Source organism: Pelomonas sp. BJYL3 (genome assembly GCF_027257975.1).
GTDB lineage: Bacteria > Pseudomonadota > Gammaproteobacteria > Burkholderiales > Burkholderiaceae_C > Roseateles_B > Roseateles_B flavus.
In genome coordinates, this window is the sequence record NZ_JANZKX010000001.1 from 789,117 (window position 1) to 846,787 (window position 57,671).

The 57,671-nt window shown below is 71.5% G+C and carries 44 protein-coding genes and 1 other RNA gene (2 of these 45 cut by a window edge); 26 read left to right on the forward strand and 19 right to left on the reverse strand.

All coding sequences use genetic code 11. The features are described 5' to 3' along the window. The 3 genes from O9Y01_RS03545 to O9Y01_RS03555 all read right to left on the reverse strand — a co-directional run. A protein-coding gene (locus tag O9Y01_RS03545; protein ID WP_269630101.1) for an amino acid ABC transporter substrate-binding protein crosses the window boundary here: on the reverse strand, positions 1 to 253 show its 5' end (the start). 644 nt of this gene lie to the left of the window's left edge; the window shows 253 of its 897 coding nt (coding positions 1-253); its start codon is at positions 251 to 253; its stop codon lies off the left edge, out of view. A 129-nt stretch (positions 254 to 382) separates the two neighbouring features. Beyond that, positions 383 to 1,318, reverse strand: coding sequence for a LysR substrate-binding domain-containing protein (locus O9Y01_RS03550; RefSeq protein WP_269630102.1), 936 nt, complete (start codon positions 1,316 to 1,318; stop codon positions 383 to 385). A gap of 43 nt (positions 1,319 to 1,361) precedes the next feature. Next, positions 1,362 to 3,206, reverse strand: a complete 1,845-nt coding sequence (locus O9Y01_RS03555; protein ID WP_269630103.1) for an ABCB family ABC transporter ATP-binding protein/permease — start codon at positions 3,204 to 3,206, stop codon at positions 1,362 to 1,364. 51 nt (positions 3,207 to 3,257) lie between these two features. On the opposite strand from O9Y01_RS03555, the gene O9Y01_RS03560 reads away from it, so the two are divergent. Both O9Y01_RS03560 and O9Y01_RS03565 read left to right on the forward strand, forming a co-directional pair. Continuing rightward, positions 3,258 to 3,698, forward strand: a complete 441-nt coding sequence (locus O9Y01_RS03560) for an acyl-CoA thioesterase (RefSeq protein WP_430765632.1) — start codon at positions 3,258 to 3,260, stop codon at positions 3,696 to 3,698. A 9-nt stretch (positions 3,699 to 3,707) separates the two neighbouring features. Next, positions 3,708 to 4,856, forward strand: a complete 1,149-nt coding sequence (locus O9Y01_RS03565; protein WP_269630104.1) for an NAD(P)/FAD-dependent oxidoreductase — start codon at positions 3,708 to 3,710, stop codon at positions 4,854 to 4,856. 7 nt (positions 4,857 to 4,863) lie between these two features. On the opposite strand, the gene O9Y01_RS03570 is transcribed toward O9Y01_RS03565, so the two are convergent. The 11 genes from O9Y01_RS03570 to O9Y01_RS03620 form a co-directional block, all read right to left on the reverse strand. Then, positions 4,864 to 5,604, reverse strand: coding sequence for an SGNH/GDSL hydrolase family protein (locus tag O9Y01_RS03570; protein WP_269630105.1), 741 nt, complete (start codon positions 5,602 to 5,604; stop codon positions 4,864 to 4,866). Beyond that, positions 5,604 to 6,368 carry an enoyl-CoA hydratase gene (locus tag O9Y01_RS03575; RefSeq protein ID WP_269630106.1) on the reverse strand — a complete coding sequence of 255 codons (765 nt, stop codon included), beginning with the start codon at positions 6,366 to 6,368 and terminating at the stop codon, positions 5,604 to 5,606. Before O9Y01_RS03575 ends, O9Y01_RS03570 begins: the two co-directional genes overlap by 1 nt. Before the next feature lie 73 nt (positions 6,369 to 6,441). Next, entirely contained in the window at positions 6,442 to 7,002 is a 561-nt protein-coding gene (locus O9Y01_RS03580; RefSeq protein ID WP_269630107.1) for a DUF1569 domain-containing protein, read from the reverse strand. A gap of 2 nt (positions 7,003 to 7,004) precedes the next feature. Further along, positions 7,005 to 7,862: an alpha/beta hydrolase family protein gene (locus tag O9Y01_RS03585; RefSeq protein WP_269630108.1), complete on the reverse strand. Its 858-nt coding sequence runs from the start codon at positions 7,860 to 7,862 to the stop codon at positions 7,005 to 7,007. Between the two features lie 74 nt (positions 7,863 to 7,936). Beyond that, the gene (locus tag O9Y01_RS03590) at positions 7,937 to 9,181 is read right to left on the reverse strand and encodes an acetyl-CoA C-acyltransferase (RefSeq protein ID WP_269630109.1); all 1,245 of its coding nucleotides are present in this window, start codon (positions 9,179 to 9,181) and stop codon (positions 7,937 to 7,939) included. A gap of 12 nt (positions 9,182 to 9,193) precedes the next feature. Continuing rightward, positions 9,194 to 9,703, reverse strand: a complete 510-nt coding sequence (locus tag O9Y01_RS03595; protein WP_269630110.1) for a DUF4442 domain-containing protein — start codon at positions 9,701 to 9,703, stop codon at positions 9,194 to 9,196. 22 nt (positions 9,704 to 9,725) lie between these two features. Further along, positions 9,726 to 9,802, reverse strand: a non-coding RNA gene (locus O9Y01_RS03600) — sX9 sRNA. Between the two features lie 52 nt (positions 9,803 to 9,854). After that, positions 9,855 to 12,251, reverse strand: coding sequence for a 3-hydroxyacyl-CoA dehydrogenase/enoyl-CoA hydratase family protein (locus tag O9Y01_RS03605; RefSeq protein WP_269630111.1), 2,397 nt, complete (start codon positions 12,249 to 12,251; stop codon positions 9,855 to 9,857). A 74-nt stretch (positions 12,252 to 12,325) separates the two neighbouring features. Then, entirely contained in the window at positions 12,326 to 12,766 is a 441-nt protein-coding gene (locus O9Y01_RS03610) for a DUF2147 domain-containing protein (RefSeq protein ID WP_269630112.1), read from the reverse strand. 119 nt (positions 12,767 to 12,885) lie between these two features. Then, positions 12,886 to 14,676, reverse strand: a complete 1,791-nt coding sequence (locus O9Y01_RS03615) for an acyl-CoA dehydrogenase C-terminal domain-containing protein (RefSeq protein WP_269630113.1) — start codon at positions 14,674 to 14,676, stop codon at positions 12,886 to 12,888. A 32-nt stretch (positions 14,677 to 14,708) separates the two neighbouring features. Next, positions 14,709 to 15,470: a TetR/AcrR family transcriptional regulator gene (locus O9Y01_RS03620; protein ID WP_269630114.1), complete on the reverse strand. Its 762-nt coding sequence runs from the start codon at positions 15,468 to 15,470 to the stop codon at positions 14,709 to 14,711. A gap of 383 nt (positions 15,471 to 15,853) precedes the next feature. Between O9Y01_RS03620 and O9Y01_RS03625 the strand changes: the two genes are divergently transcribed. The 4 genes from O9Y01_RS03625 (at position 15,854) to O9Y01_RS03640 (ending at position 18,076) form a co-directional block, all read left to right on the forward strand. Continuing rightward, a complete protein-coding gene (locus O9Y01_RS03625) occupies positions 15,854 to 16,411 on the forward strand; it encodes an HNH endonuclease (protein WP_269630115.1) in 558 nt (185 codons plus the stop codon). Positions 16,412 to 16,560: 149 nt separating this feature from the next. Continuing rightward, the gene (locus tag O9Y01_RS03630; RefSeq protein ID WP_269630116.1) at positions 16,561 to 16,947 is read left to right on the forward strand and encodes a TipAS antibiotic-recognition domain-containing protein; all 387 of its coding nucleotides are present in this window, start codon (positions 16,561 to 16,563) and stop codon (positions 16,945 to 16,947) included. Positions 16,948 to 17,129: 182 nt separating this feature from the next. Further along, entirely contained in the window at positions 17,130 to 17,618 is a 489-nt protein-coding gene (locus O9Y01_RS03635; protein ID WP_269630117.1) for a glycine zipper 2TM domain-containing protein, read from the forward strand. A gap of 245 nt (positions 17,619 to 17,863) precedes the next feature. Beyond that, a complete protein-coding gene (locus O9Y01_RS03640; protein ID WP_269630118.1) occupies positions 17,864 to 18,076 on the forward strand; it encodes a hypothetical protein in 213 nt (70 codons plus the stop codon). Between the two features lie 173 nt (positions 18,077 to 18,249). Here O9Y01_RS03640 and O9Y01_RS03645 read toward each other — a convergent pair whose 3' ends face one another. After that, the gene (locus O9Y01_RS03645) at positions 18,250 to 18,732 is read right to left on the reverse strand and encodes a ParB N-terminal domain-containing protein (RefSeq protein WP_269630119.1); all 483 of its coding nucleotides are present in this window, start codon (positions 18,730 to 18,732) and stop codon (positions 18,250 to 18,252) included. 315 nt (positions 18,733 to 19,047) lie between these two features. Here O9Y01_RS03645 and O9Y01_RS03650 point away from each other — a divergent pair, with 315 nt between their 5' ends. The 13 genes from O9Y01_RS03650 to O9Y01_RS03710 all read left to right on the forward strand — a co-directional run bounded on the left by O9Y01_RS03650 (position 19,048) and on the right by O9Y01_RS03710 (position 42,562). Then, the gene (locus O9Y01_RS03650) at positions 19,048 to 19,752 is read left to right on the forward strand and encodes an ABC transporter ATP-binding protein (protein ID WP_269630120.1); all 705 of its coding nucleotides are present in this window, start codon (positions 19,048 to 19,050) and stop codon (positions 19,750 to 19,752) included. Then, positions 19,749 to 21,161: an ABC transporter permease gene (locus O9Y01_RS03655; RefSeq protein WP_269630121.1), complete on the forward strand. Its 1,413-nt coding sequence runs from the start codon at positions 19,749 to 19,751 to the stop codon at positions 21,159 to 21,161. The genes O9Y01_RS03650 and O9Y01_RS03655 overlap by 4 nt, the downstream gene beginning before the upstream one ends. A gap of 42 nt (positions 21,162 to 21,203) precedes the next feature. Further along, entirely contained in the window at positions 21,204 to 21,671 is a 468-nt protein-coding gene (locus tag O9Y01_RS03660) for a FixH family protein (protein WP_269630122.1), read from the forward strand. Positions 21,672 to 21,705: 34 nt separating this feature from the next. Next, entirely contained in the window at positions 21,706 to 22,878 is a 1,173-nt protein-coding gene (locus O9Y01_RS03665; protein ID WP_269630123.1) for a DJ-1/PfpI family protein, read from the forward strand. Between the two features lie 164 nt (positions 22,879 to 23,042). Then, positions 23,043 to 28,229: a type I polyketide synthase gene (locus O9Y01_RS03670; RefSeq protein WP_269630124.1), complete on the forward strand. Its 5,187-nt coding sequence runs from the start codon at positions 23,043 to 23,045 to the stop codon at positions 28,227 to 28,229. Then, positions 28,226 to 35,689 carry a non-ribosomal peptide synthetase gene (locus O9Y01_RS03675; RefSeq protein WP_269630125.1) on the forward strand — a complete coding sequence of 2,488 codons (7,464 nt, stop codon included), beginning with the start codon at positions 28,226 to 28,228 and terminating at the stop codon, positions 35,687 to 35,689. The genes O9Y01_RS03670 and O9Y01_RS03675 overlap by 4 nt, the downstream gene beginning before the upstream one ends. A gap of 18 nt (positions 35,690 to 35,707) precedes the next feature. Next, complete coding sequence (locus O9Y01_RS03680) at positions 35,708 to 36,166, forward strand: hypothetical protein (RefSeq protein WP_269630126.1); 459 nt, start codon at positions 35,708 to 35,710, stop codon at positions 36,164 to 36,166. After that, a complete protein-coding gene (locus tag O9Y01_RS03685; RefSeq protein WP_269630128.1) occupies positions 36,160 to 36,921 on the forward strand; it encodes a thioesterase II family protein in 762 nt (253 codons plus the stop codon). Before O9Y01_RS03680 ends, O9Y01_RS03685 begins: the two co-directional genes overlap by 7 nt. After that, positions 36,915 to 37,685 carry an outer membrane lipoprotein-sorting protein gene (locus tag O9Y01_RS03690; protein ID WP_269630129.1) on the forward strand — a complete coding sequence of 257 codons (771 nt, stop codon included), beginning with the start codon at positions 36,915 to 36,917 and terminating at the stop codon, positions 37,683 to 37,685. Before O9Y01_RS03685 ends, O9Y01_RS03690 begins: the two co-directional genes overlap by 7 nt. 3 nt (positions 37,686 to 37,688) lie before the next feature. Next, entirely contained in the window at positions 37,689 to 38,405 is a 717-nt protein-coding gene (locus O9Y01_RS03695; RefSeq protein WP_269630130.1) for an ABC transporter ATP-binding protein, read from the forward strand. Next, on the forward strand, positions 38,377 to 40,869 hold the full coding sequence (locus O9Y01_RS03700; protein ID WP_269630131.1) for an ABC transporter permease: 2,493 nt from the start codon (positions 38,377 to 38,379) through the stop codon (positions 40,867 to 40,869). Before O9Y01_RS03695 ends, O9Y01_RS03700 begins: the two co-directional genes overlap by 29 nt. 11 nt (positions 40,870 to 40,880) lie before the next feature. Then, positions 40,881 to 41,402, forward strand: a complete 522-nt coding sequence (locus O9Y01_RS03705) for a cupredoxin domain-containing protein (protein WP_269630132.1) — start codon at positions 40,881 to 40,883, stop codon at positions 41,400 to 41,402. Beyond that, positions 41,399 to 42,562, forward strand: coding sequence for a hypothetical protein (locus O9Y01_RS03710; protein WP_269630133.1), 1,164 nt, complete (start codon positions 41,399 to 41,401; stop codon positions 42,560 to 42,562). The genes O9Y01_RS03705 and O9Y01_RS03710 overlap by 4 nt, the downstream gene beginning before the upstream one ends. A gap of 62 nt (positions 42,563 to 42,624) precedes the next feature. On the opposite strand, the gene O9Y01_RS03715 is transcribed toward O9Y01_RS03710, so the two are convergent. From O9Y01_RS03715 to O9Y01_RS03725, 3 genes are all read right to left on the reverse strand, one after another. After that, the gene (locus O9Y01_RS03715; protein WP_269630134.1) at positions 42,625 to 43,800 is read right to left on the reverse strand and encodes a fatty acid desaturase family protein; all 1,176 of its coding nucleotides are present in this window, start codon (positions 43,798 to 43,800) and stop codon (positions 42,625 to 42,627) included. Positions 43,801 to 43,976: 176 nt separating this feature from the next. Next, on the reverse strand, positions 43,977 to 46,490 hold the full coding sequence (locus tag O9Y01_RS03720) for an aminotransferase class III-fold pyridoxal phosphate-dependent enzyme (protein WP_269630135.1): 2,514 nt from the start codon (positions 46,488 to 46,490) through the stop codon (positions 43,977 to 43,979). Beyond that, positions 46,487 to 48,877, reverse strand: a complete 2,391-nt coding sequence (locus O9Y01_RS03725; protein WP_269630136.1) for a decarboxylase — start codon at positions 48,875 to 48,877, stop codon at positions 46,487 to 46,489. The genes O9Y01_RS03720 and O9Y01_RS03725 overlap by 4 nt, the downstream gene beginning before the upstream one ends. A gap of 217 nt (positions 48,878 to 49,094) precedes the next feature. Between O9Y01_RS03725 and O9Y01_RS03730 the strand changes: the two genes are divergently transcribed. The 7 genes from O9Y01_RS03730 (at position 49,095) to O9Y01_RS03760 (ending at position 56,593) form a co-directional block, all read left to right on the forward strand. Beyond that, positions 49,095 to 51,476, forward strand: a complete 2,382-nt coding sequence (locus tag O9Y01_RS03730; RefSeq protein ID WP_269630137.1) for a TonB-dependent receptor — start codon at positions 49,095 to 49,097, stop codon at positions 51,474 to 51,476. A 22-nt stretch (positions 51,477 to 51,498) separates the two neighbouring features. After that, the gene (locus tag O9Y01_RS03735; protein WP_269630138.1) at positions 51,499 to 52,758 is read left to right on the forward strand and encodes a sialidase family protein; all 1,260 of its coding nucleotides are present in this window, start codon (positions 51,499 to 51,501) and stop codon (positions 52,756 to 52,758) included. Further along, a complete protein-coding gene (locus O9Y01_RS03740) occupies positions 52,739 to 53,257 on the forward strand; it encodes a hypothetical protein (protein ID WP_269630139.1) in 519 nt (172 codons plus the stop codon). Before O9Y01_RS03735 ends, O9Y01_RS03740 begins: the two co-directional genes overlap by 20 nt. A 115-nt stretch (positions 53,258 to 53,372) precedes the next feature. Further along, positions 53,373 to 54,149, forward strand: coding sequence for an outer membrane lipoprotein-sorting protein (locus tag O9Y01_RS03745; RefSeq protein WP_430765631.1), 777 nt, complete (start codon positions 53,373 to 53,375; stop codon positions 54,147 to 54,149). Further along, positions 54,149 to 55,456: a hypothetical protein gene (locus O9Y01_RS03750; RefSeq protein ID WP_269630140.1), complete on the forward strand. Its 1,308-nt coding sequence runs from the start codon at positions 54,149 to 54,151 to the stop codon at positions 55,454 to 55,456. Before O9Y01_RS03745 ends, O9Y01_RS03750 begins: the two co-directional genes overlap by 1 nt. Positions 55,457 to 55,492: 36 nt before the next feature. Further along, a complete protein-coding gene (locus tag O9Y01_RS03755; RefSeq protein WP_269630141.1) occupies positions 55,493 to 56,182 on the forward strand; it encodes a 4'-phosphopantetheinyl transferase family protein in 690 nt (229 codons plus the stop codon). A 12-nt stretch (positions 56,183 to 56,194) separates the two neighbouring features. Next, positions 56,195 to 56,593: a RidA family protein gene (locus O9Y01_RS03760; protein WP_269630142.1), complete on the forward strand. Its 399-nt coding sequence runs from the start codon at positions 56,195 to 56,197 to the stop codon at positions 56,591 to 56,593. A gap of 46 nt (positions 56,594 to 56,639) precedes the next feature. Here the strand turns inward: O9Y01_RS03760 and O9Y01_RS03765 are convergent, their stop codons facing one another. Then, a protein-coding gene (locus tag O9Y01_RS03765) for a cytochrome-c peroxidase (RefSeq protein ID WP_269630143.1) crosses the window boundary here: on the reverse strand, positions 56,640 to 57,671 show its 3' portion. Its footprint extends 306 nt past the window's final position; only the last 1,032 of its 1,338 coding nucleotides appear in the window; its start codon lies beyond the right edge, outside the window — the gene reads right to left on this strand; its stop codon occupies positions 56,640 to 56,642.

A 57,671-nucleotide genomic window follows, 5' to 3' on the forward strand; every position in this document is an offset into this window, starting at 1 on the left:
AGGTCACCGGCTGGTACTTGATCTCCAGCTTGGCCAGGCCCAGCTGCTTCTTCACGTCTTCCAGCACATGGTGGCAGACGTCGATGTGGAAGCCCACGTACTTTCCGTCACCGATGGTGTAGGACAGGCCGGAGGACTCCCGCACGCCCATGGTCACGGCGCCGGAATCCTTGATCTTCTTCAGCGTGTCTTCGGCATGGACCGCCGTGGCGGCCAGCAGGGCCAGGCTCAGCACAGTCAGGCTTTTCTTCATCGGGTTCACTCCTTGATGAAAGGACAGGGGATGGGGATGGTGCGGCCTCGGGGCAGCGCACGCGTGACGAGCTTGTACCGCAAAAAGCGGTCACCCGGGCAGACGGCCCTCTGCCGCCCTCGGTCGCCCTCAGCCCGTGTGTGCGGCGCCCTGCGCTTCCTTGAGGTAGTTCCACAGCGCCAGCGCCGCGGGCTTGCTGCGCTTGGCGATGGCCGGGCGCTCGCGGTAGATGCGCAGGTCCATGCTCAGCTCGAACTGGCCCTCCGGCGCGGCCCGCACCAGGCGGCCGGACTTGAGCTCGCGCGCCACCGAGCTGGCCGGCAGGAAGGCCAGGCCGTGGCCCTCGATGGCCATGGCCTTGAGGCTCTCGGCCATGTCGGTCTCGTAGAGCGCATCGAGGTTCAGGGGCGTGGGCGAGGCCTTGACGATCAGCTCCACCAGGCGGCCCAGGTAGGCGCCCGCGGCGTAGCTGAGGAAGGGGATCTTCTGGCCCGGATGGCCAGGCAGGCTGAACAGGGGCCGCCCCTGCGAATCCGAGCGGGCGTAGGCGGCCAGGGTCTCGTGGCCCAGGGAGGCCATCTCGTAGCGCTCCGGGTCCAGCTGCAGGGGCTGGCTCGCGTGGTGATACACCACCAGCAGGTCGCAGTTGCCTTCGCTGAGCTGCAGGGTGGCGTCGTGCACGTTCAGGGCATTGAGCCGGCTCTTGACCGCGCCGAAGCGCTGGCGCAGCTCCATCAGCCAGTGCGGGAAGAAGCTGAAGGCGAGCGAGTGCGGCACGGCGAACTCGATCATGTCCTGCCCGGCCGACTGATGGCTGCGCAGCATGTTGCGCGTGGCCTGCAGGTTGCCCAGCACCTCCATCGCCTGCCCGAGCAGGGTCTCGCCTGCCGCGGTGAGGCGCGTGGGGTAGGACGAGCGATCCACCAGGTCCACGCCCGCCCAGGCCTCCAGCGCCTGGATGCGGCGCGAGAAGGCCGGCTGGGTCACGTGCCGCAGCTGGGCCGATCGCGAGAAGCTCCGCGTCTCGGCCAGGCTGACGAAATCTTCAAGCCATTTGGTTTCCACGGGGGCAGTGTAGCGAACGGGTCCGGAGATGGGGTCCAGGGGATCAATGGGCGGCCTGCTGCAGCGCCCACATGCGGGCGTAGCGGCCCTGCTGCGCCAGCAGCTGGGCATGGGTGCCGCGCTCGATGATGCGGCCCTGCTCCATCACGAGGATCTCATGCGCGTCCACGATGGTGGAGAGCCGGTGCGCGATCACCAGCACGGTCTTGTTCTGCGCCGCGGCTTCCAGCTCGGCCTGGATGGCGCGCTCGTTGCTGGAGTCCAGGGCCGAGGTGGCTTCGTCGAAGATCAGGATGGGCGGGTTCTTCAGCAGCGTGCGGGCGATGGCCACGCGCTGCTTCTCGCCTCCCGAGAGCTTGAGCCCGCGCTCGCCCACCGTCGTCTCGTAGCCCTTGGGCGTGGCCGCGATGAAGCCGTGGATGTGGGCCGCCTTCGCCGCGGCCTCGATCTCGGACTGCGTGGACCCGGGCCGGCCGTAGCCGATGTTGTAGGCGATGCTGTCGTTGAAGAGCACGGTGTCCTGGGGCACGATGCCGATGGCGCGGCGCACCGAGCCCTGCTGCACGGTGCGGATGTCCTGGCCGTCGATGCGGATGCTGCCGCCGTCGACGTCATAGAAGCGGTACAGCAGGCGCGCCAGCGTGCTCTTGCCCGAGCCGCTGGGGCCCACCACGGCCACCTTCTTGCCGGCCGGGATCTCGAAGCTGATGCCGTGCAGGATGGGCCGCTCGGGGTCGTAGGCGAAGTGCACGTCCTCGAAGCGCACGGCACCCGTGGGCACCTGCAGCGCGGGGGCATCCGGGGCGTCCGCCACCTCGCGCTCCCGGGACAGCAGCTGGAACATCTTCTCCAGGTCGGTGAGGCTCTGCTTGATCTCGCGGTAGATCACGCCCAGGAAGTTGAGCGGGATGTAGAGCTGGATCATGAAGGCGTTGACCATCACCAGGTCACCGAGGCTCATGTGGCCGGACACCACGCCCTGCGTGGCCCGCCACAGCATGGCCACCAGGGCCAGGGCGATGATCAGCTGCTGCCCGGTGTTGAGCATGGACAGCGTGCTCTGCGACTTCAGCTGCGCGCGGCGCAGCTTCTCCAGGCTCTCGTTGTAGCGGCCGGCCTCGAAGTCCTCGTTGTTGAAGTACTTGACGGTCTCGTAGTTCAGCAGGGAGTCGATGGCCTTGCTGTGCGCCACCGAGTCCAGCTCGTTGAGCTGCTTGCGGAACTGGGTGCGCCACTCGGTCACGTAGACGGTGAAGGCGATGTAGATCACCAGCGCGGCGATGGTGATCAGCGCGAAGACGGCATCGAACTTGATCCCGAGCAGGCCCAGCACCAGCACCACCTCGATCAGCGTGGGCAGGATGCTGTAGAGCGAATACGAGATCAGCGAGTGCACGGCGCGGGTGCCGCGCTCGATGTCGCGCGTCATGCCGCCGGTCTGGCGCTCCAGGTGGAAGCGCAGGGAGAGGTCGTGCAGGTGCCGGAAGACCTGCAGCGAGATGGCCCGCGAGGTGCCCTCGGTCGCCTTGGCGAAGACCAGCTCGCGCAGCTCGGTGAACAGGGAGGTCGAGAGCCGCAGCAGGCCGTAGGCCACGAGCAGGCCCACGGGCACCACCAGCATCGCCTCCGCCGAGCCGGGCTTGAGGCTCAGGCTGTCCACCAGTTCCTTCAGCAGCAGGGGCACGCCGACGTTCGCCAGCTTGGCGGCCAGCATGAAGCCCAGGGCCAGGCTCACCCGCCAGCGGTAGTGCCACAGATAGGGCATGAGCTTGGCGACGGTGCCCCAGTCGCCCTTGACGGTGGTGTCCAGCCGCGGCGCGGTGCCACCCTGGGCCGAGCCTGCGTGCGAGGAGGAGGCAGTGGTCGTGACAGAAGGATGACGGCGCATGGTGATAGGGAGAGAATGGGCCGCATTGTCACTGCAGTCCCGATTGCCATCATGTCCGACACCCAAAGCCCCCTGGCTCCGGCCCCCAGCGCCGCCCCCGCCCCTGACGCCCGCGTCTGGCCCCGCGAGCTGGTGCTGCGCGTGATGCCCATGCCGGCCGACGCCAACCACAACGGCGACGTCTTCGGCGGCTGGATCATGGCCCAGGTGGACATCGCCGGTTCCATCCTGCCGGCGCGCATCTCGCGCGGCCGCATCACCACGGTGGCGGTCAAGGAGTTCCTCTTCAAGCAGCCGGTGTCCATCGGCGACCTGCTGTCCTTCTATGCCCAGGTGGTGCGGGTGGGCCGCACCTCCGTCACCGTGCAGGTCGAGGTGATCGCCGAGCGCAACCCGGCCAGCCCGCATGTGGTCAAGGTCACCGAAGCCCAGCTGACCTACGTGGCCATCGACAAAGACGGCAAGCCCCGCCCCTTCACCCTCGAAGACTGAACACCGCCCATGCCGGACAGCCTGCTGATCATCGGCGGCGGCGCCCTGGGCAGCGCGGTGGCGGCCAGCCTGGCCGAGCGGCCCGGCTGGCGCGGGCGCATCACGGTGCTGGAGCGCGATCCCAGCTATGAGCGCGCCTCCTCGGCGCGCTCGGCCGCCTCCATCCGCCAGCAGTTCTCCACGCCGCTGAACATCGCCCTGTCCCTGCACGGCCTGGAGGTGCTGCGCGCCGCCGGGCCGCAGGCCGGGCTGGTGGAACAGGGCTATCTCTACCTGATCCCGCCCTCGGGTGCCGCGCAACAGCAGGCCCTGAACGCGATCCAGCGCGCGCAGGGCGCAGACGTCACCCTGCTGGACCCGCCCGAGCTGCAGCGCCGCTTTCCCTGGCTGGCCACGCAAGACCTGGCCCTGGGCAGCTGGGGCCGCAGCGGCGAGGGCTGGTTCGACGGCTGGGGTCTGCTGCAGTCGCTCAAGCAACGGGCGCAGGCGGCGGGCGTGCAGTACCTGAAGGACGACGCCCAGCGCTTCGAGCTCGACAGCCAGGGCCAGGTCTGCGGCGTGCATGCCGCCAGCGGCGGTCTGCTGACGGCAGACCGCTTCGTGCTGGCCTGCGGCGCCTGGTCCGCGCCGCTGGCGGCCACGGCGGGCATCGCCCTGCCCGTCAGCGCCCGGCGGCGCAGCGTCTATGCCTTCCGCACCGAGGAGCCGGCACCGGGCTGCCCGCTGGTCATCGACCCTTCCGGCCTCTGGTTCCGCCCCGAGGGCGCGGGGCAGTTCATCTGCGGCGGCCCGCCCTTCGGCGAGGACGCCGCCGACCTGCCGCTGGATCCGGAGGACTACCTCTTCGAGGAACGCCTCTGGCCCGCCCTGGCCGAACGGGTGCCAGGTTTTGCCAGCCTGCGCCAGGCGCGCAGCTGGGCCGGCTACTACGAGATGAACGACGTCGACCACAACGGCCTGGTGGGCCCATGGCCGGGCCAGGAGCGCCTGCTGATGGCCTGCGGCTTCTCGGGCCACGGTCTGCAGCATGCGCCGGGCGTGGGCCGCGGCCTGGCCGAGTGGATCGCCACGGGCCGCTACGAGACGCTGGACCTCTCGCCCCTGGGGCCGGACCGCCTGCTGCGCGGCGAGCCCTACCGCGAGCTCAACGTGATCTGACGGCCGCTCAGTCCGCGCTCGACCACACCTTGCGCTCCCGCACCAGGCGCTGGCTCAGGGCCTGAGCCCAGACCTCGTAGCCCGCCGGGCCGGGATGAAAGCCGTCCTCGGCCATGTGCTGCGCAGCGGCCGGGCCATGCAGATGCGCCGGCAGGGACTGCAGGCCGCGATCGCGCCGGCCGATCAGGTGGCGGGCCAGGCGGCGGTTGAGGCGCTGGGATTGCGCGCCCAGCATCCAGCGCAGGGGCTGAGGCAGCAGCGGGAAGGCATGCATGGGCGGCACGGCGCTGTGCAGGCTGTAGCGCACGCCGCAGCGCTGCACCGCCATCTCGTGGATGGCGTCCAGGTCCTGCAGGCAGTGCGTGGCGCGGCGCTGGCCGACGACGTCGTTGACACCCAGGGCCGTCACCAGCACATCGGCCGGCTGCAGCTCGGCCTGCGCCAGATGCTCGCGGGCGTCGGCGCTGTCATGGCCGGTGCGGGCCACCAGCTGCCAGTGCACACGACCGCCCAGGGCCTGCGCCAGGTGCGCGGCCAGGCGGCCGGCGAGGGCCAGGTCTTGCGTGGGCGCGCCCACGCCGGCGCCGGAGGAATCCCCGACGATCAGCAGGCGCAGCTTCAACGCGCCCTCCCCGGCCTGGCCGGCCCGCGCGCCGGCCGCCTCCGGCAGCTGCAGGGCGCGCCTGCGTACCTGCCGGCCCTGCCACAGCAGCACCGGTGCCAGCAGCAGCTTGGCCGGGCCCAGCATCAGTCGAACTGGGAGAAGTCGGGCTGGCGCTTCTGGAAGAAGGCCTGGAAGGCCTCGGTGGCCTCGGGCGAGCGCAGGCGGGCGCCGAAGATCTCGGCCTCGGTCTTGATGGCTTCCTGCAGCTGCTCCAGGCTGTGGCGGCGCATCAGGCGCTTGCTCTCGCGCACGGCGCTGGGCGCCAGGCTGTTGAAGCGCTCGGCCACGCGGCGGGCCTGGTTGACCACCTCGCCGGCTGGCAGCACGGCGTTGGCGATGCCGCATTCCACGGCATCCGCGCCGGTGAAGGGGTCGCCCAGCAGCAGCTTCTCGGCGGCCTTCACATGGCCCATGAGGCGCGGCACGACCAGGCTGGAGCCGAACTCCGGCACCAGGCCCAGGCTCACGAAAGGCATGGCCAGGCGGGCGTCGTCGGCCACGTAGACAAAGTCGCAGTGCAGCAGCAGCGTGGTGCCGATGCCGATGGCCGCGCCGTTCACGGCGGCGATCACCGGCTTCTCGCAGCCCAGCAGAGCGCGCATGAACTGGAAGACCGGCGCGTTCTCGTCCCGCGGCGGGCTGCCCATGAAGTCCTCGATGTCATTGCCCGAGGTGAAGATCTGGGGCTGGCCCTGGATCAGCACGGCGCGCACGGCCTTGTCGCCATTGGCGGCGATCAGGGCGTCGGCCATGGCCTGGTACATGGCGCGGGTCAGGGCGTTCTTCTTCTCGGGGCGTGCGATCTCGAGGGTCAGCACGCCATTGACGGTGGCGGTCTTGATGGTCACGACATTCTCTCCAGGCAAATTCCTTGGGGGCGGATGATGCCAGAGCGGTGCGCTGCCCTGGCAGGTCTGAGGGTCAGGCGGCGGCGGGCTGCAGCCGCTCCCAGTGGTGGGCGAGGTGCATCAGGTGGGCCCGCTGGTACTCGGGCTTGCTGAGCGGGCCGTAGGCGAAATGGGGTTTCAGCGGGCCGGTCCAGGCCGCGAAGGCGTCCATGGCATCGAGCAGGCGCTGCACGCCGTGCTTGAGCGTGGCCTCGGCATCCAGGGCCGGTGCGCCGGGGATGGGCTCGTCGCGGTCGTGGTTCATCTTGCCGCGGGCGTCGAAGAGCGCGAAGGCCGTCTTGCCCAGGGTGGACTGGAACCAGGCCGGCTTCGCCTGCGGATAGCCGCTCATCGAGTACTCGATGCTCTGGGCCAGATGCTCCAGCAGCTGGGGCACGGTCCAGGTGCCGTCGTGGCGGCGCGGATGGAAGCGCAGCTCCAGCACGGCCTTCTGGGCCTCGGTCCAGCCCTGGAAGCCCTCGGGCAGCTGGCCTTCGCAGCCGCTCAGCAGGCCGGTGCCGGCCAGCAGCGCGCCGCCGAGCACCAGGCGTCGCGAAGGCTGCCCGGCGTCGTGGGGGTCAGGTCTTGCGTCCATGGTCAGGCGCCCTGCAGCCACAGGCTCACCCGCGGCCAGAGCTTGGCCTCGAAGCGCGCGCGGAAGAACCCGAAATGGCCGATGCGGCGCTCGCCCACGTCCTTCGGTGCGATGCGCTGCAGCTCGGGCCGGGCGCCGGCGTAGAAGCCGTGCAGGCTCTCGGTGTTGCGGCGGGACATGAACTCGTCGTCGGTGAAGGACAGCGACAGCATGGGCAGCGCCAGCGACGCGTACTGCTGGCGCAGCGCGGCACCGCCCTCGCCCATCAGGTAGTCGCGGTCCAGGCACCAGCGCCGCCATTGCGCCATCACGCCGCGCGGCAGGTCCCCCACCTTGCGCAGCCGGCGGCCGGGGAAGTAGCCGAAGAGCGGCAGGCTCAGGGGCACCACCACGTACCAGAGCCACCAGACGTAGCGGCGCAGGCCCGCGGCGTTCTCGCGCCAGTAGCCGCTGCCCGTGCCCACGGTCACCGCCTTGGCGATGCGTTCGCGGTTGGGCAGCAGGCCCAGGATCTGCCCGCCCAGGCTGTGGCCCAGCCAGTGCAGGGGGCGGTCGGGGCCCAGCAGGCGCGAGAGCTCATCGACCGCGCCGGCCGCATCCTGCTCGGCCCAGGTGCGGATGTCCGCGTCCAGGCCCTTGAGCGAATGCCGCATCTCGGCCGGGCGCGAGGCGCCCATGCCGCGGTAGTCGAAGCTCATCACCAGCCAGCCCTGGGCCGCCATCCAGTGGGCGAAGTCGGCGTAGTAGCGCTGCTCCACGCCCATGGCCGGGGCGATCAGCAGGCCGGCGCGTGCAGTGGCGGGGTCGCCGTAGAGATGGCCGTTCAGCGGGAAGCCGTCGCGGGCCTTGAAGTGCAGCATGGGGGACTCCTCTCTCGACAGATGCGGACCTGCAATGAAAAACGCGGCCCGCAGGCCGCGTTCTCAGCAGTGGATCACAGGCGTTCCAGGATGCCGGCAGCACCCTGGCCAGCGCCCACGCACATGGTCACCATGCCGTACTTGCCGCCGGTGCGGCGCAGGCCGTGGATGACGGAAGCCGCGCGGATGGCACCAGTGGCGCCCAGCGGGTGGCCCAGGGCGATGGCGCCGCCGTTGGGGTTGACCTTGGCGCGGTCCAGGACGATGCCCTTGCTGTCCAGGTCGTTCAGCACGGCCAGGGACTGGGCGGCGAAGGCCTCGTTCAGCTCGATCCAGTCCAGGTCAGCCGCGGAGATGCCGGCCAGCTTCAGGGCGGCAGGGATGGCCTCGATGGGGCCGATGCCCATGATCTCGGGCGGCACGCCACGCACGGTGAAGGACACGAAGCGGGCCAGCGGGGTCAGGCCAAAGCGCTTCACGGCGGCTTCAGAAGCCACGATCAGGGCGCCGGCGCCGTCGGAGGTCTGCGAGCTGTTGCCGGCGGTGACGCTGCCCATGCCCGTGGCCTTGCCCGTGGGGTCCTTGGGTGCGGCGAACACGGGCTTGAGCTTGGCCAGGCCTTCCAGCGAGGTGTCCTTGCGGGGGCCTTCGTCGATGTCGACGGTGCGCTTCTTCAGCGTGATCTCGCCGGTGGCCAGGTCGGGCACGCGCTCGAGGATCTCGAAGGGCGTCATCTCGGCCTTGAAGTGGCCGGCCTCGATGGCGGCCAGGGCGCGGCGGTGGGATTCCAGCGCGAAGGCATCCTGGTCTTCGCGGCTGACCTTCCACTGCTGGGCGACCTTCTCGGCGGTCAGGCCCATGCCGTAGGCGATGCCGATGTTGGCGTCGCGCTCGAAGATGGCGGGGGACAGCGAGGGCTTGTTGCCGCCCATCGGGACCATGGACATGGACTCCACACCGGCGGCGATCATCACCTCGGCCTCACCCACGCGGATGCGGTCGGCGGCCATCTGCAGGGCGGTGATGCCCGAGGCGCAGTAGCGGTTGACCGTCACGCCGCCCACGGAATTGGGCAGGCCGGCCAGCACGGCGCCGACGCGGGCGATGTTCATGCCCTGCTCGCCTTCGGGGAAGGAGCAGCCCACGATGGCGTCTTCAATGGCGGCCGGGTCCAGGCCCGGCACCTGGGCCAGGGCGGCCTGCATGGCGCGCACCAGCATCTCGTCCGGGCGGGTGTTCTTGTAGTAGCCGCGGCCGGACTTGCCGATGGGCAGGCGCGTGGCGGCGCAGATATAGGCTTCTTGCACTTGCTTGGCCATGATTTCAACCTTTCAGTTCTTGGCGGGCGCTGGGGCGTTCTTGGGAACCCAGGCCCAGACAAATTCACATTCCACCGGGTTCAGCCCGGCCTCGTCGGTCACCGTCACCTGCACCGTGACCTCGCCCTTGGGCTCGGCCTGCATCAGCGCGCGCTGCTGCTCGGTCAGCACGGCCTGGGCCTTGAGGGCCCCGGTCGCGCGCTTCTTGAACGCCACGTGCATGGACTTGCACAGGGGCAGGCAGTCGTCGCGCACGTTCATGCCGACCACCATGCCCGTGGCCGTCTCGGCCAGCAGGCCCATGGCGGCGGCGTGCACGCCGCCGATGTGGTTCTGCACAGGCCGGCGGTTGGCGATGGCGATCTCCGCCACCGCCGGCTCCAGCCGCAGGAAGTCCAGCTTGGCGGTGCCGGTGAAGGGCACCGCACGGCGCAGCACCGCATTGCGCGCCAGGGGGCGCAGGGCGGCGGGCAGCGCGTCCAGCTTGGACAGGGTGCGGGCGAGGCGGTTGGCGGTGGTCATAGGACAGAGGACAAGGCTTGCGGGCTATCACCGGGCGTAGCGAGCGGACGTCAGGCTAGGCGGACGGAGCGCAGGAACCGGAACGTACTGGAGGTACGTGAGGATTCCGAGCACCGCCCAACGACGCATGACGTTCGCGCAGTAGCCCCGCTTAGTTGCGAACGGGCTTGCCCGTCTGCAGCATGCCCATGATGCGTTCCTGCGTCTTGGGGTTCTCCAGCAGGCTGCAGAAGTGCTTGCGCTCCAGGGTCATCAGGTATTCCTCGTCGACCACGGTGCCGGCTTCCACTTCGCCACCGCAGACCACGTCGGCGATCAGGCTGGCCAGGTGGTAGTCGTGGTCGCTGATGAAGGCGCCGTCACGCATATTGGCCAGCTGGCCCTTGATGGTGGCGATGCCGGAGCGGCCGGCCACGGGGATGCGGGCCTTCATCGGGGCGCGGTAGCCGGAATCGGACAGGGCCTTGACCTGGGCGCTGGCCACGAAGAGCAGCTCGTCCTTGTTCGGCACGATCAGGTCGGAATCCAGCAGGAAGCCGTTCTTGCGCGCTTCCACGGCCGAGGTGGCGACCTTGGCGGTGGCGGCGGTGGTGAAACCGTCCTTCAGGAAGGCGAAGATGTCGGCGCCGGAGTTGCCGGCAGCCGCCATTTCAGCCGCACGGCGGGCGATGTAGGTCAGGCCGCCGCCGCCGGGGATCAGACCCACGCCGACTTCCACCAGACCGACATACGACTCCATGTGCGCCACGCGGCGGGCGCAGTGCACGGCCAGCTCGCAGCCGCCGCCCAGGGCCAGGCCGCGCATCGCGGCGACCACGGGCACCTGCGCATAGCGCACGCGCAGCATCATGTCCTGCAGCTTCTTCTCTTCCGGGGCGATGCCCTTGGCGCCCTTGGTCATGAAGACGGGCATCAGGGCTTCCAGGTTGGCGCCCGCGGAGAACACGTCATCCGGCGACCAGATCACCAGGCCCTTGTACTTCGCTTCAGCGATCTCGACGGCCTTCAGCAGGCCCTCGGTCACGGTGGGGCTGATCAGGTGCAGCTTGGCGGTGATGGAGGCGATCAGCACCTCGCCGTCCAGGCTCCAGACGCGCACTTCCTCGTTCTTGAACTCTTCCGTGCCGGCCTTCAGGGGCTCGACAGCGCCCTCGCCCACCAGGGACTCGGGGAAGGCCTGGCGCTCGTACACAGGCAGCTTGGCGCGGGGCTTGAACTTGCCTTCGGCGGCGCTCCAGGAACCGTTGGCGCTGTGCACGCCGCCGTTCTCGGCCACGGGGCCTTCGAACACCCAGGCGGGCAGCGGGGCGCTGGCCAGGGTCTTGCCGGCCTCGATGTCTTCCTTGACCCACTGGGCGACCTGCGTCCAGCCGGCGGCCTGCCACAGCTCGAAGGGACCCTGTTGCGAGCCGAAGCCCCAGCGCATGGCGAAGTCGATCTCGCGGGCGGTGTCGGCCACGGTGGCCAGGTGCACGGCCACGTAGTGGAAGCTGTCACGCAGGATGGACCACAGGAACTGGGCCTGCGGGTTGCTCGATTCACGCAGCAGCTTGATGCGCTCGGCCGCGGGCTTCTTCAGCATGCGGGCCACGATCTCGTCGGCCTTCTTGCCGCCGGCGACGTACTCACCGGTGGAGAAGTCCAGGCGCTGGATGTCCTTGCCGACCTTCTTGTAGAAACCGGCGCCGGACTTCTGGCCCAGGGCGCCCTTCTCGATCAGGCCGGCCAGCACCTTGGGGGTGGCGTAGGTCGAGAAGAAGGGATCGTCCTTCAGGTTGTCCTGCATGGTCTTGACGACGTGGGCCATGGTGTCCAGGCCCACGACGTCGGCGGTGCGGAAGGTGCCGGAGCTGGCGCGGCCGAGCTTCTTGCCGGTCAGGTCGTCGACCACGTCCACGGAGAGGCCGAACTTCTCGGCCTCGATCATGGTGGCCATCATGCCGGCGATGCCGACGCGGTTGGCCACGAAGTTGGGCGTGTCATTGGCGCGCACGACGCCCTTGCCCACGGCGGTGGTCACGAAGCCTTCGAGCTGGTCGATCACTTCCGGACGGGTGGTCGGCGTGTTGATCAGCTCGACCAGGTACATGTAGCGCGGCGGGTTGAAGAAATGGATGCCGCAGAAGCGCGGCTTGATCTCTTCGGGCAGCACTTCGGAGAGCTTGGTGATGCTCAGGCCCGAGGTGTTGGACGCGACGATGGCGTGCGGGGCGATGAAGGGAGCGATCTTGGTGTACAGATCCAGCTTCCAGTCCATGCGCTCGGCGATGGCCTCGATGATGAGGTCGCAGTCCTTGAGCAGTTCCAGGTGCTCCTCGTAGTTGGCCTGCTGGATCAGCGCGGCGTCCTCGGGCACGCCCAGCGGGGCGGGCTTGAGCTTCTTCAGGCCTTCGACGGCCTTGGTGACGATGCCGTTCTTGGGGCCTTCCTTGGCCGGCAGGTCGAACAGCACCACGGGCACCTTGACGTTGACCAGGTGCGCAGCGATCTGCGCGCCCATGACGCCAGCGCCGAGCACGGCGACTTTGCGAACTTGGAATCGACTCACGGAATTACTCCTCTTTCAATTCAGGGGTGGGCGCGGCCTTCCGGAGGTTCCGAGGGCCGCGCCCGCTTGAGGCCTTACTCGACGCGGACCCAGACCTGGGTGCGGTAGAAGAAGCCCACGTAGCCACGCATTTCCAGCTTCTTGCCGCCCTCGATGGGCTTGAGCCGGGTGCGGTAGGTCTTGCCGTTGTTGGGATCCAGGATCTCGCCACCGGTCCACAGCGCCTTGTCGTCGGCATCGTGCTTGACGCCGCGGATGATCTGCAGGCCCAGCACCGGCTTGTCCTTGCGATCGTCCTTGCAGAGATCGCACTTGGAGTCCTGGTGCGTGGGATCGAAGATCTTCTCGATGCTGCCGACCAGCACGCCATTGCTTTCGCTGATGCGCACCAGGGACTTCTCGGTCTTGCCGTCGTCATCGATGGTCTTCCACAGGCCCACCGGCGAGCTCTGGGCCCAGGCGGGTGCGGCGAGCAGCACGGTGGCGATCAGGGAAGTGGCAAGGGCACGTGTCATGGGCGAGTCTCCTGTGTTTTATGTGAGGGCCCCACCTTCTCCGAGGCGGGGCTTCGGGAGCGCCAGCATCGCAGAGCCTTTCCTGCTCTGCAATGCCAGGTCCTTCATTGACCCTGTCTTCAGAACAGGGCTTCGTCCATGGCCATCAGCGGCTGCAGGCCGGCACGCGCGGTGCGGATCAGCGAGGCCGTCTCGGGCAGCAGCTTGGCGAAGTAGAAGCGGGCGGTGTGCAGCTTGGCGGTGTAGAACGGGTCGCCGCTGCCCTGCTTCTCCAGCGCGATCTTGGCCGAGCGGGCGAAGAAGTAGGCGAAGCACAGGTGGCCCACGACGCGCAGGTAGTCCACCGCGGCGGCACCGACTTCATCGGGGTTCTGGAAGGCCTTCATGCCGATCTCGGTGGTCAGCTTGGTGACCTTGTCGCCCAGGTCGGCCAGCGGGTTGATGAACTCCTGCATGGCTTCGCTGGTGCCCTCTTCCTCGACGAAGCTGGCGATCTTCTTGCCGAACTTCTTCAGCGTGGCGCCGTTGTTGCCCAGCACCTTGCGGCCCAGCAGGTCCAGGGACTGGATGGTGTTGGTGCCCTCGTAGATCATGTTGATCCGCGCATCGCGCACGAACTGCTCCATGCCCCACTCGTGGATGAAGCCGTGGCCGCCGAAGACCTGCATGCAGTGCGAGGTGGCGATCCAGCCGTTGTCGGTCAGGAAGGCCTTGATGATGGGGGTCAGCAGGGCGACCTCGGCCTCGCATTCCTTGCGCTCGTCTTCGTCATCCGAGCTCAGGGCCTTGTCCAGCTGCAGGGCGACGTAGGTCGACAGGGCGCGGCCACCTTCGGCATAGGCGCGGGCGGTCAGCAGCATCTTGCGCACGTCGGGGTGCACGATGATGGGGTCGGCGGCCTTGTCCGGTGCCTTGGGGCCCGACAGGGCGCGCATCTGGATGCGGTCCTTGGCGTAGGCGGCGGCGTTCTGGTAGGCCACCTCGGTCAGACCCAGGGACTGGTTGCCCACGCCCAGGCGGGCGGCGTTCATCATCACGAACATGGCGGCCAGGCCCTTGTTGGGCTCGCCCACCATGGTGCCGATGGCGTCTTCCAGCACCATCTGGCAGGTGGAGTTGGCGTGGATGCCCATCTTGTGCTCCAGGCCGGCGCAGAAGATGCCGTTGCGCGCGCCCAGCGTGCCGTCGGCGTTCACCAGGAACTTGGGCACGATGAACAGGGAGATGCCCTTGGAGCCGGCCGGTGCGTCCGGCAGGCGGGCCAGCACCAGGTGGACGATGTTCTCGGCCAGGTCATGCTCGCCGGCCGAGATGAAGATCTTCTGGCCCGTGATCTTGTAGGTGCCGTCAGCCTGGGGCTCGGCCTTGGTGCGCAGCAGGCCGAGGTCGGTGCCGCAGTGCGGCTCGGTCAGGCACATGGTGCCGGTCCATTCGCCGCTGGTCAGCTTGGTCAGGTAGGTGGACTTCTGCTCGGGCGTGCCGTGGGCATGCAGGGCCTCGTAGGCGCCGTGGCTCAGGCCGGGGTACATGGTCCAGGCCTGGTTGGCCGAGTTCATCATCTCGTACATGCCCTGGTTCACCAGCACCGGCAGGCCCTGGCCGCCGTAGGCCGGGTCGCAGGACAGCGCGGGCCAGCCGCCTTCCACGTACTGCTTGTAGGCTTCCTTGAAGCCCTTGGGCGGGGTGACCTCGTGCGTGGTCTTGTCCAGCTTGCAGCCTTCGGCGTCACCGCTGAGGTTCAGCGGGGCGATGACCTCGGCGCAGAACTTGCCGCCCTCTTCCAGCACGGCGTTGATGGTGTCGGCGTCGATGTCGGCATGGGCGGGGAGCATCTTGAGCTCGTCAACCACATTCAGCAGCTCGTGCATCACGAACTGCATGTCGCGCAGGGGAGGGGTATAGGTGGGCATGGTCGGCTCCTGGATGGACTTGTGGTGAGAGATCAGCTGCGCTTGCGGGAAGTGGCAGCGCCGCGGGACTTGGACCCCGTGTCGGGGGCGTGGGTTTCGGCCCCCCGCATCGCGTCGCCGCGGTCGACCTGTTGGCCCAGCGGCGTGATGCAGGAGGCGATGACGCGCTCGAAGCCCTTGCCGGCGCGATCCAGGGCGCCGGGGCTGCGCATGAAGCGCGCGTCGTGGTGAAGCGAGAGGATCAGGCCGTGCAGCTCGAAGAGGATCTGCAGGGCGTCGGCATCCGCGCCGAGGTGACCTTCTTCCTTGGCCAGCAGGATGGCCTTGTGCAGGGCCGCGTGCCAGGCCTTGACCATGGAGACCAGGGCGTCACGCACGGGGCCGGGGCGGTCGTCGAACTCGACGGCGCCGGAGATGTAGATGCAGCCCGAGTCGATTTCCACCGACACCCGGCGCACCCAGCGCTCGTACAGGGCGCGCAGGCGCGGCAGGCCGCGAGGTTCGCGAATCGCCGTGAAGAAGACCTCTTCCTCGAATTTGGCGTGATACTCACGCACCACCGCGATCTGCAGCTCCTCGCGGGAACCGAAGTGGGCGAAGACGCCGGACTTGCTCATCTTGGTCACATCGGCCAGCGCGCCGATGGACAGGCCCTCCAGGCCCATGTGCGAGGCCAGTCCCAGGGCCGCCTCCAGGATGGCGGCACGCGTCTGCTGCCCCTTCTGCAGGGAGCGGACGGCGCGGCGCGGAGCCCGGGTCTCGGGCTGGCTGGCGGGCGGGGTGGCGGTCGGCACGGTGGTCTTTCGTGAGCGCTGAGGGCGTCAATAATAAAACGAACGATCGTTCTATTTTTGCCCAAAAGACCGTGTGCTGCACAAGCCTCGCACCCGGCTTTCTAGGGGCATCCGCCTAGAAGCGCACGCTCGGCGGCCCAGCTTCAGGGAGAACCCTGACATTTGCTGCAGTGCAGCAGCAAAGACGAACCGTCAGCGTCTCCAAGGGCCCCGGCTCCCCTGCCCGGCAAGGCGCGGACCCGCCAGTCTGCGCGGCCCCCATGACAGGCGCTTGACGGGGTCGCCACCTGTCCACAAAGCCCATGAATGCAAGCCGTTGCGGGGCTGACGCCTTGAGTCCGTTGGCGGACCTGCAGTACGCTGCAGGCTTGGAGGTCAGCGCTGTGGATGTTCTGCAATTGGATGTCTCGGGGCGACCGCAGGCCTGGATCACCACCCGGGAAGCGGCCGCCATCTATGCGAATGACGGCATCGCCTGGACGCTGGGCGAGCCCTGCCAGGTCCTGCGCGGCGGGCTGCAGCGCCGCACGGGGCTGCAGTCGCGCATCGAGGTCCACCCCATCATCGCCGTGCGCGGGGCCGTGCCCTCCCGGGCCTGGCGCCAGGAACCCGCCCTCTCCAACCACAAGCTTTTCGCCCGCGATCGCTACCTCTGCGCCTACTGCGGCCGCGCCTTCCCCGAGGACGACCTCACCCGCGAGCACATCGTCCCCAGCTCCCGCGGCGGACGCGACAGCTGGATGAACTGCATCACCGCCTGCCGCAGCTGCAACGGCCGCAAGGCCGACCGCCTGCCCGAGGAGGCCCGCATGAGCCTGCTCTACCTGCCCTACGTGCCCAGCCTGCACGAGGACATGATCCTGCGCGGCCGCCGCATCCTGGCGGACCAGATGGAGTTTTTGCTGGCAAGCGTGCCCAGGAGCAGCCGGCTGCATGCCTGAGCCCGCGGTGGGGCCCGGATCTGATCCGCTGCGCTGCCTGGATTGCTCAGCGCACGGGGGGCGTCGTCCCTGTCCGATGGGCCGCAGTGGAACCGCACAATCGGCTCTCCTATGAGAACGCCGGCGCAGGCCCGGCCAGTCGACAGCGCATGAAGACCACGAACACCCCGTCAGATGACTACCGCTCGGCCTGCAGGCAGGCCCTCAGCCAGGAGCAGGCCCGATCGCTGGCCGAAACCAATCAATGGGCTCACGTCGACAAGCCCCAGGTTCACGCCGACTGGGACGTCCTGTACCGAAAGCTCACGCCCCTGATTCAGGACCACCCCGCCGCATCGCCGACCATCCAGGCCGTGATGGCCGAGCATTACGCGCTCGTCTCCCGCTTCTTCCGGCCCTCCAGGCAGGCCTATATCGGCATGAGCCTCTTCTATGCCGAGAATCCGGGCATGAAGGCCTTCCACGACGCCTACGACCCCGGCTTGGTCCCCTTCCTGGCGGAGGCCATGGCTGTCTACGCCGACGCGCATCTGTAGACCCGCCGGCCTGCCGACGCCGGTCGCTACCGCCCCATCGTCACAAAACGTACACAATACTCCGACCTGCTCGCCACGCGCGCCACAGCCAGCGGCGGCCTTCGCTGGGTAAAGTTGCTTCAGCCGTCAACGCCACCGGCATCGCGTTGGAGGCACAAGACACCTGCCGGAGAACCATCCACATGAACAAGACCTTCACCCTTTGCGCCAGCGCCCTCGCCCTCAGCCTGCTGGGCGCCTGCTCCACCAGCAACCCGGACGTCGTCTCGCGCCATGACGCGCAACGCATGTCCCAAGTCGTCGACGCCACCGTGCTGAGCGTGCGCCCCGTGACCGTGGACGGCAGCCAGAGCGGCGCCGGTGCCGTGACCGGCGGCGTGGTGGGCGCGGTGGCCGGCTCCTCGGTGGGCGGCCGTCGCGAGGGCCAGGTCGTGGGCGTGCTGGGCGCCGTGGCCGGTGCCGTGATCGGCAATGCCATCGAGCGCAGCGCCACCCGCGAGGAGGCCCTGGAGATCCTGGTGCAGCTGCGCAATGGCGAGCGCCGCGCCGTCATCCAGGCCAAGGGCCAGGAGAGCTTCAACCCCGGTGACCCGGTCATCCTGGTGACGACCGGCGGCAAGACGCGTGTGAGCCGCGCTCCCGTGGTGAGCCAGCCCGCGCCCGCCCACTGATCCTTGCCCCCAGGCTCAGGGACTGAGCCTGCCAAGCCCCGAGGCCCGTCGTGCCGGCTCGTCAAGCCCGTGCCGCGGGCCTTTTGCATGGGGCCGGGCTCGCTGCCTGACTGCCTGCCTGCCTCCGGGCCAGCCGGGGTGACGACCGGCCCCCCCGCATCCTGGGGACGCCCTTCAGGGGGGGCTGCCGTGAGGCCCGCAAGCAGCGATGCTTCGCCCCATCGCCAGCGTCGTGAGTCCCCGACATGCCAAGCCTCAGCCTCGACTTCTACTTCGCCCCCTATCAAGTCCGTACCTCCCAGCACCCGGAACTGCATGAGCTGCCCGCCTCCCTGGAGGGGCTGGAAGTGCATGACAGCACCCTGGCGGAATGGCTGGAGGTGGGATCCGGCTTCGACCAGCTGACGCCGATGGAGCTGGTGGACACCGAGCTGCTGGACCGCCTTCCCCCCAACTGAGCCTGGCACCCGAAGCGGGAAGCAGGCGGGCCGCGGACAGCGGCATTGAAGGCAGGGCCCCGAGGGGCCCGGTCAGTACACCCGGGCGCAGAGGCGCCCGTTCAACACAAAAGGGCGCCTCGGCGCCCTTTTTGCAGTGCGGAAGGGGCCACATGGGCCCCCGGCCCCGCGGCTCAGCGCAGCAGGCCCACCGAGATCTCCGTCTCGGGCAGATTGGGCATGAAGGCATGCCGGGTGGTCTTGTAGGGCAGCAGCTGCTCGCTCTCCACAAAGCTCATCAGCTCGCCCAGGGTGTAGCCGCGGCCCGAGGCCCAGCAGCGCACGTCGATGCGCTTGTCGCCGTACTGCAGGGGGATGCAGGGCAGGCGGCGCAGGCCCAGCAGGCGCGCGGCGGCCAGCCGGTGGTTGCCGTCCATCACATAGCCGCTGCCGGCCTCCACGGGCAGGGCCGAGGTCCACAGACCCAGGGCCGAGATGCGGTTCGCCAGCTCCTGCACATGCGCGTCGTCGATGACCTCCGACTGGCGGAAGAACTCGATGGGGCGCACGGCCACGAGGTAGCGCACCTGGCTGCGCACGGCGTCGGTGTTGGCCTGCTCCAGGTCGCCGCCAGCCTCGGCGGGGGGAGCGAAGATGCGGTGGACTGTCTCCGTCATGGTGTCAGCTCACTCGGCAAAGAAGCGGGACGGGGTGAAAGGGGCGGCGGGTCGGCAGGACCTGCGGCGGGCGGTTCGGACTCATTCTTGTCTCCCTGGCCCGGCGGCTGCTAACGCGCTGCCGGTGCGCCTGGATTTTCACCAAAGCCGCGGCAAATGTCCCGCCCAAAAGCCGGCCGCAGGATGTACGAACGAACAGGTTTCCCGGCTTGCACCCTTCGATATCCTTCGGCCCGGTCGACGCCAGCCTTGCACGGGATGCCCCTGCGTGCTGGATCCCCCGCCCGACAGCCCCCAGAACTTCGCAGGCCCACCATGATCGCCGTGCACCTCCACGCCGTCGCCAAGACCTACCACCTCGATGCCGTGGGCGTTGCCGCGCTCCAGGACATCAACCTGGAACTGCGCGCCGGCCTGCTGACCGTGATCAGCGGCGCCTCCGGCAGCGGCAAGACCACCCTGCTCAACCTCATCGGCGGACTGGACCGCCCCGATGCCGGCCGCATCCACGTGGCCGGCCACGACATCGTCGCGATGGACGACGACCAGCTCTCCGACTTCCGCGCCCGCCACCTGGGCGTGGTCTTCCAGAACTTCAACCTGCTGCCGGTGCTCAATGCCGCGGAGAACGTCGAGTACCCGCTGGTGATGCTGGGCATGGACAAGGCCGAGCGCAAGGCGCGCGCCGCCGAGATGCTGGCCGCCGTGGGCCTGTCCGAGCAGGCCCGGCGCCGCCCCGGCGAGCTCTCGGGCGGGCAGCGCCAGCGCGTGGCCATCGCCCGTGCGCTGGCGGCGCGTCCGCAGCTGGTACTGGCCGACGAGCCCACGGCCAACCTCGACAGCCAGACCGGCGCCAGCATCATCGAGCTGATGCGCCAGCTGCAGCGCGAGCAGCAGGTCAGCTTCGTCATTTCCTCCCATGATCCGCAGGTCCTCGCGGCTGCCGACGACACGGTCCGCATCAAGGACGGCCGCATCGTCGAGCTGCGCCGCGCCGACACCCTGAAGGTGGCCGCATGAACACGCTCTCCCTGGCCTGGCGCAATCTGCTGCGCAACCGCCGCCGCTCCATCACCACGCTGCTGGCCATGATCGTCGGCGCCAACGCGGTGCTGCTCTTCGGCGGCTACAGCCGCAACATCACCTACGGCCTGCAGACCGACTACGTGAAATACGGCGGCCACCTGCAGATCCAGCGCGAGGGCTACTACCGCTACGGCAGCGGCAACCCGGCCGCCTACGGCCTGGCGCAGTACCGCGAGATCATCGCCGCCATCCAGCAGGACCCGGTGCTCAAGCCCCTGGTGCTGGTGGCCACGCCGACCCTGCAGCTGCAGGGCATCGCCGGCAACTTCGGCGCCGGCGTGTCGCGCACGGCCCTGGGCCTGGGCGTGGTCGTCGAAGACCAGAACCGCATGCGCGCCTGGAACGGCTACGACTTCCCCGTGCAGGTGCCCCAGATGGCCCTGACCGGCACCGGCCCCGAGACCGCCGTGCTGGGCACCGGTCTGGCCCGCGTGCTCCAGCTGTGCGGGCCGCTGAAGCTGCAGGACTGCCAGGCCGCCGCCGTGAAGCCCGCGGCCACCGCCCAGGCCGGGACCGGCGCGGCCGCCGATCTGCCCGCTGACATCGCCGACCTCGGCACGCTGGCCAATGGCCCGGCCGCCGCCGCACCGTCCTCGGCCGCCGCCATCGAGATGCTGGCCGCCACGGCGCAGGGCGCGCCCAATGTGGCCCGTCTGCAGGTGGTCAAGGCCGAGGAGCAGGGCGTCAAGGAGTTCGACGACGTCTACGTGGGCCTGCACCTGGCCCAGGCCCAGCAGCTGGTCTTCGGCAAGGAGGCCCCCAAGGCCACGGCCATCGTGCTGCAGCTGCAGCACACCGATCAGATTCCCGCCGCCAAGGCACGCCTGGAAAAGCTGCTGGCCGAGCGCTTCCCGCAGGAGCCCGTCGAGGTGCTGGACTTCAGCGCGCTCAACCCCTTCTACGGCCAGGCCCTGGCCATGTTCGCGACGCTCTTCGGCTTCGTGGCCCTGCTGATCGCCGCCATCGTGCTCTTCACCGTGGGCAACACCATGAGCATGGCGGTGATCGAGCGCACCGTGGAGATCGGCACCCTGCGCGCCATGGGCCTGCGCCGCGCCAAGCTGCGCCGGCTCTTCATGCAGGAAGGCCTGCTGCTGGGCATCGTGGGCGCCGTGCTGGGCGTGAGCATCGCGGCCAGCCTGGCCGGCCTCATCAACCACAGCGGCCTGACCTGGACGCCGCCCGGCCGCTCGCCGGTGCCGCTGATCATCCGGGTCTGGGGCGAGACCGGCCTCATCGCCGGCACGACGGTGGGCCTGATCCTCGTCGCCTCGCTCTCGGCCTGGCTGCCCTCGCTGCGCGCCGCCCGCCAGAACATCGTGGACGCGCTGCGCCACGTCTGACCCGCCTCACTGCCTTCGTCCCCTCATCGCGGAGCCCTTCCCATGACCACCGTCCACCGTCTGCTGCCCCTGCTGATCTCCGCCCTGGCACTGGGCGCCTGCGCCCCGCATGGCGACATGAACCACGGGCAGATGGCATCGCACCCCTCCCCCGACCTCAACCTGGCCCTGCAGCGCAACACTGACGGCGGCACCTACCGCGTCGAGCTGAGCCCGCCCGCCGAGCCGCTGCGCGTCAACAAGATCCACAGCTGGAACATTCGCCTGCTGGACGCCAATGGGCAGCCCGTGCCCGACGCCCGCATCGCGGTGGACGGCGGCATGCCCGAGCACGGCCATGGCTTCCCCACGCAGCCGCGCGTCAGCGCCGGCGGCGCGCCCGGCGCCTACGTGCTGGAGGGCATGAAGTTCAACATGACCGGCTGGTGGGAGATCAAGCTGGAGGTGCAGTCCGCCCGCGGCGCCGATCGCATCACCTTCAACACCGTGCTGCCGCCCTCGGCCTCCTGAGGCCGCGCACCCGACTTTCCCGCAGGACGACCGCATGCGCCGCTTCCAGACTCCCCTGCTCCTGTTGCTGGCCCTGGGGCTGCTGGCCGGGTCCCCGGCTCAGGCCCAGGGCGCCTCGGCCAGCGCTGCCGCCCCTGTCGTGAGCCCCGCCCTTGCCCGTGTGTCGGCGCCCGCCGAGGCCCACCCGTCCCAGGACCGGCTGACGCCCTACCGGCCCCGCCTGGGGCGCAGCAAGCCGCTGGTGGCCATCGTCGCCGAGAACTACTACACCGAGCTCACCGACTACGTGCTGCCCTACGGCGTGCTGAGCGCCGCGGGCGTCGCCGAGGTGCAGGCGCTGGCCACGCAGCCGGGTCCCATCCGCATGTTCCCGGCGCCGATGAACGTGGAGCCGCAGGCCACCACCGCCCGCTTCGACGAGGAGCACCCGGAGGGCGCCGACTACGTCATCGTGCCCGCCGTGCACAAGGACGACGACCCGGCGCTGCTGGCCTGGGTCAAGTCCCAGGCGGCCAAGGGCGCGACCATCGTCGGCGTGTGCGACGGCGTCTGGGTACTGGCCCGCGCCGGCCTGCTGGACGGGCGCCGCGCCACCGGCCACTGGTACTCGCGCGAAGACCTCCGCAAGAAATTCCCCCAGGTGCAGTGGCAGCAGCAGCTGCGCTACGTCGAGGACCGCCGCGTGATCACCACCACGGGCGTCAGTGCGACCATCCCCGTCTCGCTGGCCCTGGTCGAGGCCATGGCGGGCACCGAGCGCGCCACGCAGCTGGCCCGCGAACTCGGCGGGGCCGGCATGGCCTGGTCCGCCCAGCACCCGAGCGAGCGCTTCCAGATGAGCTGGAAGCACAAGCTCACCATTGGCGGCAATGCCATCGCCTTCTGGTCACACGAGGACGTCGGCATCCCGGTGGACCAGGGCGTGGACGAGATCGCGCTGGCGCTCAAGGCCGAGGTCTACTCCGCCACCTACCGCTCCACGGCCCTGGCCGTGGCGCCCCGCCCCGGCCTCGTCAAGTCGCGGCGCGGCCTGAGCATCGTGCCCGACCGCGTGATGGGCGCCGATGCTCCGCGCCGCATGCTGTCCGCCCCCGATGCCAACGAACCCCTGCAGGCGCTGGACCAGGCGCTCAAGGGCATTGCCAGCGACTACGGCCCGCGCACCGCCGCCTGGGTGGCGCTGCAGATGGAATACCCCGGTTACTGAAAGCCCCCAGACCCGCCACCCGGTGCCGGGCCCCCGAGGGGGCAGAAAGCCTGGGGCGGTCCGGCGTTTCCCTGAGAGCCCCGCGCCATCCGGCAAGCGCGCCCCGCAGGCGGCGCCGCGGCGCCGGCTCACCACGCCACGTCCCCACGTCCTTGACTGAGCCCATGTCCGAGTCAACGCCTCTCACCGCCCCGTCGGATCCCGCTCTGCCCTCCTGGGTGGCGCTGCTGCGCGCGCAGGCGGCCCGCCGGCCGGGTCATGCGGCCCTGGTCTTCCTGCCCGACGGCGAACGCGAAGGCGCGCGCCTGAGCTACGCCGAGCTGGACCTGCGAGCGCGCGGCCTGGCCGCCGCCCTCCAGGCCCAGGGCCTGCAGGGCCGCCATGTGCTGCTGATGCTGCCTTCGGGCCTGCACTACGTGCTGGGCTTTCTGGCCTGCCTCTACGCGGGGGCCATCCCCGTGCCGGGCTATCCGCCCAGCAACAGCATGCATGCGCGGCGCATGGCCCACATCGCCAGCGACTGCGAGGCCCGCGCCGCCCTGGTCAGCGCCACGCAGGACGGCAGCGAGGCCCTGCGCGAGGCCTGCGAGGGCCTGGCCTGCCCCATCCTGCGCATCGACGACGACGCCCGCCTGCAGGGCGAGGCCGCCGCCGCCTGCGATCCCGAGGCCTGGCAGCCGCCGCGGCTGGACCGCGACAGCGTGGCCTATCTGCAGTACACCTCCGGCTCTACGAGCCAGCCCCGCGGCGTGATCGTCACCCACGGCAACCTCCTGGCCCACGCGGCCGGCTGGCATTGCGCGCCGGGCCTGGGCGAAGACGACGTCTTCGTCAGCTGGCTGCCCCTATTCCATGACATGGGGCTGATCCTGGGCCTGCTGCAGATGTTCCACGAGGGCGGCACGGTCGTGCTGATGCCGCCCCTGGCCTTCGTGCAGCAACCGCTGCGCTGGCTGCAGGCCCTCAGTCGCTACCGGGGCACGGCCAGCTACGCGCCCAACTTCGCCTACGAGCTGTGCTGCCAGGCCGCCGAGTCTCAGCCCGCGCTGGCGCTGGACCTCAGCCCCTGGGCCGTGGCCGGCAACGGCGCCGAACCGGTGCGCGCCGAGACCCTGGCCCGCTTCCACCAGCAGTTCGCCCGCTTCGGCCTGCGCGCCGAGGCCCTGAGCCCGGGCTATGGCCTGGCCGAGGCCACGCTGACCGTCACCCGCCAGCCCCGGCTGCAGGCCCCGCCCGTCGTGCGCGCCAGCAGCGCCGCCCTGGCCCGCGGCCGCCTGCAGGCCGCGGTGGACGGCGAGCCCGTCACCGAACTCGTGGGCTGCGGCCGCGCCTGGCCGGGCGCCGAGGCGGTGATCGCGGACCCGCAGCGCGCCGAACGCTGCCCGGACGGCCGCATCGGCGAGATCTGGGTGCGCGGCGCGGTCGTCGCCCACGGCTACTGGCGCCAGCCCGCGCTGAGCAGGCAGGCCTTCCTCGCGCAACTGAGTGACGGCACCGGCCCCTGGCTGCGCACCGGCGACCTGGGCGCCTGGCATGAGGGCCAGCTCTTCATCACCGGCCGCATCAAGGACGTCATCGTGATCCGCGGCCAGAACCACTATCCGCAGGACCTGGAACGCAGCGCCCAGCAGGCCCACCCGGCCCTGGCCGGTGCGCAGGGCGCGGCCTTCGCCGTCCAGCTGGAGGGCCAGGAGCGGCTGGTACTGCTGCAGGAAGTGCGCCGCTCCGAACGCCACCGCCTCGACGGCGAGGCCATCACCCAGGCGCTGCGCGAGGCCATGGCGGCCAGCCACGGCCTGCATCTGCATGCCGTCTGCCTGCTGCGCCCGGCCAGCCTGCCCATGACCTCCAGCGGCAAGATCCAGCGCCATGCCTGCCGGCAGCTGTTCGTGGAAGGCGGGCTCAAGCCGCTGTACCAGTGGCAGGACAGCGCCACGCCCGCGGCCCAGGGCATGACCGCATCGCCCGCCAGCGCCGAGCTGTCCCGCTGGCTGCTGGCGCGCTGCGCCGCACTGAGCCACCTGCCGCAGGAGCTGCTGACCCTCGAGCAGAGCTTTGCCAGCATGGGGCTGGATTCCATGGACCTGGTCACGCTGTCCGGCGAGCTCTCCGCGCGCCTGGGCCGCCGCGTCGAGCCCACCCTGCTCTACGCGCAGCCCTGCATGGCCGCGCTGCTGGCCGCCCTGGCCAAGGAGGCGCCGGCCACCGCGCCCACCGCCACGGCCGCGCCGCAGGACGACGCCATCGCTCTCATCGGCATGGCCTGCCGCCTGCCGGGGGCCGACGGCGCCGAGGCCTTCTGGCAACTGCTGGACCAAGGCCGGGACGCCATCACCGAGGTGCCCGCGGACCGCTGGGACGCCCAGGCCCTCGCCGCCAGCGAGCCCGGCCAGCCCGGCCGCAGCGCCAGCCGCTGGGGCGGCTTCATCGAGGGCATCGACCAGTTCGACGCCGCCTTCTTCGGCATCTCCGCCCGCGAGGCCGATGCCATGGACCCGCAGCAGCGCCTGCTGCTGCAGGCCTGCTGGCATGCGCTGGAGGACGCCGGCCTGCGCGCCGACAACCTGGCGGGCAGCGACACCGGCGTCTTCATCGGCGCCATGACGCATGACTACCAGCTGCTGCAGCTGCGCCATGGCCAGGCCCTGGACGCCTACTTCGGCACCGGCAACCAGGCCAGCATCCTGGCCAACCGCCTGTCCTATGTGCTGGGGCTGCAGGGGCCCAGCTGGACGGTCGAGACGGCCTGCTCCTCCTCCCTCGTGGCCCTGCACCAGGCGCGCCGCGCCCTGCTGGATGGGGACTGCAGCCTGGCCCTGGTCGGCGGCGTCAATGCCCTGCTGGCGCCGGAGCTCTACGTGGCCCTGTCACAGGCCCAGATGCTCTCGCCGGACGGCCACTGCCGCGCCTTCGACGCCCGCGCCAACGGCTATGTGCGGGCCGAGGGCTGCGCCATGGTCGTGCTCAAGCGCCTGTCCGAGGCCCAGCGCGACGGCGACCGCATCCTGGGCCTGCTGCGCGGCTCCGCCGTCAACCAGGACGGCCGCAGCAACGGCCTCACCGCGCCCAACGGCCCTGCCCAGCAGGCGGTGATGCGCAAGGCCCTGGCCAGCGCCGGCCTGCAGGCTCAGTCGGTGAGCTACCTGGAAGCCCACGGCACCGGCACGGCGCTGGGGGACCCCATCGAGATGGAGTCCATCCAGCAGGTCTACGGCCGCAGCGAAGGCGCGCCGCTGTGGGTGGGCTCGGTCAAGAGCAATATCGGTCATGCCGAGCCCCTGGCCGGCCTGGCGGGGCTGTGCAAGGTGCTGCTGGCCCTGCGGCACGAGCGCATTCCCGCCAGCCTGCATGTGCAGCAGCTCAACCCGCTGCTGCGCCTGGAGGGCAGCGGCTGCCAGGTCGCCCGCGAGGCCCAGCCCTGGCCGCGCTCCGATCTGCCGCGCCGCGCGGCGATCAGCTCCTTCGGCTTCGGCGGCACCAATGCGCATGTGATCGTCGAGGAGGCGCCCGACGTGGCGCCCGGCGCCGCGGCGGCCGGTGAGGGGCCGGCGCTGCTGGTGCTGTCCGCCCGCAGCGATCGCGCGCTGCAGCAGCTGGCCCTGGCCTATGCCCAGCGGCTCGAGCACGCACCGACACCGCTGCAGGCCCTGTGCCAGGCCGCGGCCCTGCGCCGCTCCGCCCTGACGCACCGCCTGGCCGTGGTGGCCGGCGATGTGCCTGGCCTGGCCGCCGCGCTGCGCGCCCATGCGCAAGGCGAGCAAGACCCGACCCTCTTCACCGCCGAGCACGCCCAGGCGGCCCCGCGCCGCACCGCCTTCCTCTTCACCGGTCAGGGCAGCCAGTACCCCGACATGGGCCGCGGCCTCTACCTCAGCGAGCCCGTCTTCCGCCGCAGCATGGACCAGTGCGCCGCGCTGCTGCAGCCCTGGCTGGGCTTCTCGCTGACCGAGGCTCTCTATCCGGAGGCCCCCGGCGCCTCCACGCCCCTGCGGCTGGACGACACCGCCCATGCCCAGCCCGCGCTCTTCGCGCTGGAGTGGTCCCTGGCCCAGCTGTGGGCCGCGGCGGGCGTGCGCCCGGACGTGCTGCTGGGCCACAGCCTGGGCGAGTACGTGGCGGCCTGCCTGGCGGGTGTCTTCAGCCTGGCCGACGGCCTGCGCCTGGTCGCCGAGCGCGGCCGCCTGATGCGGGACCTCTGCCCGCCCGGCGCCATGCTCGTCCTGCAAGGCCCCGCGCCGGCGCTGCAGGCCTTCCACCAGGAGACGCAAGCCGGTGGCGAGCTGGCCCTGGCCGCCCGCAATGCGGCCGACTGCATCGTCCTGGGCGGCAGCCCGGAGGCCATCGAAGGCGCGCAGGCCCGCGCCCTGCAGCTGGGTCTGGAGGCCCGCCGCCTGCCGGGGCAGCGCGCCTTCCATTCGCCCGACATGCAGCCCATGCGCGCCGCCTTCGCCGAGGTGCTGGCTGGCATCACCCTGCAGGCGCCGCGCCTGCCCCTGATCAGCAATCTGGACGGCCAGCTCTGCGGCGAGGCCCTGGCCTGCGCCGACTACTGGCTGGACCACGCCTGCCAGACCGTCGAATTCGAGCGCTGCCTGCAGACGCTGGCGGCCCAGGACTGCGGCCGCCTCATCGAGATCGGCCCCGACCCCGTGCTCAGCAGCCTGGCCCGCCGCCACCCCTTGCTGGACGGCCCCGGCCGCCTGTGGATCGCCAGCCTGCGCCGCGGCCGCGACGAGGCCTCGCACTGGCTGGAGGCCCTCGCCCGCTGGACCGTGGCCGGCGGCGAGACCGACTGGCCAGCCTGGTACGCCGCCCGCGGTGCCGATGCGGCCCGGGCCTGGCAGCAGGTCGGCCCACTGCCCGCCTATCCCTTCCAGACGGAGTCGCACTGGTTCCAGCCCGGCGCCGGCAGCACGCTGCCCGCCGGCTCCCTGGGACAGCGCAGGCCCGGCGCGGCCTCCACGGTCGCGGCCGAACCGCAGTCCCGGCCCGCGCTGCCGGACACCCTGCTGCAGCTCCCGCCCGAGGACGCCCGCCAGGCCTTGCTGGACCACCTCCGCCAGCTTGCCTTCCAGGTGCTGCGCCTGAGCAGCGCACGCCGGCAAGACCTGACCCCCAGCTTCCCCGACACCGCGCTGAGCCAGCTGGGCTTCGATTCCCTGATGGCCCTGGAGCTGCGCAAGCAGCTGGCCCGCGACACCGGCATCGAGCTGCCGCTGCGCCAGCTGCTGGTCAACACCACCGCGCGCGAGCTGGCCGGCGTCCTGCACCGCCTGCTGCTGCTGCAGGACATGCGCCCCGCCGACGAGACAGCCAGCGCCGATGAAGGCCTGGAGGAGATTCTTCTGTGAACACCGACTTTAGCCTGAGCCAGCCCCCGGCCCTGGACGAGACCGCCGCGCCTGCCACCCCGCCGGACAGCATGGAAGCCCTGCTGCTGCGCCTGCGCCAGCGCGGCGTCCAGCTGCAGGCCGAAGGGGCGCAGCTGCGCATCTCCGCGCCCAAGGGCGCCCTGGACGACGATCTGCGCGCGGCGCTGAGCGCCGGCAAGTCCGAGATCCTGCGCCTGCTGCAGAGCCAGGAGCGCCGCAGCGCCCTGCCCCAGATCCAGCCGCAGCCGGCCCAGCGCCACGAGCCCTTCCCGCTCACCGACGTCCAGCACGCCTACTGGATGGGCCGCCAGCCTTTCGTGGAGCTGGGCGGCTTCTCCACCCACTGCTACTTCGAGTTCCAGCGCGCCGGCCTGGACATCGAGCGCCTGGAGACGGCGCTGCAGGCCCTGATCCTGCGCCACGACATGCTGCGCGCCGTGATCAACGAGGACGGCACCCAGCGGGTGCTGCCCGAGGTGCCGCCCTACCGCATCGAATGCCTGGACCTGCGCGAGCAGGGCGAGGCCCAGGCCGAAGCGGCGCTGCTGGCCCAGCGCGAGCAGCTCTCGCACAAGCGCGGTCCGGTCGACCAGTGGCCGCTGTTCGCCATCCGCGCCGCGCGGCTGCCGGGCGAGCAGCTGCGGCTCTTCGTCAGCCTGGACATGCTGATCATCGACGCCTCCAGCATGTTCCTCTTCTTCCAGGAATGGCAGCAGGCCTACGAGGACCCGCAGCGCCTGGCCCCGGCCCAGGCCTTCAGCTACCGCGACTACGCCCTCTTCGAGCAGACCCTGCACGAGCAGCCCGAGTTCCAGCGCGCCCGAGACTACTGGACCGCCCGCCTGGACAGCCTGCCTCCCGCACCGGGCCTGCCCCTGGCCCGCCAGCCGCACGAGCTGACCGAGGTGCGCTTCGAGCGCCGCGAGCAGCGCATCGCCGCCGCGGACTGGGCCCGGCTCAAGACCCTGGCCGCGCAGCACGGCGCCACGCCCACGGTGCTGCTGATGACGGCCTTCGCCGAAGCCCTGCGGCCCTGGTCCGCCACGCCGGACTTCAGCCTCAACGTGACCCTCTTCCACCGCTTCCCGGTGCACCCGGAGGTCGATCAGCTGATCGGCGACTTCACCGCCACCAGCCTGCTGGCGGCCCGGGCCCAGGCGGGCGACAGCTTTGCCGACCGCCTGCAGCGCCTGCAGGCCCAGCTGGCCGAGGACCTGGACCACCGCGCCTACAGCGGCATGCGCGTGCTGCGCGACCGCGCCCGCCACCTGGGCCACGCGCCCGGCGCGGCCATGCCCGTGGTCTTCACCAGCACCCTGGCCCTGGACGGCCGGCAGTCCACCACCGGCGGCCTGAGCTTCTTCGGCGACATCGTGCACGGCGTCAGCCAGACCCCGCAGGTGTGGATGGACCACCAGATGGCCGAATTCGACGGCGAGCTGCGGCTCTTCCTCGACGCCATCGAGGACCTCTTCCCCGCCGGCCTGCTGGACGACTGCTTCGGCGCCTACGCCCAGCTGCTGCGCACCCTGGCGGCCGATCCCTCGGCCTGGGCGCAGCGCCCGCTGCCCGCCACCCTGCCCGCGCGCCATCTGCCGCTGCTGGCGCAGCTGAACGCCACCGAGGACCCCGCCATCGGCCACGGTCTGCTGCAGGACGGCCTGATCATCCAGGCCCGCCGCCAGCCCGAGTCCCTGGCCGTGATCGCGGCCGACGGCCAGCTGTCCTACGGCCGCCTGGCCCGCGAGGCGCAGGTGCTGGCGGAGGCCCTGCAGGCCCTGGGCGCCGGGCGCGAGCAGCCCGTCGCCGTGATGATGGACAAGGGCTGCGAGCAGGTCCTGGCCGTCTACGGCGTGCTGATGGCTGGCGCTGCCTACCTGCCCATTGACCCCCGCCTGCCGGCCGAGCGCCGCCGCCATCTGCTGAGCGCCAGCGGTGCCCGCCTGCTGCTGACGCAAGCCGCCCACCACCCCGGGCAAGACCTGACCCCGGGCCTGCGGGTGCTGTGCCTGGGCGACGAGGCGCTGGCCGCGCCGGCCATCGCACCGCCCCCGGCAGCGACCCGCCCCGGCGACCTGGCCTACGTGCTCTTCACCTCCGGCTCCACTGGCGCGCCCAAGGGCGTGATGATCGAGCACGCCCAGGCGGTGAACACCCTGCAGGACATCAACCGCCGCATGCAGGTGGGCCCGCGGGACCGCGTGCTGGCGCTGTCGGCCCTGCATTTCGACCTCTCCGTCTATGACCTCTTCGGCGTCATCGCCGCCGGCGGCTGCCTGGTGATGCCGGACCCCGCACGCCTGCATGACGCCCAGCACTGGGCCGAGCTGGTGCAGGCGCACCGCGTGAGCCTGTGGAACTCGGTGCCGCAGCTGCTGCAGCATTTCGTCGAGCATCTGGAGCATCTGCAGGCCCAGGGCGAGCCCCTGCCCGGCGGGCTGCGCCAGGCCATCCTCAGCGGGGACTGGATCCCCGTCGGCCTGCCCGACCGCGCACGCCGCGTCTGCCCCGACCTGCAGCTGCTGGCCTCGGGCGGCCCCACGGAAACGGCCATCTGGTGCACGCAGTACCCCATCGGCAAGGTGGATCCGGCCTGGTCCAGCATCCCCTACGGCCGGCCGCTGGCCAACCAGCGCATGTGGGTGATGGATGACCTGCTGCAGGAGCGCCCGGTCGGCGTCACCGGCGAGATCTGCATCGGCGGCGCCTGCGTGGGCCGCGGCTACCTGGGGGACGAGGCCCAGACCGCCCAGCGCTTCCTGCGCCACCCGCGCACCGGCGAGCGCCTGTACCGCTCGGGCGACCTGGGCCGCGTCACGGCCGAGGGTCAGATCGAGTTCCTCGGCCGCCAGGACCACCAGGTCAAGCTCAACGGCCTGCGCATCGAGCTGGGCGAGATCAACGCCTGCCTGCTGCGCCAGCCCGGCATCCGCCAGGCCTGGACCGGCGTGCGCAGCGAAGGCGCGCAGAAGCAGCTCGTGAGCCTGCTCGTGCTCGACCCGGACGACGCGGCCGCCGCCGCCCGCCTGGCTGACGGCTCCCTGCGCCAGGCCCTGGCCGCCTGGCTGCCCGACTACATGCTGCCCCAGCGCTTCCAGCGGCTGGAGGCCCTGCCCCTGAGCGCCAATGGCAAGGTGGATGCCGCCCAGCTGCAGGCCCTGCTGCAGGCGCAGCAGGCCGAGGGCGCGGCGCCCGCGGCGCAGACCGACGCCGCTGCCCAGGCCCTGCAGGAGCAGCTCCTCCCCTTGTGGCGTTCCCTGCTCGGTCGGCAAGACCTGACCCCTGCGCAGAGCTTCTTCGACGTCGGCGGCGACTCCCTGCTGGCCCTGCGCCTGCTCAGCCGCGTGCGCGAGCAGCTGGGCCTGGCGCCCGCGCTCCAGGGCCGGCTGATGCAGTGCTTCTTCCAGCAGCCCCGCCTGGCTGACTTCGCCGCGGCGCTGGCCCGCCTGCAGCAGGACCCGCCGGCACAGGGCGCGGACGAACTGCCCCTCATCGAGCCCGCCGCGGCACCGACGGGCGAGGACTTCCCCGCCGCCGACGTGCAGCTGGCCTTCCTGATGGGTGACGGCGAGGACCTCGAGTTCCATGTGCGCACCCACCACTACGTCGAGGTGGAGATGCCCGCCTTCGACCCGGCCCGCTACGAGCAGGCCCTGCAGCGAGAGCTCCAGCGCCAGGCCGCCAACATCGTGGTGGCCACGCCCGAGCTTCGCCTGCTCCCCGTGCAAGACCTGACCCCGCTGCCGCTGAGCCTGGACGACTGCCGCGCGCTCGACGCTGCGGCCTGCGAGGCCCGCCTGCTGGCCACCCGGGCCCGCATGGAGCGCCAGACCCTGCCCGTGCACCACTGGCCCTGGATGGACGTGCACGCCACCCTGCTGCCGGGCGGCCATGCGCGCCTGCACATCAACTGCAATGCCGTGTTCTGGGACGGCTTCGGCACCCAGCAGTTCTTCGCCAACGTGGAGCGCTGCTACCGCGAGCCCGGGCTCGTGCTGCCGCCGCTGACCCTCACCTTCCGCGACTGCGTGCTGGCCCTGGAGCGCCTGGAGCAGGGCCCCCAGGGCGAGCGTTCGCGCCGCTACTGGATGGAGCGCCTGCCAGCCATGCCCGCCGCGCCCGCCCTGCCGCTGAAGCCGCGCCTGAACCGCCGCCAGCGCTCGATGATGAAGCGCCGGGAGATGGACCTCAGCGCCGCGCAATGGCAGGCCCTGCGCCAGCGCTGCGAGGCCCGCGGCCTGCGCCCCGAGGCCGGGCTCTTCGCCGCCTATGCCCAGATCCTGTCCTTCTGGAGCGGCTCGCGGCACTTCCTGCTCAACAACATGGTCTCGCACCGCCTGCCGATGCACGAGCAGATCTTCGAGATCGTGGGCAACTTCTCCGCGCTGTACCCGCTGGAGGTGGACTGGCGCGAGGGCGGTGGCTTCGCCGAGCGCTGCCGCCGCCTGGATCAGCGCATGCAGCAGGACGCGCAGCACCTGCACTGCAGCGGCGTGCAGGTGCTGCAGGCCTACAACCGCGTGCACGGCCAGGCCGGCCGCGCCGCCTGCCCCTTCGTGGTGGGCAACGGCCTGGCCATGAAGCCCTTCACCCGCTCCCTGCACGGCTGCCTGGAGACCCCCCAGGTGCTGCTGGACAACCAGTTCTTCGGCCTGGAGGACGGCGGCATCTGGATCACCTGGGACGTCTTCGAGGACGTCTTCCCCGCCGGCCAGGTGGACGCCATGTGGCAGGCCTACGCGCGCCTGCTGGACCAGCTGGCCCATGACGACGCAGCCTGGGACAGCGAGGGCTTCGACCTGCTGGACGAGGCCGCCCGCGCCCTGCGCCGCGCCTACAACGACAGCGCCGCCCCGCGCCCAGAGGGCCGCCTGCTGCAGGATGGCCTCCTGGAGCAGGCCCGCCAGCAAGGCGATGCCCTGGCCCTGGTCGCCGAGGGTCAGCGCCTCAGCTACGCGCAGCTGGCCGCGCAAGCGCTGGCGCTGGCCGGCCAGCTGCAGGCCCGCGGCCTGCGCAGCGCCGAGCCCGTGGCCGTGCTGCTGCCCCGCGGCCCCTGGCAGGTGATCGCCGTGCAGGCCATCCTGGCGGCCGGCGGCGCCTATGTGCCCATGGACCCGCAGTGGCCGGCGCAACGCCTGCAGCAGCTGCTCGACAGCACCGGCGCGCGCCTGGCCCTGTGCCTGGCCGGGCTCGATGCCCCCGCGCTGCCGGGCCTGCACTACCTCGCCGTCGACCAGCTTCCTTCTGGCCCCGCCTGGCAGCCGCCCGCCGCCAGCGAGACGCAGCTCGCCTACATCATCTTCACCTCGGGCTCCACCGGCGTGCCCAAGGGCGTGATGATCGACCACCGCGGCGCGCTCAACACCATCGCCGACATCAACCGCCGCTTCGGCGTGAGGCCGGCGGACGTGCTCTTCGGCGTGTCCTCGCTGTACTTCGACCTCTCGGTCTACGACCTCTTCGGCAGCACCCTGGCCGGCGCCCGCCTGGTGCTGCCGGACGCGGCCACCGGCGTGGACCCTTCGGCCTGGCTGCGCCAGATGCAGGACGAGGGCGTGACCGTGTGGAACTCGGTACCCGCGCTGATGCAGCTGCTGGTGGACGCCGCGCTGGCGGCCGGCGTGCAGCTGCCGCAGCTGCGCCTGGTGATGCTCAGCGGGGACTGGATCCCGGTGACCCTGCCCGACCAGGTCCGCCGCATCGCGCCCAACGCCCAGGTGGTGAGCCTGGGCGGCGCCACGGAGGCCTCGATCTGGTCCATCGTCTACCCCATCGGCAGTGTGCCGGCGGACTGGCCCAGCATCCCCTACGGCCGCCCCCTGGCCAACCAGCGCTGGCATGTGCTGGACGAGGACGGCCGCGAGCTGCCCGACGGCGTCACCGGCCAGCTGCACATCGCCGGCACCGGGCTGGCCCTGGGCTACTGGGGGGACGAGGCGCGCACCGCCGCCGCCTTCATCCGCCACCCGCGCAGCGGCGAGCGGCTCTACCGCACGGGCGACCTCGGCCGTATGCTGCCCGAGGGCCAGATCGAGTTCCTGGGCCGCGCCGACTTCCAGGTCAAGATCCAGGGCTACCGCATCGAGATCGACGAGATCGAGCACGTGCTGCTGGCCCACCCCGGCGTGCGCGGCGCGGCGGTCATCGTGGTCGGCAGCCAGGCGGGCAAGCAGCTGCAGGGCTTCGTCATCGCCGACGAGGACCTGGACCTGGCGGCCGTGCAGGCGCATGTCGGCGCCCGCCTGCCGGCCTATATGGTGCCCAGCCGCCTGCAGCGCCTGGCCCAGCTGCCGCTGACCGCCAATGGCAAGGTGGACCGCAGCGCCCTGGCCGCCATGGCGATCAACGAGCCCCGAGAGCAAGGCAGCGTGGCGCCGCGCAATGCGCTGGAGCGCAGCCTGGCCGAGATCTGGTCGGCCGTGCTGGGCGTGCAGCCCGGCGTGCATGACGACTTCTTCGCCCTGGGCGGCCAGTCCTTCGCCGCCGTGCGGGTGATGACGCGGATCGAGCAGCAGCTGGGCCTGCGTCTGCCGCTGTCCCTGATGCTGGAGGGCCGCACCATCGCCGCACTGGCCCAGGCCATCGAACAGGCCCGGACCCAGCGCACCGAGTCCCCGGCCGTGGCCAGACGCTCACGCGCCCTGGTCTGCCTGCAGCAGGGCAGCAGCCAGGAGCCGGGCTGGTACTTCGTTCATCCGGCCGGCGGCCATGTGCTGTGCTACCGCGAGCTGGCCCAGAGCATGCCCGGCCACTTCCATGCCTTCCAGGCGCCGGGCCTCTCCAATGACGGTGCGCCGCTGGACGAGGTGCCGGCGCTGGCCGCCCACTACCTCGCGGCCCTGCGCCAGCACCAGCCCCAGGGCCCCTACCGCCTGGGCGGCTGGTCTTCGGGCGGCACCATCGCCTTCGAGATGGCCCGCCAGCTGGAGGCCGAGGGCGAGCAGGTCGCCTGCCTGGCCCTGCTGGACACCCCGGCGCCGCTGGCCGGCGAGCCTCAGGCGCCGAGCCCGCGCCAGCTGCTGCAGTGGTTCCTGCAGGACCTGGAGGCACCGCTGTCCGCCGACATGCTGGCGCAGATCCAGACGCAAGACCTGACCCTCGCGGCCGCCCTCTCGCTGCTGCACGGCCAGGGCCTGGCCCGCCACCTGGACGCCCGCGCCCTGCAGGCCGTGCATGCCGTGTTCTGCGCCACGGTCGGCGCCTGCCAGCGCTACCGCCCCGGCCCCGTCGGCCTGAACGCACCGCTGCTGGTGCTGCAGGCCAGCGAGGGCGAGGTGGCCGAGTTCGCCGGCCACCCGGATGCCCACCGCAGCGACTGGGGCTGGCGCGCCTACGCCGCCGGCCGCCTGCGCAGCCTGCGCGTGCCGGGCAGCCACTACAGCCTCTTCAAGCCCCCTCAGCTGGACGGCGTCGCCGCCCTGCTGCAGACCCCGTTCTGAACTGATCCGGAGCAAGACATGACCCCTCCTGTTGCCGCCACACATTCGGCCCCCCTCCGCATCGCCTTCCTCTGGCTGGCCCTGAGCCTGACCCTGCTGATGGTGATCGCCTCCACCCTCGTCAAGGCCGCCATCCAGACCGACTTCAGCGAGTTCGTCCACCACCCCGGCCCACGCGGCTGGGAGGTGTTCTGCCTGCAGTTCTTCGTCTACCTGAGCCTGGGCACCGCTGCCCTGTATCTGCAGACGCCCTGGTTCCGCTGGCTGACCCTGCTGCTGTTCACCTTGGCCGGGCTCTACATGCTGGCGCACCAGATCGGCCACATGGCCGAGGGCTGGCGCTACGGCCTGACCGGCGCGGTGGACCTGGCCCATCACCTGCTCAGCGCCCTGGGCGTGTGGCAGGCCTGGCGCTGGTGCCGCCAGGCGCGCCAGCAAGAGGGCGCCGCCCTGAAGCCGCAGGAGCTCGCATGCTGAGCGCCGCTTCACGCGCGGCCCAGGAGCCCCCGCGCCTGCTCCTGCTGTGCTTCGCCCATGCCGGAGGCCACACGGCCTGCTTCCTCAACTGGCAGGCGCAGATGCCGGCCGGCGTGCGCGTGATGCCGGTGGAGCTGCCCGGCCACGGGCGGCGCATCCGCGAGGCCTTGCTGACCGACTACGAAACCCTGGTCGACAGCCTGGTCGCGCAGCTGCTGCCGGAGATCGAGGCGCTACAGCGCCAGCACCCCGGCCTGGGCTATGCCGCCTTCGGCCACAGCGCGGGGGCGAGCTTCGGCTTCGGCGTCTGTGCGCGCCTGGCCGAGCGCCTGGGGCAGGCGCCCGTGCACGCCTTCTGGTCGGCCGGCGCGCCGCCCCACATCCCCCGGCCGCCCCGCTCGCGCTACAGCGACGCCCAGCTGCTCGAGGAGGCGCGCGCCCTGGCCGGCACGCCCGGCGAGGTGCTGGACAACCCCGAGCTGATGGCCTTCTTCCTGCCCATCCTGCGCGCCGACTTCGCGGCCTTCGAGGGTGCCAGCCTGGACGCCGCCCGCCAGCTGGACTGCCCCTTCACCGTCTTCGCCGCCACGCGGGACCGCATCCCGCCCGAGGACATCTGGGCCTGGCAGCGCCATGCCAGCCAGGGTGCGCGCCGCGTGCTTCTGGACGGCGACCATTTCTCCGTGCTCTACACGCCGCAGGCTCTGTGGAGCCACGTGCGCCAGACGCTCGGCGAGGAGCTCACGACATGCTGATGAACCCCGCCCGCCGCCGCCTGTGCGGCGTCCCCTTCAGCCTGCTGCTGGCCGGCCCCGCCCTGGCAGCCGCCAGCCCCACGGCCGAGGAAGTCATCGAGCGCTTCGACAAGCTGCTGTGGGGCAGCACCCTGCAGGGCCAGTTCGAGATGACCATCACCACGCCTTCGTGGTCGCGCAGCCTGACGCTCAAGCTCTGGACGCACCGCCCCGCCAAGTCCTTCGTGCGCATCGTGGCGCCGGCCAAGGACGCCGGCATCCTCTCGCTGCGCCTGGGCTCGGAGATGTGGAACTACCTGCCCAATATCGAGCGCAGCATCAAGGTGCCGCCGTCCATGATGCTGCAGCCCTGGCTCGGCTCGGACTTCAGCAACGACGACATGGTCAAGGAAAGCAGCATCGTCCACGACTACCAGCACCGCTTCGTCGGCGAGCCGCGGGTGGAGGGCGTGGACGCCTGGGAGATCGAGTCCCTGCCCCGCCCCGAGGCCGCCGTGGTCTGGGGCCGCCTGCTGAGCCTGGTGCGCAAGGGCGACTACGTGCCCCTCAGCACCCGCTTCTTCAACGAGCGCGGCCAGCTGGTGCGCACGCTCAGCTACTCCGACGTGCGCCCGCTCGGCGGCCGCCAGCTGCCCACACGCTGGGAGATGCAGCCCGAGAACCAGCCGGGCAAGAAGACCACCCTCGTGATCCAGGAGGCGCGCTACGACCAGCCCATCGCGGAGGACGTCTTCTCGCTCCAGAACCTCAGCCGGAGGCGCTGACCCATGACCCGCTTTCCCCTCATCGAAGCCCGCGACCTCTGCCGCGAGCACCAGCAGGGCGAGCAGACCGTGCCCGCCCTGCGCCACGTCCACCTGCGCATCGAGGCCGGCGAGTTCGTGGCCCTGGCCGGCCCGTCCGGCTCGGGCAAGACCAGCCTGCTCAACCTGCTGGGCGCGCTGGACCGCCCCAGCAGCGGCGAGCTGCGGCTGGACGGCCAGGACCTCGCCCTGCTCAGCAAGACCGAGCTGGCGGGCCTGCGCCTGCGCAAGCTGGGCTTCGTCTTCCAGCACTACAGCCTGATCCCGGTGCTGTCGGCGCTGGAGAACGTCGAGTACGTGCTGGTGCTGCAGGGCGTGCCCGCGGCCGAGCGCCGCCAGCGTGCCTCCGAGGCCCTGGCCTCCGTGGGCCTGGGCGCCCTGCTGGACCGCCGGCCGGACCAGCTCTCGGGCGGCCAGCAGCAGCGCGTGGCCGTGGCCCGCGCCATCGTCGGCCGCCCGGCCCTGGTGCTGGCCGACGAGCCCACCGCCAATCTCGACTCCGACACGGGCGACGGCCTGCTGGCCCTGATGCGCGACCTGAACCAGCGCACCGGCACCAGCTTCGTGATCGCCACCCATGACAGCCGCGTCATGCAGAGCGCCAGCCGGCTCGTGCGCCTCAAGGACGGCGCCATCCTCGAGGACTCCGCCCATGCCCTTCCTGAAGCTTGCCCTGCGTAATGCGCGCCGCCAGGTGCGGCGCTCCCTGCTCATCCTCGGCGTCACCAGCCTGGGCGTGCTGGCCATGGTGCTGGCCTGGTCCGTGCTGGACGGGCAGAACCAGCAGATGGTGCGCAACATGACCGAGGTCTACAGCGCCCATGCCCAGCTGCAGCGCGTCGACTTCCTGGACCAGCCCAGCCTGGACCTGAGCTTCCCCGCCCACATGGCCGCGGACCTCGCCGGCCAGCCGGGCGTGAAGGCGGTGAGCTCGCGCATCACCGGCACCGGCCTGCTGAGCGCCGCCACCCAGGTGCGCGGCGTGCTGCTGGTGGGCATCGACCCCGTTCAGGAACCCCAGGTCACGCGCCTGGACCGCCAGATCGTGCAGGGCCACTACCTGCGCCCCGGCGAACGCGGCGGTCTGCTGCTGGGCCGCAGCCTGGCGACCAGCCTGGGCGTGCGCCCGGGTGACGAGGTGGCCGTGCTGGCCGAGGGGCGCCACGCGGCCATCGGCTCGCTGCGCCTGCAGGTGCGCGGCATCTTCGACACCGGCAACTCGCACACCGACGCGCAGCAGGCCTTCCTGGGCCTCGGCGACGCCTCCGAACTCTTCGGCACCGAGGGCGAGATCACCAGCGCCGCACTGCGCCTGGACAGCCTGGCCGCATCCCCCCGTCTCCTGCAGCAGCTGCAGGCCGGCCTGCCCTGCGGCCTCGTGCTGCGCGACTGGGCGGCCCTGCTGCCCTCGGTGGCGCAGTCCGTGCAGTTCCACGAGGGCCTGGCCCATCTGCTGATGCTGATCCTCTTCGTCGTCGTGGCCACGGGCCTGGCGACCAGCCTGCAGATGTCCGTCTCCGAGCGCCTGAACGAGTACGGCACCCAGCTGGCCCTGGGCACCACGCCCTGGCAGCTGTGCCGCAGCATCGTCTACGAAGGCCTGCTGCTGAGCGGCCTGGGCTTCTTCATCGGCTATGCCCTGGCCGCGCTGATCGCCACGCAGCTGGCACGCGAGGGCATCAGCCTGCCCCAGCACGGCGAGGCCTTGGAGACCATGCAGGGCCTGGGCCAGCGCATCCATCCCTACCTGGACCCGCGCCGCCTGCCCACGCTGCTGCTGGGCCTGGGCCTGGTGAGCTTGCTGGCCACGCTGCTGCCGGCCTGGCGCGCCGCGCGGCTCACGCCGCTGGCGGCGCTGCGCGGCGTCTGGAGGGAGCGGCCGCCGCGGCGCCGCAGCCGCCGCGACGTGGCCTCCTCGAGCAGCCCGCGCTGGCCCACGCTGGCCCTGGCCTGGCGCAATGTGCGCCGCTCGCCGTGGCGCTCGGCCCTGGCCGGTGCCGCGCTGAGCCTGGGCCTGGCGGCCTTCATCTTCGTGCAGGCCCTGGCCGCGGGCTTCATGAAGCAGATGAGCGACAACACCACCGGCTTCGTCACCGCGGACCTGCAGGTCCAGCACCCGCTGTTCCGCCACCAGATGCAGCCGGCCTGGCACTTCAGCGCGCAGGAGCCCTGGCTGGCCCGGCTGCGCGAGCGGCCCGAGGTGGCGGGCCTGAGCCTGCGCCTGCAGTCAGAGGCCACCGTCAGCAGCACCCGCAAGGCCGAGGCCGTGCTGCTGGTGGGCATGGACGCCCAGGCCGAGCGCCAGGTCACGCGCCTGCACGAGGCCGTGGTACAGGGCCATCTGCCCGCCCGGCCGCAGGACGCCGTGCTGGGCAAGAAGCTGGCCGAGCGCCTGGACCTGCATGTGGGCGAGCGCCTGGTGGCCATGGCCCAGGGGGCGGACGGCGGCCTGGTGTCGGAGGCCTTCGTGGTCAGCGGCATCCTGGACACCGGCGCCCACGGGCCCGACACCGGCATGGTCTACATCGACCTCGCCCGGGCGCGCCAGCTGCTGGGCCAGCCCGGCAGCGCCAGCGCCGCCCTCGTCCGCCTGCAGCATCCCGAAAGCCTGGCAGCCCAGCGTGCGGGCCTGCAGGCCCTGCTGCCCACCGATGGCAGCCGCCAGCTGATGAGCTGGCAGGAGCTGGTGCCCGAGGTGGCCCAGACCGTCAACCTGGTCAAGCACGGCGTGCTGCTGATCCTGGCCATCGTCTTCCTGATGGTGGCCACCATCGCGATGAACAGCCTGCTGATGTCGGTGATGGAGCGCAGCCGCGAGTTCGGCACCCTGATGAGCCTGGGCGCCAGCCCGCGCACCCTGCTGCGCCTGGTGGCCGGCGAGGCCGGCGTGCTGGCCGCCCTGGGCGCCGGCGCGGGCCTGCTGATGGGCGGCGCCCTGGTCGCGCACTACGCCTGGACCGGCCTGCGCCTGCGCGCCCATGGGGCCGAAAGCCTGGGCCTGGGCGACATCGTCCACCCCCAGTTCTCCGGCCCCGCCATGCTGGGCGCCGCCGCCGTGCTGTGCCTGCTGGTGCTGCTGGCCTCGCTGGTGCCGGCCCTGCGCATCGGCCGCCGCGAGCCCGTCGCCGCCCTGCGTCAACCCTGAAGCTTCCTCCCATGTCCCCTTCCCACTTTCGCGCCCCCTCGCGCTTCATGAGCCTGCTGCTGCCCCTGGCCCTTCTGACGCCGCAGGCGCAGGCCCATGGTGACCACGTCCATGCCCAGCGCAATGCGGCGGGGCCCTTCCCGGTCGAGCAGCTGGACTTCGGCATCCCCGGCAATCCCCGCAAGCTGCAACGCACCTGGCTGCTGGAGCTGGACGACGACGAGCGCCTGGAACCATCCCAGATCAGCATCCCCCTGGGCAGCACCGTGCGCCTGGTCATCAGCAACAACGGCAAGCGCCCGCATGAGCTGGCCCTGGGCAGCCCGGCCACGCTCAAGGCACTGGCCGACGCGCGCCGCCAGCGTGGCAAGGCGCTGGACGAGAGCGTGCACGTCTTCACCATTGCCCCCGGTGACAAGGACGAGCTGGTCTGGGAGTTCAACCGCGCCGGCACCTGGCTGCTCCAGTGCCTGGATCCCGCCCTTGTGGGCAAGGCGCAGCCGCTTCGCGTGCTCGTCCAGCCCAAGCCATGAGGCGGGGCAGGACGGCCGGCCGCCCCCTGCTGCCGGCGCTGGGCCTGTGCCTGCTGGCACAGCTCGCCCAGGCCCAGTCACCGGACGGCAACCCGGAGGACCCCTGGCGGCTCAGTGGCAGCTACCGCGCCCTGGGCGTATACCAGCAGCCGCAGGACCTGCCGCGCCAGCGCAGCCTGGGCCAGCGTCTGCGCCTCAGCCTCGCTGGCGATCTGGCCACCTGGCCGGAAGGCGGCCTGCGCCTGCAGCTGGACCACGACAGCGAGCTGCTCAGCGGCGACACGGCCTACCGCGCCGCGCTGGACGAGGCCCTGGCCGTGCCCCAGGACCAGGCCCTGCGTGACCGCAGCGTCTGGTGGCGGGACCGCCGCAGCCTCGGCCGCCAGCAGTTCTTCCGCGCCTTCGTGCAGGCCCGCGCGGGCGACTTCAGCGCCACCCTGGGCCGCCAGCGCATCGCCCTGGGCCAGGGCCGGCTGTGGAGCAGCCTGGACCTGCTGAACCCGCCCAACCCGCAGCAGATCGAGCGCGAAGACTTCATCGGCGTCGACGCCCTCCTGATGGAGCAGGCCCTGGGCCCGCTCTCGCGCGCCAGCCTCGTGCTCGCCCCCAGGCCCGGCGGCGGGCCTGCGCGCTGGCTGCTTCAGTGGCGCACGCACGCCCTGGCCATGGACCTCAGCGTCAGCCATGCACGCTATGGCGAGGACCGGCTGCTGGCCGTGGACATGGCCGGGCAATGGGCCGATGCCGGTCTGCGCGCCGAATTCACCCGCACCGCCCCCGCCGCGGGCCCGGCCTACTTCAGCGGCGTGCTGGGGGCGGACTACGCCTTCAATCCCCAGCTCAGCGCCAGCCTGGAGTGGTACTGGCGCAGCCGGCCCCTCGCTCCGCAGGCGGCGGTCGGCGGCCAGGCCCGACCGCCCCAGGGCGCCCATGCCATCGGCCTGAACCTCAGCTACGAGCTCACGCCCCTGCTGAAGCTGCAGGGCCTGTGGCTGCGCAATGCCGGCGACGGCAGCCAGCTGATCGCCCCGGGCTTCAGCTGGTCGCTCAGCGAGAACGGCGTGCTCAGCGCCGGCCTGCAGCGCTTCAGCGGCGACGCCCGCAGCGAGTACGGCCCGGGCGGGCGCCTGGCCTTTGTGCGCTACCAGCGCTATTTCTGAGCGCCTGAACGACGAAGGCCCCGGCGCGAGCACGGGGCCTTCTGCCATTGGGCGCGGCAGCGCTACTCGACGGCCGCGGCCAGCGGCGCGCCCTGCTCGTCGATCACGGCCACGCGCATCAGGCCCTGCAGGCTGGCACGGCGCATGAGGTTGGCATCGGCGTCGGGCGGCGGTACTTCGCCCGAGGCCAGGGGCGGCGAAGTCTCGAAGAGGCGGAACACATCGCCGGGGCTGACGCCCAGGGAGCCGCGGCGGCGCAGCACGTCTCGGTAGCGGTGGAAGGGCAGGCCCGGCATCTCGTGGTGCAGCTGGTGGGCCCAGGCGCCATGCGGAAACACGAAGAAGCGCCACAGCGGCGAAGGTTCGGCCAGCGACAGGGTGTGCGCGCCCACATGCTCGCAGTAGCCCCGCAGGCGGAACACCGCCCAGAAGCCGGTGGCATAGCCGCCGAACCACAGGGCCAGCAGCATCGGCCAGCCGCTGTAGTCCAGGGCCTGACCCACGCCATAGGCCAGGCCCGTCAGCAGCGCCAGGCGCAGGGCCACCTGGGCCAGGCCCAGGCCCAGGTCCCGCGCGATGGCGCCGCGGCCGCGCGGCAGGTGGCGCAGGCGCAGGGGGAGGATGTCGCTGTCCTGGTCCTTGCCCTTCTTCAGCAGGTGCATCAGCAGCTGGTTGATGCGGGCGAAGCAGCGCGGCGAGGCCATCCAGAGGATGAAGATGACGGCGCCCGGCAGCGCACCGCCGCACAGGGCCATGCCGGTGAACAGCGCGACCTTGCTGCGCCTGATGGGCAGGCCCCAGCTGTTGTCCACGCGCTTGAAGACCAGCTCGGGGTCCCGCAGCGTGCCGGTGTGGATCTTGGGGTGGTGCCCCTCGTTGTGGAACATGCGCCAGGCGTTCAGGCTCACCAGCAGCGGGCCGTAGATCAGGCCGGTGGCCAGCAGGTCATTGACGGTGGCATTGGGGCAGATGGTGCGGTGGCCGGCGTCGTGGGCCAGCAGGGCCAGGCGGTGCTGGAACACGCCCACCATCCACATGCCCGGGGCCAGGCAGAGCGCCTTCAGCGCCCAGTGCTGCACCTGGCCGAAGGCCCAGAGGCTGCAGGCCATGGCGAGGGCGATGCCGCCCCAGTCCAGCAGGGCACGGCCCAGCCAGGGCCAGATGCGGCGGTCGGCCATGCAGTGCGCCTCGAAGCGCTGCCGCTCGGCCTTGGCGTCCAGGGTCAGGGTGGCTGACATGGGTGTTCTCTCCCGAAGTGTGTGCGTGGTGTAGGCGTGGTGCGTTCGTGCGTTCGTGCGTCCGTGTGTGGCGTGGGCGCGGTGCTCGCGCGCAGAGCGTGCGTGCTGACAGGGCGAGAGCTTGGTCCCTCGCCCCCGGGCCTGTCACCTGACCCTTGGGGCAAGGCGCCCGGCCCTCACTCGGGCACCGTGGAGAGGTCGCTGCAGACCTGGGCGATGGCGCGCACGAAGTGCTGCGCCTGCGCATCGCTGAGCGTCAGCGGGGGCTGGATGCGCAACACCTTGCTGTTATTGGCGGTGACGAAACTCAGGATGCCGTGCTCCTGCGAGAGCTTGCTGACGATGCGCAGCACCAGCATCTCCTCCAGGCTGCGTTCCAGCTCGGGCACGGCAGCCTCCAGATGCGCGCGCGCACGGTCGGACAGGAAGCGGTACATCGCCCGCGGCTGGCCCGGCAGCCGCGCGCTGAACTCCTGCACGAAGGCCTGCACCGCGCCCTCGAAGCTGGGCGCGAACTCGATGGCGATCATCAGGCCGCGACCCCGCACCTCGCGGATCAGGCCCTGGCCCGCGGCCACCTCCTGCAGGGCGGCGAGCAGGGCCTCGCCCGTCCGCAGCGCGCGCCCGGCCAGGTCTTCCTCCTCCAGCACGGCCAGGGCCTCCAGGGCCACCGCTGCGGCAAGATTGCCGCCGCCGAAGGTGGAGCTGTGCAGGCTGAAGCGGTCGCGGCTGCCATAGGCGCGGTCCCACAGATCGGGCCGGGCCAGCATCGCGCCGATGGGCACCAGGCCGCCGGAGAGGGACTTGGCCAGCACCATCAGGTCCGGCGCCACGCCCTCCCATTCGCAGGCGAACATCCGGCCGGTGCGGCCCAGGCCGGTCTGGATCTCGTCGAGGATCATCAGGCAGCCGTGGCGGTCGCAGAGCTCGCGCACGCCGCGCAGATAGCCCGGCGGCGGCAGGATCACGCCGCCCTCGCCCTGGATGGGCTCGAGGATGAAGGCCGCCACGTCGCCCGACTGCAGCGCGGCCTCCAGCGCCGCCAGGTCCCCGAAAGGCAGCGCGCTGCAGCGCTCGATGAGGGGCATGAAGGGCTGGCGGTGCTTGTCGCGGCCAGTCACCGAGAGGGCGCCCAGGGTCTTGCCGTGGTAGCCGTTGTCGCAATAGAGCACGCGGCGCTGCCCGGGAGCGGCGGCCGCCATGGCCAGCTTCAGCGCGGCCTCGACGGCCTCGGTGCCGGAGTTGCAGAAGAACACGCGCGACAGCCCGCCCGGTACCAGCGCCGCCAGGCGCGCGGCCAGGCGGCTGCTGAGCTCGGGGGCCGAGACGTACTGCACGAAGCTCGGCGCCCCGCTGTCCAGGAAGTGCCGCAGCGCGCCCACGCAGCGCGGGTGGTTGTGGCCCATGTTGAGGCAGCCGTAGCCGGCCACGAAGTCCAGGAACTCGCGACCCTCGGCGTCCTGCAGGGTGCAGCCCTCGGCCTTCACGAAGACGCGATCGATGTGGTTGAGCTCGAAGAACTCGCGCATCACCGGGTTGATGTGGGCACCGAAGTTCTGCAGGACCTCCTCGTGCAGGCGGCCGGGGCGCTGCACGGCACGCGGCGCGCCCGCTGCGTGGAAGCGGGCCAGGGCGCGCACGTCCGCGGGCTTGAGCGGCTCGCCGTACGCGCTCATGCGCTCGGGCGTGATGCCGTGGCGCTGGGCCAGGCGGCCGATCTCGCGGACCTTGTCCACGTCCAGCTCGCGGCCGATGGAGAAGGCTTCGCGCCGGCCCTCCAGCGCCAGCACCATGGTCTCGGCCAGGCAGCCGTTCATCATGCGGGTGGGGCTCAGCCCCAGGGTGTCGGTGCCCAGGCTGAAGGCGCGGTCGGCGCTGACCAGGCCGCCGTCGATGATCAGCACGTCCTCGCGGCGGCGCGGGGCCGGCCGCACGTCGCGGGGCAGCGCGGCGTCGACCACCACCGAGCCCGGCGCCAGGCGGGCTTCCTCGATCACGTCGCCGCTGGAGGTGGCCGCCAGGAACAGGCGCGGCTTGTCGTAGCAGTCCTCGATGCGGTCGGTGAGCCGCACGCGCTCGCGCAAGCCGGGGCCCAGGTACTGCAGCTGCTCGGCGAGGCGATCGCCGCCGCCACGGTGCACCAGCAGCAGCCGGCCGACCGAATCCTCCAGCAGCTTGGCCACCACCAGGGCGATGGAACCCGGGTAGCCCACGATGGCCACCTCCTGCTGCTGCGGCTCCAGCTCCAGCAGGGTCATCACGTCCAGCAGATTGCGCCAGCTGGCGTAGGCCGTCAGCGAGTTGCCGGTGGTGACGGGCACGCGGGCGCGCTCCAGCGTCTGCAGCCCGCGGTTGCCCACGATGCCGGTGAAGCCGCCCAGGCCCACCAGCTCGGCCCCCTGCCCGGCCAGCGCGTCGACGGCGCGCAGCACGCGCTCGGCGATCTGGCGCGGCTGGCGCAGCATCTCCTCGGCCGTCAGCGGCAGGTACTGCAGCAGCCCCTCGCAGCGGGCCCCGGCGCCGCTGTGGATCTGCCCGAAGCGGGCGAAGGGCACCAGGCTCTGCGCCTGCCACAGGGCGGGGTCGAAGCCCTGCTCGGCGTCCTGCACGGCGCGCCCGAGCAGGTCGCACAGCTTGACCTGGCGCTTCAGGGCCAGGCTGGTGGGGTGGGCGATGAAGCCGAATTTCATGGCGCGTGTTCCTCGCTGGGCGTGATGCGGCTCCAGGTGCCTTCGGAGGCCAGGCTCATGCCGTCGCCGCTGGAGTTGTGGGTGAGCTGGACCTCGAAGACGTTGAGCCGGCCGCGGGCCTGCAGGTCCTCGCGCAGCCGGGCCTCGTCGAAGCGCAGCAGGCGGCGGCGCTGCAGGGCGAGCGGGCCGTGCCGCTCCAGGCTGTCGTCCCGGGGCCGCCAGGGCACGTGCACCTGGGCCGCACCGTCGCGGGCGAAGCGCAGGTCGATGTAGCTCTGGATGATGGAGAGCATGCCGTTGTGCAGGTAGAAGACGCTGACGTTGAGCTCCGCCGCATCGGGCCGGCCGGACATCTGGCGCAGCAGCTGCAGCTCCACATCGGGCACCAGGGCCCGCGCGCCGTCGCCGATGAAGGCCAGCACCTGGCGCGGGCTGTGCAGGGCGATGGCCGGCAGCGCCATCAGCGCATCGCCCATCAGCGCGCGGCCGTACCAGCCGGAGAAGCCGGGGTCGGTGCGCGGCACATTGCGCAGGGCCGAGACCCCACAGCGGCCGACGTCATAGACCCCGTGGTAGCGCAGGCCTTCCTCCTCGATCAGCCGGCGCAGCAGGCCGCCCAGGCGGTGGAAGAAGTAGTTGGCCGTCATGGGCAGGGTCTCGATGCGGTCCACCAGGTGCTCCGGCGGGCAGCGCCGCGCCTGGGCGATGGCGTCCTGGCGCCAGCGCCGCACATCGGCCTCCACCTGCAGGCCGGCCTTCAGGCGCTGCAGGAAGTCCAGCAGGTCCATCTGCAGGGGCAGGTCGGCAAAGGGGGCCAGGTCTTGCCCCCGGTTCGTGACCTGCACGATGTGCAGGTGGCGGGCCAGGCGGCCCTCCGAGAAGGGCGTGCAGATCTGGTCGGCGCGGCTCTTGAGGAAGAAGAGGCTCTGGGCCCCCACGGGGCGCAAGGCCTCGCCCTCGTGCAGGTAGCGGTGGACCGCGCGGCTGAAGCCGTAAAGGCCCAGGGTGCCCAGGTAGTGGGGCTGCTCGCGCCCGCCCGCGTAGGCGGCCACGCTGCCCGGGTGCGCGATGCCGTCGCACAGGGCGATGCCCGCGGCTTCGGCGATCTCGTGCACCAGCGCGCGCTCCTCATCACTGAGCCGGCCGCAGAACCACAGCAGTCGCTTGTGCTGCGTGTTGACCAGGGACAGCAGGGCCCCCCAGTGCGCCGGGTCGACCTCCACCCGCAGGGCCGGCTGCGCCGGGGCGGGCTCGGCGAGGGCCGTCTCGTCCACGCCCAGGCCGCTCTCCAGCACCGCGGGGCTGGCGAAGATCACCACGGGCCCCTCGCCCTGGTCCAGCGCAGCGAAGGCCTGGCGCAGCCCCGCCTCCAGCTGCTCGGGCGACTCGAGGTAGACCTGCGCCAGGCCGCGGGCCTGCATCAGCGTGCGGCCGTCCCCCGCCTGCTCCACCGTACCCTGGAAGGCGTGCCACTGGCCGCGCGCGCTGTCGGCGCAGACGATGAATCCCGGTGCGCGCGTGCGCTGCAGATTGGCGAGCGTGCCCTTGAACTCGTCCACCATGCCCGAGGTGACTGCCAGCACGTAGGCCCGCCCGAAGAGCTGCCAGCCCGCGATGGCGGCGCAGGCCAGGGCATGCTCGTTGACGCCGCCGAGCTGCGGCCGGCCGTCCGCCTGGCCCAGCTGGCGCATGCCCTCGATGAAGGCGGCGATCACCGAGCCGGTGTAGCTGTGGAAGTCCCAGCGCCCTGGCCAGCGGCGCTGCATGAAGGCATGGAGCGCGCGAGCCAGAGCCGGCGGGCGCTCGGCCGCATCGACGCTGCGCGCCAGCAGGCGGTTGTGGTGGGCATGGTCCAGGTGGTCCAGCAACACGCGCAGCAGGTCGGCGCGCCGCGTGTCGGCATCGGCGTGCGGCAGGCGCAGGTGCAGGCCGCCGGTGCTGGCATCGGGCCAGAAGGCCGATGGCGGCTGGGAAGAAACGTCATCGTCCCCCTGCAGATAGAGCAGGAAGGAATGCGGCGAGCAGCGCAGGGGCTGGCCGGCCGCCTGGGCGAGGGTGCGCAGGCGCGCGGGCAGCTGCAGGGCCTCGGACGCCTCGCCCGCCTGCAGCACGAAGAGCTCCTGGCTGCAGCCGCGCAGGCCGTGCGCCGGATCCTGCAGGGCCTGCTGCCAGTCCTGCAGCGTATCGAAGAAGAAGGCGCGCCAGGCCACCGGCCGCGCCTGCTGCGCGAGGTAGCGCCGGGCCTGGTCCAGCAGGCCGGCGTACAGCGAGGGCGGCGGCGCCTCGCCAGCGGGAAGGGGCGATCCATGCAGGGCATCGACCACCACGGCAATGTCCCGGCGCAGCCAGGGCTGCGCGGCCAGGACGCAGAGCGCCAGCGTCTTCATGGGACCTCCTCGATGGGCAGGCCCGCACTATGCACAAGGCCTGGGCCTAGCGGCGCGCTGCAAGGCCTGTCCGAAAGGACAAAGACGCGAGCAGGCTTATCCACATTGGGAAGGTCCTCACTACCATGCCGACCCATCGCTCCGACCCAGAGCGGCCCGCACGTCCCGTCGGCGCTGACGCCGGGGATGCTCGTCCTCATCAGGCCTCCGCACGCTCATGAAGCACCGTCCACTTGCTCGGCCGCAGGCCGGCCTAGGCGCCACCTTGCTGGCCCTGAGCAGCACCGCGCTGCACGCCCAGGGCGTGGGCACCGACGCCCAGCTCGCCCCCGTCACGCTGACCGGCGCGGCGGTGCGCAGCGGCCTGGCCGCCAACCTGCCCAGCAACAGCGCCAGCGTCACGGCCGAGGAGCTGCGCGAGCAGAACCTGATCAACCCGGAAGATGCGCTGCGCTACCTGCCCAACACCAGCATCCGCAAGCGCTACATCGGCGACCGCAATGCGCTGATCGGCGGCCGCAGCTTCGGCACCCTGCAGCCCGGCCGCGGCCTGGCCTATGTGGACGGCTACCTGATCTCCAACTTCCTGGGCCGCTTCGACGCCCCGCGCTGGAACGTGATCACGCCCGAGGCCATCGCGCGGGTGGACATGCTCTACGGCCCCTTCTCCGCCATCTACCCCGGCAACTCCATCGGCACCACCGTGGTCACCACCGAGCGCGAGCCGCGCCGCCTGGAGGCCTCGGCCCGCCTGAGCGGCCACAGCCAGCGCTTCGAGCTCTACGGCTTCTCCGAGCGCTACGGCGGCTACCAGTTCTCCAGCTACGTCGGCACCCGCCTGGACAGCGGCCTGTGGCTCAGCGCGGCCTACAACCGCCAGGACAGCGAGTCCCAGCCGATGAACTACTACACGCTGGGCGTCAACAGCAAGACTGGCAGCTTCGACCCGGCGCGGCCCGGCGACAAGCGCGTCAGCGGCATCACCTACGACACCGACCCCCTGGGCCAGCCCCGCGCCATCCTGGGCGCCGGCAGCGGCGCGGTGGACCACACGCGCCAGGACACGCTCAAGCTCAAGGCCGGACTGCCCCTGGGCGATCGATGGGTGGCCAGCGGCATGCTGGCCCTGTGGACCAACAGCACCGAGAACAGCAACCGCAGCTTCCTGCGCGACAGCGAGGGCGCGACCGTCTGGTCCGGCCGCGTCAGCGATGGCCAGTTCAGCTTCGACGTGCCCGACGGCAGCAAGGCCGCCGCCGCCTTCGCCCCCTCCGAACGGGAGGAGCGCCACCGCCACGTGGGCCTGACGCTCAAGACCCGCGGCACCGCCGAGTGGAACGGCTCCCTGGTCTATTCGAACTACCGCATCCTCAGCGACCTCAGCCGCCAGGCCAACCTGGCCGAGGACCAGGCGCGCCAGGGCGGCCCCGGCGTCTGGACCTACCGAGACGGCACCGGCTGGAACACGCTGGAGGCCCAGGCCGTGTACCGCCCGGCGGCCAGCCTGCACGAGTGGGTCTTCGGCCTGCACCGCAACGCCTATGTGCTGGACAGCCCCAGCTACCAGGCCCCGGACTGGCGCAGCAGGCTCGGCGCCCTCTCGCAGCGCTACCAGGGCCGCACCGAGGTGCGGGCCGCCTATGTCCAGGACAGCTGGCAGCTGCAGCCCGACTGGCGCCTCACTGGCGGCCTGCGCCAGGAATGGTTCCGCAGCACCGACGGCCAGCAGCTGCTGCGGCTCAAGGCCGCGGACTGCAAGCCCGGCACCGAGGCCCGCTGCCTGCCCGCCCCCGAGGGCATGGCGGATCGCGTCATGCCCTACGAGGCGCGACGCCTCTCCGGCGCCTCGCCCAAGCTCTCCCTGGCCTGGCAGCGGGACGCCGAGACCCTGCTCAAGCTGAGCTACGGCCGCGGCGTGCGCTTCCCCAATGTCGAAGAGCTCTACAACGGCACCCTCACGCCCAATAGCGAGACCACCAGCGACCCGAACCTGCGCGCCGAGCGCTCCAACGCCTGGGAACTCAGCGGCGAGAAGGACTGGGGCTCGCAGCGCCTGCGCGTCTCCCTGTTCCTGGACGATGTGCGGGACGCCATCCTGCGCCAGTCCGACAACAGCGGCGGCGTCACCCGCAACCGCGTCTCCAATGTGGACCGCGTGCGCACCTACGGCCTGGAGGCCGTGTGGCAGGTGGACGACCTCTTCGTGAAGGGCCTCGGCCTGGACCTCAACGCCGCCTGGGCCCGCTCCCGCGTGCTGGCCAATCCGCGCGACCCGCAGTCCGAGGGCAAGACCTGGCCCCGCATCCCCCGGCTGCGCGCCAACGCCCGCCTGGTCTACCGGCCCGACGCCCTGTGGATGGGCAGCCTGGGCCTGCGCCACTCCGGCCGGGCCTACAACGATCCCTACAACCGCGACGTCAACCCCGATGTCTACGGCGGCGTCTCCTCCTTCACCCTGCTGGACCTGCGCCTGAGCCGCCAGCTGCGCCAGGGCCTGGAGGTGGCCGTGGGCATCGACAACCTCGGCAACCAGCGCGCCTACCAGGCCCACCCCTACCCCGGCCGCACGCTGTTCACCGAGCTGCGCGCGAGCCTGTGAGCACCTCCCAAGGATGAAGCCCATGCATGCGTTCCTGACAGCACGCCTCCTGCCCGCCCTGGCCCTCGTGATGGCCGCGGCGGTCATCACCCCCGCCCTGGCGGCGGACGCCAAGCCTGCCGGCCACGCGCCTGGCATGCAGCACGGCCAGTCCAAGACCGGCAAGGCTGCCAAGGCCCGCGCCGCCCTGGCCATCAGCGTCGCGGCCGCCGAGGACGGCAGCTTCTGGATGGTGGGCCTCGACGATCAGGGCCGCCTGGCCCTGCAGCGCAGCACGGACCAGGGCCGCAGCTGGGACGCGCCCCGCCTGCCGGACATCGGCGACGACGGCGTGGCCGCGGACGGCGAGAGCCGGCCCAAGGTCCTCATCGGCAAGGGCGGCCTGGTGCTCGTGTCCTACAGCAGCCCCCTGGCCAAGCCCTACACCGCCCAGGTGCGCCTGCTGCGCTCCACCGACGGCGGCCGCAGCTTCGCCCCGCCCGTGACCGTGCACGCGGACCGCCAGGTGATCACGCACCGCTTCGAGTCCCTGGCCTTCGACACCCAGGGCCGCCTGCACACCGTGTGGATCGACAAGCGCGACCTGGAGGCCAGCAAGGCCGGCCCGACCGGCGAGGCCCCGCCCTACCGTGGCGCGGCGATCTACCGCAATGTCTCGGAGGACGGCGGCCTCACCTTCGGCCCGGATACGCGTGTGGCGGACCATTCCTGCGAATGCTGCCGCATCGCCCTCGCGCCCTCGCCGCAGGGGGATGTGGTGGCGATGTGGCGCCACGTCTATGCGCCCAACGAGCGGGACCACGCCTTCACCCACCTGGGGCAAGACCTGGCCCCCGAGGCCGAGCCCGTGCGCGCCACCCAGGACCGCTGGGCCCTGGACGGCTGCCCGCACCACGGTCCCGGCCTGGCGCGCGATGCGGCCCAGGGCTACCACGCCGTGTGGTTCGGGGACCGCGGCGGCCTGGTCGGCGTGCGCTACGGCCGGCTGGACGATGCGGGCCGGCCGCTGGGTGACGTCCGCCTGCTGCCCGACGAGGCCGCCGAGCATGCCGATGTGCTGAGCAGCGGCCCGCAGGTGGCCATCACCTGGCGCAGCTTCGACGGCCAGCGCACCCGCTGGCGCGCCTGGATCTCCGCGGACGGCGGCCAGAGCTTCACCCTGCGCGAGCTGGGCCGCACCACCCAGGACAACGACCACCCCAAGCTCTTCCTCGCCGGATCGGCCATCTACGGCCACTGGCGCAGCACCGAAGGAGTCCGCATTGAACGCCTCACGCCTTGATCACCGCCTGCGCCGCCTGGCCTGCGCCGGCCTGCTGGTCTTCCCCCTTGCCGCCCTGGCCCACCCCAGCCGCGTCGAAACCCTGGACGCCGCCGCCTGGTCGCGCCTGCAGCAGAGCGAGAAGGGGCCCAGCGCCGTGGTCTTCAGCACCACGGACTGCGCGCACTGCCCGGGCGTCATCGCCCAGCTGTCCGGCCACATCCGTGCCCAGAAGAGCCATGCCCGGCTCATCGTCGTGGTGATGGACGGCGCCGGGCCCGAGCTGCTGCGCCACGAGGCCTACCTGCCCGCGGACCGCCTCTTCGTCTTCGACCCCGCCACGCCGCCCGCGGCCCTGCGCCATGCGGTGGACCCGCGCTGGCGCGGCGTCACGCCCTATGTGGTGCTGATGAAGCCGGCGGCGCCCGCGGTGGCCCAGGCCGGGCCGCCACCGGCCGAGCTGCTGCAGCGCTGGCTGGGCGAGGCCGGCGGCAGCGCCGCGGGGCTGGCGCGGCCCTGATCCGCAGAGCGCCCGCCATGCCCGAAAGGGCAGTTGGGCGCCCGCGCCGCCTTGGCTAATCTGCGCTCGCCAGCCCGCGCCCGGCGGGCCGGCCAACGACCTGATGGATGGACCCATGCTGAAGAATCCGGCCCCCGCCCTGGGCCTCGCGCTGCTGTGCGCACTCGCCCCCCTCCGGGCCCTGGCCCTCGACGCCCAGCAGATGCTGGCCGCCAGCGACGCCGTGCGCAACCCGGCCAAGCCCTTCGTCACCACGGTAAGCCTCAACGAGTACAAGGGCGGCAAGGCCAGCGACAGCAGCACCCTGCAGGCCTATTCGCGGGCCGAGCCCGGCGGCCAGTTCCGCACCCTGCTGCGCTTCGCGGCCCCCGCGCGGGACGCCAACAAGCTGATGCTCAAGACCGGCAACGACCTCTGGTTCTACGACCCGGCCAGCAAGGCCAGCGTGCGCATCTCGCCGCAGCAGCGCCTGCTGGGCCAGGCCGCCAACGGTGACGTGGTCACCGTCAACTTCGCCCAGACCTACCAGGCCAGCCTCGCCCAGGAGGAAGAGGTGCAGGACGGCGAGCGCCAGAACCGCCGCGCCGTCAAGCTGCAGCTGGAGGCCAAGGCGCCGGACGTCACCTACCACGCGATCGAGATGTGGCTGGACCGTGACAACTACCGCCCCATCAAGGCCCGCTTCCTCAGCGAGAGCGGCCGGCTGCTGAAGACGGCCTTCTACCGCCGCTTCAAGGAGGAGCTGGGCGCCGTGCGGCCGACCGAGGTGGTCATCATCGACGGCCTGGACCCCGCCCTGGTGACCGTGATGCGCTACGGCGAGTTCCAGGCACGCGACATCCCCGACAGCTGGTTCCAGCGGGACTACATGGCGCGCTTCCAGGCCGAGTGATGGCGCCCTTCCTCCGTGGCCCGCTGGGCCTGGCCTTGCTGGCCTTGCTCCTGCCGGCCCAGGCGCAGACGGCGCCGCCCCCCGATGCCGAGCTCGCCGGCCTGGCCCTGGCCGACGCCGCCCCCACCGAGACCGCGCCCACGCGCCGCGCCTGGCAGGCCAGCATCGAGCCCGCCCTGCGCCAGGTGCGCCTGCGCGGCGAGACCGGCCCGTGGCGCTCCGCCCAGGGCCTGGGGCTGGACCTCGCCCTGGACCTGCCCCTGGGCGGCGAAGGCCCCACGGCCTGGCGCCTGCTGGCCGCCGACCGCCTGGACCTCACCGGCCCCGAGCGCCTGCCCGGCGAGCGGCGCGCCGTCAACACGCTCAAAGAGCTCTACGCCAGCCAGCGGCCCAGTGCCGAATGGGTGCTGGACCTGGGCCGCATCAACAACCGCCTGGGCGTGGCCAGCGGCTACAACCCCACGGACTACTTCAAGCGCCAGGCCCTGCGCAACACCACCGCCATCGACCCGGCCAGCCTGCGCGAGAACCGCCTGGGCGTGGCCATGGCGCGGGTGCAGAAGGTCTGGGACGGCGGCTCGCTGACGGGTGTCTTTGCACCCAAGCTGGCCGATGCCCCTTCCAGCGGCGCCTGGAGCCCGGACTGGGGTGCCAGCAACGGCCGCCCGCGCTGGCTGCTGACCTGGACGCAGGCCTGGGCCGAGGACCTCGCCCCGCAATGGCTGCTGCACGGCGACGGCCAGCCGGGCCACTCGCCCCAGCTGGGCCTCAACCTGACCCGCCTGCTGAACCAGGCCTGCGTGGCCCACCTGGAGCTGAGCACCGGCCGCAGCCGCACGCTGCTGGCCCAGGCCCTGGGCGATCTGCAGGCGCCCGTGGCGCAGCACACCCAGCTGGCCACCGGCCTGAGCTGCACCACCTCGCGCAAGCTCACGCTGACGGCCGAGTGGCAGCACAACGGCCTGGCGCCCGGCCGCGCGGACTGGTCCGCCCTGCAGACCGGCGATCCGCTGCGCTACGGGGCCTACCGCCAGGCCGCCCAGGCCCAGCAGGAGCCCGCCACCCGGGACAGTCTCTTCCTGATGCTGCGCTGGCAGGACGCGCTGGCCCCGAAGCTGGACCTCAACGCCTTCGCCCGCATCAGCCGGGTCGACCACAGCCGGCTCCTGTGGCTGGAGGCCCGTTATCACCAGGACAGCACGGACTGGGCGGCACAATGGCAGCAGCACCGCGGCCAGGGCCTCAGCGAGTTTGGCGCCCTGCCCCAGGCCCGCGTGATCCGCCTGCTGGTGCGCCACTACTTCTGAACGGCCCGCCGGCCCTTTTTCTGTCCGTCACTGTCCATGCTGGATGTCTGGTATTCCCTCGCGCCGCCCGACGGCCCGCCACTGCTCGATGCCGAGGAGCAGGCCCGCCATGCGCGCTTCCTGTGCCAGCGCACCGCCCGCACCTTCGCGCAGGCGCACACGCTCAAGCGCTGCCTGCTGAGCCAGCACCATCCGCAGCAGGCGCCGCTGGGCTGGCGTTTCGAGAGCGGCCATGCCGGCAAGCCCGCCCTGAAGGCGCCGGCGCCCTGCCACTTCAACCTCAGCCACAGCGGCGATGCCATCGCCGTGGCGGTGGCGGACCAGCCGGTGGGGCTGGACATCGAAAGCCACCGCGAGCTGAAGGACGGCCTGGCCATCGCCCAGCGCGTCTTCCATCCGCGCGAGCGCCAGTGGCTGCTGGCCCAGGCCGACTTCGCCGCCGCCTTCTACCGCCTGTGGACCCTCAAGGAGGCCCTGCTCAAGGCCACGGGCGAGGGCTTCACGCAGGCCCCCGAAGCCCTGTGCTGGGACGAGCTGGACGCCGCCATGCCCGCCATCCACCACGCCGGCCAGCACTGGCATGCGCTGGGCCTGGCCCTGCCGGGCAGCACGCTCGCCGTGGTCATGGCGGACGCGCAGGTGCTGCGCAACGCCACGCTGCACGAGCTGCAGTCGCGCACGGGCGCGCAGCTGCAGGGGCGCCCGCGCTGCTTCCCTCCACTCTGACCGGGATTTTCCATGTCGCGTCACTTCATCAGCAGCGGCCCCGGCCTGCCGGACTGGCCTTCGCCCATCAGCCAGGCCGTGGTCGTGGACCGCACCTGCTACCTCAGCGGCCAGCTCTCGCTGGACGAGTCCGGCCGCTATGTGCCGGGCACGCCGGCCGAGGAGGCGCGCCGTGCCTTCGGCAACCTCTTCGCCGCACTGCGGGCGGCGGACTTCGGCCCGGAGCATCTGGTCTTCGTGGACATTGCCTTCACCGACATCGGCGCACTGGCCGAGGTCAACAAGGTCTATGCCGAGCTCTTCCCCGAAGGTCGGCGCCCGGCCCGCACGGTCTACGAGGCCGCGGCCCTGCCCTTTGGCGGGCAGGTGAAGGTGATGGGCGTGGCCGTCAAGAGCGCGGACGGCGACTGAGCGCCGACCGCCGCCGCCCGGCTCCCGCGGGGCAGCGGCCGCTTCATCAGGGCGCCGGCGCCGGCTGCAGCGCCGGCTTCTCCAGCACGGGCCCGGAGAGCGCGCGCAGGAAGCTCAGCAGCTGAGCCTGCTCCTGCGGGCCGAGGTCGCGCGGCTTGAGCTCGCGCAGTTCCGAATGGCCCAGTTCCGCCTCGGGGGCGCGCGCATAGTGCGCCAGCACCTGCTCCAGCGTGGCGAACTGGCCCGCATGCATGTACGGCGGGCGCAGGGCCACATTGCGCAGGCTGGGCGTCTTGAAGGCGCCCACCAGGTGCGGGTCCTTGCCGTTGGCAAAGCGCAGCTCCTCGCACTGCTGGGGCTTGGCGTCGCTGTAGGGGCCCAGGCAGTTGAACTCATCCGCCAGCGCCGCACGCAGGCCGTCCACGCGCCCGCGCTCGGGCTGCTCCGGATTGAAGGGCGGGATGCCGGTGTTGTGGAAGTGCTGGTCCGTCATCAGCGGGCCGGTGTGGCAGGTGATGCACTGGCCGCGGCCGATGAAGAGGCGCAGGCCGGCCTTCTCCTGCTCGTTGAGCAGGCCCGCGTTGCCGCTGCCCTTGAGCGTGGCGGCGATGTAGCGGTCCACCCGCGATTCGCCGTACTGCAGCCGGGACTCGAAGGCCGCGATGGCCTTGCCCAGGTTGGCGTACATGCGGTTGATGTCCTGCCGGCGCGACTCGGGGATGGCGGCCCAGGCGGCGCGCTCGGCCTCACTGCCCTGGGGGCTGGCATGAGCGGGCAGGCCGTCCAGGCGGGGCAGATCGCCGAAGAGCTCGCGGTAGGGCTGGGCATAGTGCTGGCTCAGCAGGCGCGCGTACTGCAGGCGGTTGCCGCCATGCTCGCGCGCATCCTCCAGCGGGCCCAGGGCCTGGGCCCAGAGGCTGTCCTTGCGGCCGTCCCAGAAGAACCAGGCGCTGTGCGCCATGCCGATGGAAGGCATGGTGCGGCGCAGGCCCTCGGCCACGCCCAGACCGCGCGGCCGCCCGTCCTCGAACTGGCCCTGCGGGTTGTGGCAGGTGGCGCAGGAGACCTTGCCATTGCT

Coding starts and splice junctions, on each gene's coding strand:
- O9Y01_RS03555 (WP_269630103.1), bottom strand. CDS start 3,206: ATGCGCCGTCATCCTTCTGTCACGACCACTGCCTCCTCCTCGCACGCA.
- O9Y01_RS03560 (WP_430765632.1), top strand. CDS start 3,258: ATGTCCGACACCCAAAGCCCCCTGGCTCCGGCCCCCAGCGCCGCCCCC.
- O9Y01_RS03565 (WP_269630104.1), top strand. CDS start 3,708: ATGCCGGACAGCCTGCTGATCATCGGCGGCGGCGCCCTGGGCAGCGCG.
- O9Y01_RS03570 (WP_269630105.1), bottom strand. CDS start 5,604: ATGCTGGGCCCGGCCAAGCTGCTGCTGGCACCGGTGCTGCTGTGGCAG.
- O9Y01_RS03580 (WP_269630107.1), bottom strand. CDS start 7,002: ATGGACGCAAGACCTGACCCCCACGACGCCGGGCAGCCTTCGCGACGC.
- O9Y01_RS03585 (WP_269630108.1), bottom strand. CDS start 7,862: ATGCTGCACTTCAAGGCCCGCGACGGCTTCCCGCTGAACGGCCATCTC.
- O9Y01_RS03590 (WP_269630109.1), bottom strand. CDS start 9,181: ATGGCCAAGCAAGTGCAAGAAGCCTATATCTGCGCCGCCACGCGCCTG.
- O9Y01_RS03595 (WP_269630110.1), bottom strand. CDS start 9,703: ATGACCACCGCCAACCGCCTCGCCCGCACCCTGTCCAAGCTGGACGCG.
- O9Y01_RS03610 (WP_269630112.1), bottom strand. CDS start 12,766: ATGACACGTGCCCTTGCCACTTCCCTGATCGCCACCGTGCTGCTCGCC.
- O9Y01_RS03615 (WP_269630113.1), bottom strand. CDS start 14,676: ATGCCCACCTATACCCCTCCCCTGCGCGACATGCAGTTCGTGATGCAC.
- O9Y01_RS03630 (WP_269630116.1), top strand. CDS start 16,561: ATGAAGACCACGAACACCCCGTCAGATGACTACCGCTCGGCCTGCAGG.
- O9Y01_RS03635 (WP_269630117.1), top strand. CDS start 17,130: ATGAACAAGACCTTCACCCTTTGCGCCAGCGCCCTCGCCCTCAGCCTG.
- O9Y01_RS03640 (WP_269630118.1), top strand. CDS start 17,864: ATGCCAAGCCTCAGCCTCGACTTCTACTTCGCCCCCTATCAAGTCCGT.
- O9Y01_RS03645 (WP_269630119.1), bottom strand. CDS start 18,732: ATGACGGAGACAGTCCACCGCATCTTCGCTCCCCCCGCCGAGGCTGGC.
- O9Y01_RS03650 (WP_269630120.1), top strand. CDS start 19,048: ATGATCGCCGTGCACCTCCACGCCGTCGCCAAGACCTACCACCTCGAT.
- O9Y01_RS03655 (WP_269630121.1), top strand. CDS start 19,749: ATGAACACGCTCTCCCTGGCCTGGCGCAATCTGCTGCGCAACCGCCGC.
- O9Y01_RS03660 (WP_269630122.1), top strand. CDS start 21,204: ATGACCACCGTCCACCGTCTGCTGCCCCTGCTGATCTCCGCCCTGGCA.
- O9Y01_RS03665 (WP_269630123.1), top strand. CDS start 21,706: ATGCGCCGCTTCCAGACTCCCCTGCTCCTGTTGCTGGCCCTGGGGCTG.
- O9Y01_RS03670 (WP_269630124.1), top strand. CDS start 23,043: ATGTCCGAGTCAACGCCTCTCACCGCCCCGTCGGATCCCGCTCTGCCC.
- O9Y01_RS03680 (WP_269630126.1), top strand. CDS start 35,708: ATGACCCCTCCTGTTGCCGCCACACATTCGGCCCCCCTCCGCATCGCC.
- O9Y01_RS03685 (WP_269630128.1), top strand. CDS start 36,160: ATGCTGAGCGCCGCTTCACGCGCGGCCCAGGAGCCCCCGCGCCTGCTC.
- O9Y01_RS03690 (WP_269630129.1), top strand. CDS start 36,915: ATGCTGATGAACCCCGCCCGCCGCCGCCTGTGCGGCGTCCCCTTCAGC.
- O9Y01_RS03695 (WP_269630130.1), top strand. CDS start 37,689: ATGACCCGCTTTCCCCTCATCGAAGCCCGCGACCTCTGCCGCGAGCAC.
- O9Y01_RS03700 (WP_269630131.1), top strand. CDS start 38,377: ATGCCCTTCCTGAAGCTTGCCCTGCGTAATGCGCGCCGCCAGGTGCGG.
- O9Y01_RS03705 (WP_269630132.1), top strand. CDS start 40,881: ATGTCCCCTTCCCACTTTCGCGCCCCCTCGCGCTTCATGAGCCTGCTG.
- O9Y01_RS03710 (WP_269630133.1), top strand. CDS start 41,399: ATGAGGCGGGGCAGGACGGCCGGCCGCCCCCTGCTGCCGGCGCTGGGC.
- O9Y01_RS03715 (WP_269630134.1), bottom strand. CDS start 43,800: ATGTCAGCCACCCTGACCCTGGACGCCAAGGCCGAGCGGCAGCGCTTC.
- O9Y01_RS03720 (WP_269630135.1), bottom strand. CDS start 46,490: ATGAAATTCGGCTTCATCGCCCACCCCACCAGCCTGGCCCTGAAGCGC.
- O9Y01_RS03725 (WP_269630136.1), bottom strand. CDS start 48,877: ATGAAGACGCTGGCGCTCTGCGTCCTGGCCGCGCAGCCCTGGCTGCGC.
- O9Y01_RS03730 (WP_269630137.1), top strand. CDS start 49,095: ATGAAGCACCGTCCACTTGCTCGGCCGCAGGCCGGCCTAGGCGCCACC.
- O9Y01_RS03735 (WP_269630138.1), top strand. CDS start 51,499: ATGCATGCGTTCCTGACAGCACGCCTCCTGCCCGCCCTGGCCCTCGTG.
- O9Y01_RS03745 (WP_430765631.1), top strand. CDS start 53,373: ATGCTGAAGAATCCGGCCCCCGCCCTGGGCCTCGCGCTGCTGTGCGCA.
- O9Y01_RS03750 (WP_269630140.1), top strand. CDS start 54,149: ATGGCGCCCTTCCTCCGTGGCCCGCTGGGCCTGGCCTTGCTGGCCTTG.
- O9Y01_RS03755 (WP_269630141.1), top strand. CDS start 55,493: ATGCTGGATGTCTGGTATTCCCTCGCGCCGCCCGACGGCCCGCCACTG.
- O9Y01_RS03760 (WP_269630142.1), top strand. CDS start 56,195: ATGTCGCGTCACTTCATCAGCAGCGGCCCCGGCCTGCCGGACTGGCCT.